This window comes from Gordonia spumicola (assembly GCF_009932475.1).
In the GTDB taxonomy this organism is placed as follows: Bacteria; Actinomycetota; Actinomycetes; order Mycobacteriales; family Mycobacteriaceae; genus Gordonia; species Gordonia spumicola.
Genome location: NZ_BJOV01000005.1, coordinates 1720839 through 1778509 on the forward strand (window position 1 = coordinate 1720839; position 57671 = coordinate 1778509).

General features: G+C 68.5%; 49 protein-coding genes, 3 tRNA genes, 1 other RNA gene and 1 pseudogene (2 of these 54 cut by a window edge). 26 read left to right on the forward strand and 28 right to left on the reverse strand.

The features are described from left to right. Both GYB83_RS19250 and GYB83_RS19255 read right to left on the reverse strand, forming a co-directional pair. A protein-coding gene (locus GYB83_RS19250; RefSeq protein WP_161896929.1) for a bifunctional [glutamine synthetase] adenylyltransferase/[glutamine synthetase]-adenylyl-L-tyrosine phosphorylase crosses the window boundary here: on the reverse strand, window positions 1–2078 show its 5' portion. 928 nt of this gene lie to the left of the window's left edge; the window shows 2078 of its 3006 coding nt (coding positions 1–2078); the start codon lies at window positions 2076–2078; the stop codon falls past the left edge of the window. Between the two features lie 12 nt (window positions 2079–2090). After that, window positions 2091–3428, reverse strand: coding sequence for a glutamine synthetase family protein (locus GYB83_RS19255; protein ID WP_161896930.1), 1338 nt, complete (start codon window positions 3426–3428; stop codon window positions 2091–2093). A 175-nt stretch (window positions 3429–3603) separates the two neighbouring features. Here GYB83_RS19255 and panB point away from each other — a divergent pair, with 175 nt between their 5' ends. The 4 genes and pseudogenes from panB to GYB83_RS19275 form a co-directional block, all read left to right on the forward strand. Next, window positions 3604–4443, forward strand: coding sequence for a 3-methyl-2-oxobutanoate hydroxymethyltransferase (gene panB / locus GYB83_RS19260; protein WP_161896931.1), 840 nt, complete (start codon window positions 3604–3606; stop codon window positions 4441–4443). 30 nt (window positions 4444–4473) lie between these two features. After that, entirely contained in the window at window positions 4474–5430 is a 957-nt protein-coding gene (gene pip, locus GYB83_RS19265; RefSeq protein WP_161896932.1) for a prolyl aminopeptidase, read from the forward strand. Between the two features lie 8 nt (window positions 5431–5438). Then, window positions 5439–6929: a CYTH and CHAD domain-containing protein gene (locus GYB83_RS19270; protein ID WP_161896933.1), complete on the forward strand. Its 1491-nt coding sequence runs from the start codon at window positions 5439–5441 to the stop codon at window positions 6927–6929. Window positions 6930–7010: 81 nt separating this feature from the next. Beyond that, window positions 7011–8420 (forward strand): annotated as a pseudogene (locus GYB83_RS19275) (RNB domain-containing ribonuclease); the annotation flags it as partial. 2 nt (window positions 8421–8422) lie between these two features. Here GYB83_RS19275 and rnpB read toward each other — a convergent pair. The 5 genes from rnpB to cobC form a co-directional block, all read right to left on the reverse strand. Beyond that, window positions 8423–8832: RNase P RNA component class A (rnpB, locus tag GYB83_RS19280), an RNA gene on the reverse strand. A gap of 30 nt (window positions 8833–8862) precedes the next feature. Further along, the gene (locus GYB83_RS19285) at window positions 8863–9516 is read right to left on the reverse strand and encodes a histidine phosphatase family protein (RefSeq protein WP_228461627.1); all 654 of its coding nucleotides are present in this window, start codon (window positions 9514–9516) and stop codon (window positions 8863–8865) included. Continuing rightward, a complete protein-coding gene (locus tag GYB83_RS19290; RefSeq protein WP_161896934.1) occupies window positions 9509–10270 on the reverse strand; it encodes a zinc ribbon domain-containing protein in 762 nt (253 codons plus the stop codon). Before GYB83_RS19290 ends, GYB83_RS19285 begins: the two co-directional genes overlap by 8 nt. Next, window positions 10267–11400 (reverse strand): Nif3-like dinuclear metal center hexameric protein, encoded by a 1134-nt coding sequence (locus GYB83_RS19295; protein ID WP_161896935.1) that lies wholly within the window; start codon window positions 11398–11400, stop codon window positions 10267–10269. The genes GYB83_RS19290 and GYB83_RS19295 overlap by 4 nt, the downstream gene beginning before the upstream one ends. Then, the gene (gene cobC / locus GYB83_RS19300; RefSeq protein WP_161896936.1) at window positions 11397–12488 is read right to left on the reverse strand and encodes an Rv2231c family histidinol phosphate aminotransferase CobC; all 1092 of its coding nucleotides are present in this window, start codon (window positions 12486–12488) and stop codon (window positions 11397–11399) included. Before cobC ends, GYB83_RS19295 begins: the two co-directional genes overlap by 4 nt. A 30-nt stretch (window positions 12489–12518) precedes the next feature. On the opposite strand from cobC, the gene GYB83_RS19305 reads away from it, so the two are divergent. The 3 genes from GYB83_RS19305 to GYB83_RS19315 are packed head-to-tail and all read left to right on the forward strand — an operon-like array spanning window position 12519 to window position 14662. Further along, window positions 12519–13214, forward strand: coding sequence for an HAD hydrolase-like protein (locus GYB83_RS19305; RefSeq protein ID WP_161896937.1), 696 nt, complete (start codon window positions 12519–12521; stop codon window positions 13212–13214). Further along, window positions 13207–13704, forward strand: a complete 498-nt coding sequence (locus tag GYB83_RS19310) for a low molecular weight protein-tyrosine-phosphatase (RefSeq protein WP_228461629.1) — start codon at window positions 13207–13209, stop codon at window positions 13702–13704. Before GYB83_RS19305 ends, GYB83_RS19310 begins: the two co-directional genes overlap by 8 nt. Window positions 13705–13714: 10 nt before the next feature. Next, window positions 13715–14662, forward strand: a complete 948-nt coding sequence (locus GYB83_RS19315; RefSeq protein ID WP_161896938.1) for an SURF1 family cytochrome oxidase biogenesis protein — start codon at window positions 13715–13717, stop codon at window positions 14660–14662. Here the strand turns inward: GYB83_RS19315 and GYB83_RS19320 are convergent. After that, window positions 14615–15538, reverse strand: a complete 924-nt coding sequence (locus tag GYB83_RS19320) for a cobalamin biosynthesis protein (protein ID WP_161896939.1) — start codon at window positions 15536–15538, stop codon at window positions 14615–14617. The genes GYB83_RS19315 and GYB83_RS19320 overlap by 48 nt on opposite strands. A 36-nt stretch (window positions 15539–15574) precedes the next feature. Here GYB83_RS19320 and GYB83_RS19325 point away from each other — a divergent pair, with 36 nt between their 5' ends. Beyond that, a complete protein-coding gene (locus tag GYB83_RS19325; RefSeq protein WP_161896940.1) occupies window positions 15575–16387 on the forward strand; it encodes a spermidine synthase in 813 nt (270 codons plus the stop codon). A gap of 11 nt (window positions 16388–16398) precedes the next feature. On the opposite strand, the gene GYB83_RS19330 is transcribed toward GYB83_RS19325, so the two are convergent. Continuing rightward, window positions 16399–17205 (reverse strand): maleylpyruvate isomerase family mycothiol-dependent enzyme, encoded by an 807-nt coding sequence (locus tag GYB83_RS19330; RefSeq protein WP_161896941.1) that lies wholly within the window; start codon window positions 17203–17205, stop codon window positions 16399–16401. A 134-nt stretch (window positions 17206–17339) separates the two neighbouring features. On the opposite strand from GYB83_RS19330, the gene GYB83_RS19335 reads away from it, so the two are divergent. Both GYB83_RS19335 and GYB83_RS19340 read left to right on the forward strand, forming a co-directional pair. Further along, window positions 17340–17411, forward strand: a tRNA-Val gene (locus GYB83_RS19335). Window positions 17412–17509: 98 nt separating this feature from the next. Continuing rightward, complete coding sequence (locus GYB83_RS19340) at window positions 17510–17908, forward strand: hypothetical protein (RefSeq protein WP_161896942.1); 399 nt, start codon at window positions 17510–17512, stop codon at window positions 17906–17908. Window positions 17909–17920: 12 nt separating this feature from the next. On the opposite strand, the gene GYB83_RS19345 is transcribed toward GYB83_RS19340, so the two are convergent. The 7 genes from GYB83_RS19345 to GYB83_RS19375 all read right to left on the reverse strand — a co-directional run bounded on the left by GYB83_RS19345 (window position 17921) and on the right by GYB83_RS19375 (window position 25211). Next, the gene (locus GYB83_RS19345; RefSeq protein WP_161896943.1) at window positions 17921–18730 is read right to left on the reverse strand and encodes a protein kinase domain-containing protein; all 810 of its coding nucleotides are present in this window, start codon (window positions 18728–18730) and stop codon (window positions 17921–17923) included. Window positions 18731–18735: 5 nt separating this feature from the next. Continuing rightward, window positions 18736–20775 carry a cation:proton antiporter domain-containing protein gene (locus tag GYB83_RS19350; protein ID WP_161896944.1) on the reverse strand — a complete coding sequence of 680 codons (2040 nt, stop codon included), beginning with the start codon at window positions 20773–20775 and terminating at the stop codon, window positions 18736–18738. Next, window positions 20775–22169, reverse strand: a complete 1395-nt coding sequence (locus tag GYB83_RS19355; protein ID WP_161896945.1) for an FHA domain-containing protein — start codon at window positions 22167–22169, stop codon at window positions 20775–20777. Before GYB83_RS19355 ends, GYB83_RS19350 begins: the two co-directional genes overlap by 1 nt. Beyond that, window positions 22166–22597, reverse strand: coding sequence for a hypothetical protein (locus tag GYB83_RS19360; RefSeq protein ID WP_161896946.1), 432 nt, complete (start codon window positions 22595–22597; stop codon window positions 22166–22168). The genes GYB83_RS19355 and GYB83_RS19360 overlap by 4 nt, the downstream gene beginning before the upstream one ends. Next, a complete protein-coding gene (locus GYB83_RS19365; protein ID WP_371865251.1) occupies window positions 22598–24259 on the reverse strand; it encodes an FAD/NAD(P)-binding protein in 1662 nt (553 codons plus the stop codon). 87 nt (window positions 24260–24346) lie between these two features. Then, window positions 24347–25054 (reverse strand): potassium channel family protein, encoded by a 708-nt coding sequence (locus GYB83_RS19370; RefSeq protein ID WP_161896947.1) that lies wholly within the window; start codon window positions 25052–25054, stop codon window positions 24347–24349. Between the two features lie 86 nt (window positions 25055–25140). Then, a tRNA-Cys gene (locus tag GYB83_RS19375) sits at window positions 25141–25211 on the reverse strand. A 159-nt stretch (window positions 25212–25370) separates the two neighbouring features. Between GYB83_RS19375 and GYB83_RS19380 the strand changes: the two genes are divergently transcribed. Both GYB83_RS19380 and GYB83_RS19385 read left to right on the forward strand, forming a co-directional pair. Beyond that, window positions 25371–26273: an SGNH/GDSL hydrolase family protein gene (locus GYB83_RS19380; RefSeq protein WP_228461631.1), complete on the forward strand. Its 903-nt coding sequence runs from the start codon at window positions 25371–25373 to the stop codon at window positions 26271–26273. A gap of 219 nt (window positions 26274–26492) precedes the next feature. Next, window positions 26493–29039: an acyltransferase family protein gene (locus GYB83_RS19385; RefSeq protein ID WP_161896948.1), complete on the forward strand. Its 2547-nt coding sequence runs from the start codon at window positions 26493–26495 to the stop codon at window positions 29037–29039. Between the two features lie 33 nt (window positions 29040–29072). Here the strand turns inward: GYB83_RS19385 and GYB83_RS19390 are convergent, their stop codons facing one another. The 3 genes from GYB83_RS19390 to GYB83_RS19400 form a co-directional block, all read right to left on the reverse strand. After that, the gene (locus tag GYB83_RS19390) at window positions 29073–29561 is read right to left on the reverse strand and encodes a peroxiredoxin (RefSeq protein ID WP_161896949.1); all 489 of its coding nucleotides are present in this window, start codon (window positions 29559–29561) and stop codon (window positions 29073–29075) included. Continuing rightward, window positions 29558–29977, reverse strand: a complete 420-nt coding sequence (locus GYB83_RS19395; RefSeq protein ID WP_161896950.1) for a DUF3052 domain-containing protein — start codon at window positions 29975–29977, stop codon at window positions 29558–29560. The genes GYB83_RS19390 and GYB83_RS19395 overlap by 4 nt, the downstream gene beginning before the upstream one ends. A gap of 145 nt (window positions 29978–30122) precedes the next feature. Then, on the reverse strand, window positions 30123–30650 hold the full coding sequence (locus tag GYB83_RS19400; RefSeq protein ID WP_161896951.1) for an Rv2240c family protein: 528 nt from the start codon (window positions 30648–30650) through the stop codon (window positions 30123–30125). Window positions 30651–30872: 222 nt separating this feature from the next. On the opposite strand from GYB83_RS19400, the gene aceE reads away from it, so the two are divergent. From aceE to GYB83_RS19435, 7 genes are all read left to right on the forward strand, one after another. Then, on the forward strand, window positions 30873–33653 hold the full coding sequence (aceE, locus tag GYB83_RS19405) for a pyruvate dehydrogenase (acetyl-transferring), homodimeric type (protein ID WP_228461633.1): 2781 nt from the start codon (window positions 30873–30875) through the stop codon (window positions 33651–33653). Window positions 33654–33823: 170 nt separating this feature from the next. Continuing rightward, a complete protein-coding gene (locus tag GYB83_RS19410) occupies window positions 33824–35080 on the forward strand; it encodes a PucR family transcriptional regulator (protein WP_161897613.1) in 1257 nt (418 codons plus the stop codon). Between the two features lie 195 nt (window positions 35081–35275). Further along, the gene (locus tag GYB83_RS19415) at window positions 35276–36187 is read left to right on the forward strand and encodes an ACP S-malonyltransferase (protein ID WP_161896952.1); all 912 of its coding nucleotides are present in this window, start codon (window positions 35276–35278) and stop codon (window positions 36185–36187) included. A 110-nt stretch (window positions 36188–36297) separates the two neighbouring features. Next, window positions 36298–36600 carry a meromycolate extension acyl carrier protein AcpM gene (acpM, locus tag GYB83_RS19420; protein WP_161896953.1) on the forward strand — a complete coding sequence of 101 codons (303 nt, stop codon included), beginning with the start codon at window positions 36298–36300 and terminating at the stop codon, window positions 36598–36600. 2 nt (window positions 36601–36602) lie between these two features. Continuing rightward, window positions 36603–37868: a KasA/KasB family beta-ketoacyl-ACP synthase gene (locus GYB83_RS19425; RefSeq protein WP_161896954.1), complete on the forward strand. Its 1266-nt coding sequence runs from the start codon at window positions 36603–36605 to the stop codon at window positions 37866–37868. 28 nt (window positions 37869–37896) lie between these two features. Beyond that, the gene (locus GYB83_RS19430; RefSeq protein ID WP_161896955.1) at window positions 37897–39348 is read left to right on the forward strand and encodes an acyl-CoA carboxylase subunit beta; all 1452 of its coding nucleotides are present in this window, start codon (window positions 37897–37899) and stop codon (window positions 39346–39348) included. Between the two features lie 227 nt (window positions 39349–39575). Continuing rightward, the gene (locus tag GYB83_RS19435; RefSeq protein WP_161896956.1) at window positions 39576–40094 is read left to right on the forward strand and encodes a DUF3145 domain-containing protein; all 519 of its coding nucleotides are present in this window, start codon (window positions 39576–39578) and stop codon (window positions 40092–40094) included. 103 nt (window positions 40095–40197) lie between these two features. On the opposite strand, the gene GYB83_RS19440 is transcribed toward GYB83_RS19435, so the two are convergent. The 5 genes from GYB83_RS19440 to GYB83_RS19460 all read right to left on the reverse strand — a co-directional run bounded on the left by GYB83_RS19440 (window position 40198) and on the right by GYB83_RS19460 (window position 45871). Beyond that, window positions 40198–41007: a serine hydrolase domain-containing protein gene (locus GYB83_RS19440; RefSeq protein ID WP_161896957.1), complete on the reverse strand. Its 810-nt coding sequence runs from the start codon at window positions 41005–41007 to the stop codon at window positions 40198–40200. After that, on the reverse strand, window positions 41007–41927 hold the full coding sequence (locus GYB83_RS19445) for a cytochrome b family protein (protein ID WP_161896958.1): 921 nt from the start codon (window positions 41925–41927) through the stop codon (window positions 41007–41009). The genes GYB83_RS19440 and GYB83_RS19445 overlap by 1 nt, the downstream gene beginning before the upstream one ends. Window positions 41928–42145: 218 nt before the next feature. Continuing rightward, complete coding sequence (locus tag GYB83_RS19450; protein ID WP_161896959.1) at window positions 42146–43276, reverse strand: NDMA-dependent alcohol dehydrogenase; 1131 nt, start codon at window positions 43274–43276, stop codon at window positions 42146–42148. 168 nt (window positions 43277–43444) lie between these two features. Further along, window positions 43445–45043 (reverse strand): fatty-acid--CoA ligase FadD5, encoded by a 1599-nt coding sequence (gene fadD5 / locus GYB83_RS19455; RefSeq protein ID WP_161896960.1) that lies wholly within the window; start codon window positions 45041–45043, stop codon window positions 43445–43447. A gap of 33 nt (window positions 45044–45076) precedes the next feature. Further along, complete coding sequence (locus tag GYB83_RS19460) at window positions 45077–45871, reverse strand: enoyl-CoA hydratase-related protein (protein WP_161896961.1); 795 nt, start codon at window positions 45869–45871, stop codon at window positions 45077–45079. A gap of 179 nt (window positions 45872–46050) precedes the next feature. Between GYB83_RS19460 and GYB83_RS19465 the strand changes: the two genes are divergently transcribed. Continuing rightward, window positions 46051–47193 (forward strand): TetR/AcrR family transcriptional regulator, encoded by a 1143-nt coding sequence (locus GYB83_RS19465; protein WP_161896962.1) that lies wholly within the window; start codon window positions 46051–46053, stop codon window positions 47191–47193. Between the two features lie 86 nt (window positions 47194–47279). Here GYB83_RS19465 and GYB83_RS19470 read toward each other — a convergent pair whose 3' ends face one another. Then, complete coding sequence (locus GYB83_RS19470; RefSeq protein WP_161896963.1) at window positions 47280–48782, reverse strand: HNH endonuclease signature motif containing protein; 1503 nt, start codon at window positions 48780–48782, stop codon at window positions 47280–47282. A gap of 217 nt (window positions 48783–48999) precedes the next feature. Further along, window positions 49000–49632: an Rv1363c family protein gene (locus tag GYB83_RS19475; protein WP_161896964.1), complete on the reverse strand. Its 633-nt coding sequence runs from the start codon at window positions 49630–49632 to the stop codon at window positions 49000–49002. 130 nt (window positions 49633–49762) lie between these two features. On the opposite strand from GYB83_RS19475, the gene GYB83_RS19480 reads away from it, so the two are divergent. The 4 genes from GYB83_RS19480 to GYB83_RS19495 all read left to right on the forward strand — a co-directional run bounded on the left by GYB83_RS19480 (window position 49763) and on the right by GYB83_RS19495 (window position 52853). Continuing rightward, the gene (locus GYB83_RS19480) at window positions 49763–50902 is read left to right on the forward strand and encodes an acyl-CoA dehydrogenase family protein (RefSeq protein WP_161896965.1); all 1140 of its coding nucleotides are present in this window, start codon (window positions 49763–49765) and stop codon (window positions 50900–50902) included. Further along, entirely contained in the window at window positions 50892–51575 is a 684-nt protein-coding gene (locus GYB83_RS19485; RefSeq protein WP_161896966.1) for a GntR family transcriptional regulator, read from the forward strand. The genes GYB83_RS19480 and GYB83_RS19485 overlap by 11 nt, the downstream gene beginning before the upstream one ends. A 63-nt stretch (window positions 51576–51638) precedes the next feature. Further along, window positions 51639–51711 (forward strand) — tRNA-Asn (locus tag GYB83_RS19490). Window positions 51712–51848: 137 nt separating this feature from the next. After that, on the forward strand, window positions 51849–52853 hold the full coding sequence (locus GYB83_RS19495; RefSeq protein ID WP_161896967.1) for a hypothetical protein: 1005 nt from the start codon (window positions 51849–51851) through the stop codon (window positions 52851–52853). Between the two features lie 491 nt (window positions 52854–53344). On the opposite strand, the gene GYB83_RS19500 is transcribed toward GYB83_RS19495, so the two are convergent. Next, complete coding sequence (locus GYB83_RS19500; RefSeq protein ID WP_161896968.1) at window positions 53345–54460, reverse strand: alpha/beta hydrolase; 1116 nt, start codon at window positions 54458–54460, stop codon at window positions 53345–53347. 118 nt (window positions 54461–54578) lie between these two features. Here GYB83_RS19500 and GYB83_RS19505 point away from each other — a divergent pair, with 118 nt between their 5' ends. After that, window positions 54579–55223: a TetR/AcrR family transcriptional regulator gene (locus GYB83_RS19505; protein ID WP_161896969.1), complete on the forward strand. Its 645-nt coding sequence runs from the start codon at window positions 54579–54581 to the stop codon at window positions 55221–55223. A gap of 151 nt (window positions 55224–55374) precedes the next feature. Beyond that, window positions 55375–55869: an FBP domain-containing protein gene (locus tag GYB83_RS19510; protein ID WP_161896970.1), complete on the forward strand. Its 495-nt coding sequence runs from the start codon at window positions 55375–55377 to the stop codon at window positions 55867–55869. Between the two features lie 6 nt (window positions 55870–55875). Here GYB83_RS19510 and GYB83_RS19515 read toward each other — a convergent pair whose 3' ends face one another. Beyond that, window positions 55876–57671 carry the 3' portion of an MMPL family transporter gene (locus GYB83_RS19515; protein ID WP_161896971.1) on the reverse strand. The gene runs 364 nt beyond the window's last position, so the window shows 1796 of its 2160 coding nt (coding positions 365–2160); its start codon lies beyond the right edge, outside the window — the gene reads right to left on this strand; it ends in the stop codon at window positions 55876–55878.

Consider the following 57671-nt stretch of genomic DNA (forward strand, 5'->3'; position numbering starts at 1 on the left):
ACCGTCGACAGCGCCCGACACACCTCTTGGACGGTCATCAGGCCGAGGATGTCGGCCGACGCGATCCGCGCCAGCTCGGCCCGTCGGTGCGACCGCGCGACGGCGATCGCCCTGGTCAGGTCGGACGCCCGGCGCATCGACGCCCGCAGCCCCTTCACCACGTCGGCCGAGTCGACCTCGACGAGCTTCGGCCCGGTCGCGCCGGTCGAGTACAGCTGGATGACGTCCGGCGACCGCATCAGCAGGTCGGCGATGTACTCGCTGGTGCCGAGCACCCGCATCAGCCGTTCGGCGACGACGCCGTCGTCGCGCAGCGTCCGCAGATACCACCCGGTGGTGCCCATCTGCTCGCTTAGCTTGCGGTAATTGAGCAGACCGGCGTCGGGGTCGGGGGTGTCGGAGATGTGCTCGAGGAGTCCGGGCAGGATCATCGACTGGATCGCGCCCGCCCGGCCCGGGGTGGACGCCAACGCCCGGATGTGCGCCAGGGCCCGGTCGGGCATCGCATACCCGAGCGCGGCGAGCTGGCGTTTCGCCGAGTCGTCCGTCAACCGCAGCAGGCCCTTGTCCTGTCGGGCCACCGCGTCGAGCAGCGGGCGGTAGAACAGCTTCTCGTGCAACTGCCGCACGCGGGTGCTCTGTTTGCGCAGATCACGGCGCAGGACGGCCTGCGCGTCCAGGCTGCCCTCCGGCCGGATGTGGGCGGCGCGCGCCAGCCAGCGCATCGCCGCGTCGTCATCGGGCTCCGGCAGCAGGTGCGTGCGACTGAGCCGCTGCAATTGCAGGCGGTGCTCGAGCAGCCGCAGGAACTGGTACGACGCCGAGAAGTTCGCGCCGTCGTCCCTGCCGATGTAGCCCGCCGTGGTCAACGCCTCCAGCGCGTCGACTGTCGACTGCACGCGAAGCGACGCGTCCACTCGCCCGTGGACCATCTGCAACAGTTGGACGGCGAACTCGACGTCGCGGAGGCCGCCGCGCCCCAACTTGAGGTTCCTGGCCTTGAGCTCGTCGGGGATCAACGACTCGACCCGTCGCCTCATGGCCTGCACCTCGGGGACGAAATCGTCGCGTTCGGACGCGTCCCACACCATCGGGCTGGTCGCCGCGACGTAGTCGCGGCCGAGGGCCATGTCGCCCGTCATCGGCCTGGCCTTTAGCAGCGCCTGGAACTCCCAGGTCTTGGCCCAGCGCCGGTAGTACGCGACGTGCGACTCCAGCGTGCGCGTCAACGCACCCGACTTGCCCTCCGGACGAAGTCCGGCGTCGACGTCGAAGAACGCCAGGGCTCCGATCCTCATCATCTCGCCCGCGATCCGCGCGGACGTGCCGTCGGCCGGTTCCGCGACGAAGACGACGTCCACGTCGGACACGTAGTTCAGTTCCCGCGCACCGCACTTGCCCATCGCCAGCACCGCGATGCGGCCGTCGAGCGGTTTGTCGCCGACGACGTCGGCGATCGCCACCGCCAACGCGGCCGTGAGCGCGGCGTCCGCCAGGTCGGCCAGCCTGCCGCCGACCTCGGGCAGGTACAAGACCGGCTCGTTCTCGACCGTCGCCGCCAGGTCGTGCGCCGCGAGGATCAGGATCTGATCGCGGTACGCGGTCCGCAGCGCGATGACCGCGTCCGGTCCGGTCACCGATGCGCGGAACAGCAGATCGTCCTCGGACGTGCCGTCCACCCGCACGGCCCCGACCGACGCGAGCATCGCCGCGCGCGAGGACTGCGCGGTCGGCATCTCGTCGGAGATCAACAGCCGCCACACGCCGGGTTCGGCGACGACGTGGTCGGCCAACGCGTCCGATCCGCCGAGGACCGAGAACAGCCTGCCCCGGAACGACTTCGACGACCGCAGCAGGCCGTCGATCTCGGCCCACTCCCCCGACCGCTCGCGGTCGTGCAGCCGGACCAGCGCGCGCAGCGCCAGGTCGGCGTCGGGCGCGCGCGACAACGCCCACAGCAGATCGACCGTCGCGGGCGTCGACCACCCGAGCGTCGCCAGGTCGGCGCGCGCGGTGTCGTCGAGAAGGCCCAGACGGCCGGGACTCGGAACGGCCGAACGGCCTCCGGAACTCGTCACGTCGGGACCCTTCTAGAGCGGCAGATAGCTTTCGAGCTCGAACGGCGTCACGCGCCCGCGGTACGCCGTCCACTCCGCCCACTTGTTTCGGAGGAAGTAGTCGAAGACGTGCTCGCCCAACGTCTCGGCGACGAGCTCCGACTTCTCCATCTCGGTGAGCGCATCGGCCAAGGACCCCGGCAGCTCCTTGTAGCCCATCGCCCGACGCTCGGCGGGCGTCAACGCCCACACGTTGTCCTCGGCCTCCTCCGGCAGCTCGTAACCCTCCTCGATGCCCTTGAGTCCCGCGGCGAGCAGCACCGCGAACGTCAGGTACGGATTGCACGCCGAGTCGGGGCTGCGCACCTCGACGCGCCGGGACGACGCCTTGTTCGGCGTGTACAGCGGCACCCGCACCATCGCAGACCGGTTCGCACGTCCCCACGTGGCGGCCGTCGGGGCCTCATCGCCGTAGATGAGCCGCTTGTAGCTGTTGACCCACTGATTGGTGACGGCGCTGAGTTCGTTGGCGTGCTCGAGGATGCCCGCGATGAACTGCTTGCCGATGGTCGACAGCTGCATCGGGTCGTCCGGATTGTGGAACGCGTTGGTGTCCCCCTCGAACAGCGACAGATGCGTGTGCATCGCCGAGCCGGGATGCTCGCTGAACGGCTTCGGCATGAACGTCGCGCGCACACCGTCATTGAACGCCACCTGCTTGATCAGGTAGCGGAACGTCATCACGTTGTCGGCCATCGACAGGGCGTCCGCGTACCGCAGGTCGATCTCCTGCTGGCCCGGAGCCCCCTCGTGGTGCGAGAACTCGACGGAGATGCCCATCGACTCCAGCGCCTCGATGGCGTGGCGACGGAAGTTGGGCGCCGTGTCGTGGAACGTCTGGTCGAAGTATCCGCCACCGTCGGCCGGGGTCGGCGGCGTGCCGTCGACCGGCAGGTCCTTGAGCAGGAAGAACTCGATCTCCGGGTGGACGTAGCAGGTGAATCCCTGATCGGCGGCCTTGTTGAGCTGCCGACGCAGGACGTTCCGCGGATCGGCCCACGACGGCGTACCGTCCGGCATCGCCACGTCGCAGAAGATCCGCGCCGAATGCTGACGGCCGTCGGTGATCCACGGCAGCACCTGGAACGTCGACGGGTCGGGCTTGGCGACCGTGTCGGCCTCCGACACCCGGGAGAAGCCCTCGATCGCCGAACCGTCGAAGCCGATGCCCTCGGAGAACGCACCCTCGAGCTCGGCCGGTGCGATCGCCACCGATTTCAGATAACCGAGGATGTCGGTGAACCACAGCCGGACGAAGCGGATGTCGCGCTCCTCGAGGGTGCGCAGCACGAATTCCTGTTGGCGATCCATACCCGAACCCTAGTGCTCCGCGATTACGCGCGTGTTACACCGGCCAGATGAGCCGCCTGTGACCAATCCCACCCGATCGACTCTGCACGTCCTCGTGCGCCGGTGGGAAGATTGACGGGTCCACACCAACCCGGGTACCCGCGCTCGCGGGACTCGAGGCAGAAATGAGGCAGTCATGTCGGAAGCATCCGTCTACGGTTCGACAAGCGCACCGACCCCGCGTCGCGCAACGCGCATTCAGCATCTCGCCCAATGGAAGTCCGAAGGGCAGAAGTGGGCCATGCTCACCGCCTACGACTACTCCACCGCCCGCATCTTCGACGACGCCGAGATCCCCGTCCTGCTGGTCGGCGACTCCGCGGCCAACGTCGTCTACGGCTACGACACCACCATCCCCGTCTCGCTAGACGAACTGATCCCGCTCGCGCGCGCCGTCGTCCGCGGCGCTCCGCACGCGCTCGTCGTGGCCGACCTCCCGTTCGGCACCTACGAGATCGGCCCGCAGCAGGCGCTCGAATCGTCGATCCGCATGTTCAAGGAGTCCGGCGCGCACGCCATCAAGATCGAGGGCGGCGAGCGGATCGCACCCCAGATCTCGGCCCTCACCCAGGCAGGCATCCCCGTCATGGGCCATGTCGGTTTCACCCCGCAGAGCGTGAACGGCCTCGGCGGCTACCGGGTGCAGGGCCGGGGCGACGCCGCAGACCAGTTGATCGCCGACGCCATCGCCGTCCAGGAGGCCGGCGCGTTCGCCGTCGTCATGGAGATGGTGCCGGCCGACGTCGCGGGACAGATCACCCGCAAGCTGACGATCCCGACCGTCGGCATCGGTGCGGGCAACGAGACCGACGCCCAAGTCCTCGTCTGGCAGGACGCGGCGGGCTACACCCACGGCAAGACCGCCAAGTTCGTCAAGCGGTACGCGTCGATCGGCGACGACCTGCGCGACGCGGCCCGCCAGTACGCCGCCGAGGTCGCGACGGCGTCGTTCCCCGGCCCCGAGCACTCGTACTGACACACCTCGACCGACCGATAGGCTGGACGCATGCGCGAGTTGTACCCCTCGATCGACGCGTACGCGTCCGGCCATCTGTCCGTCGGCGACGGGCAGGAGATCTACTGGGAGTGCTCCGGCGATCCCGACGGCAAGCCGGTGATCTTCGTCCACGGCGGTCCGGGCGGCGGGACCTCGCCGCAGCAGCGACGGTTCTTCGACCCCGCCCGGTACCGCATCGTCCTGTTCGACCAGCGCGGTTGCGGGCAGTCCCGCCCACACATCGCCGACGGCGCCGACCTGTCGGTCAACACGACGCAGCACCTGATCGCCGACATGGAGGCGATCCGCGAGCATCTCGGCATCGACACATGGCAGGTGTTCGGCGGCTCGTGGGGCTCCACGCTCGGTCTCGCGTACGCGCAGACCCATCCCGACCGCGTCACCGAACTGGTGCTGCGCGGCATCTTCCTGCTGCGCCGCAGTGAGATCGACTGGTACTACAACGGCGGCGCGTCGCACATCTACCCGGACGTGTGGGAGCGCTACCTCGAGCCGATTCCGGAGTCGGAGCGGTCGGGCGACCTCGTCGCCGCCTACCACCGCCTGCTGACCGGGGACGACCGTGAGGCCGCCCAGCGCGCGGCCAACGCGTGGTCGGCGTGGGAGAACATGACGAGCTACCTGCAGCCCCGCCCCAACTCGGGCGACGAGGGCCCGGACGACCTCGCCTTCGCGACCATCGAGAACCACTACTTCACCAACCACGGGTTCATCGACGACGGCCAGCTGCTCCGCGACATCGGGCGCATCGAACACATCCCGGCGGTCATCGTCCAGGGCCGGTACGACGTCGTCTGCCCGATGCGCAGCGCGTGGGACCTGCACCGCGCCTGGCCCGACGCCGATCTGCACGTGGTCGACGACGCCGGTCACGCGTCCTTCGAACCCGGCATCGTCCACCACCTGGTGGAGGCCACCGACCGTTTCGCCCGCACAGGAGCCTGAACACCGCCATGAGTCCCGCCGCGCACGAATCCCTCGAGATCGAGTTGAAGTTCGACGTCGACGCGGGCCTGGTCGCCCCCGACCTGTCCGGGATCGTTCCCGACGGTCGGGTCGGCGAACCGCAGACGTACCTGCTGGAAGCCACCTACTTCGACACCGCCGACACCCTGCTCGCCGTCAACCGGACCACGCTGCGCCGCCGGTCCGGCGGCACCGACGGCGGCTGGCACCTCAAGCGCCCGTCGACGGTCAAGGCCGCGCGCCGCGAACTGGCCGTCGACTTCGACGAGGCGCCGTATGACGGCGGCGTGCCCGGTGCGCTGCGGGATCAGGTCGCGGCGATCGTCCGTCTGGGCGAGCTGATCCCGGTCGCGACGATCACCACCGACCGGACCGTGACCGCCGTGTACGACGCGGACGATCGCGAGGTCGCCGTGTTCTGTGAGGACCTGGTGTCCGCGGAGTCGCTGCTGCCCGGCGGCGGCGTCAATCGGTGGGCCGAGTGGGAGTTCGAGCTCGTGGAGGGCGACCATGCGCTGCTCAAGCGCGCGAAGGCCCTCCTGAAGGAAGCCGGAGCCCAGAAGGCGTCGAGCACGTCGAAACTGGCGCGCGCGATCGGGTCGCAGCCCGCGGACGTCGACAGGCCCGCGCTCGGCAAGAAGCCGACGGCGCTCGATCTCGTCGTCGCCGACCTCGCCGCACACCGCGACGCACTGATCGCCTACGACCCGCTCGCCCGCGACGACGCACCCGACGCCGTCCACCAGATGCGCGTGGCCGCCCGCAAGCTCCGCTCCATCCTGACCTCGTATCCGCGGGTCCTCACTCCCGAGGTCGCGGGACCGGTGTCGGACGAACTGCGCCTGCTCGGCGAGGTGCTCGGCGACGCACGCGACGTCGAGGTCCAACTCGAGACCAACGAACTGCTCCTCGCCCGTGAGACGCCGCCGGCCGACCTCGTCGCCGCACTCGTCGACGGCGAGCGCGTCCGCCACGAGAGGGCCCTGCGGTCGATGCGGTTCGCCCTCAACACCCGCCGCTACCTGACGCTGCTGGACGACCTCGACGGCCTCATCGACGCCCCGACCCCCGGTCCCGACGCCGACCGTCCCGCCCGTGACGTGGCCGCGGAGGCCGTCTCCGCGTCGTACAAGCGTCTCCGCAAGGCACAGAAGGCGCTCGGCGAGCACGATGTGTGGTCGCACGACTGGGTGGAACAACTCCACACCATCCGCAAGCGCGCCAAGGCGACGCGGTACACGGCGGAGTCGACGGCGGCACTGCGGCGAGCCCCGTTCACCGAGGCGGGCCGCTATGCGAAAGAGATCCAGACACATCTCGGCGTCTTCAACGACACCGTCGTCAACCGCTCTCGACTCGCCGCCGTAGCCGAGAACTCCCAGCTCAGCGACCGAGCGCACTTCGTCCTCGGCCGTCTCGACGCCCGCGAGGAGTCCCGCGGCCGCAAGGCGGTGAAGGCGTACCGTCGCATGGCCTGACCGTCCGCGAACGTCGGTGACATTTCCCGGTGTCCGAGCCGGAAACGTCACCAACGTTGCGAGCCGACTAGATTCGAATCCATGCAGCGCAGAGTGTTCGCCTCGTCGGGACCGGAGTTCGACCAGATCCGCCGCGAACTCGACGTCACCGACCAGTTCCCCGCGGACGTCGCCGCCCAAGCGCGGGCCGTGACCGACCGTCTGCCCGAGGGCCGGGCAGACCGCACGGACGTCGAGTTGGTGACGATCGACCCGCCGACGTCCAAGGACCTCGACCAGGCACTGCACATCGAGGCCACCGACGACGGCTTCACCGTCCACTACGCGATCGCCGACGTCGCGGCGCTCGTCGAGCCGGGCGGCGCGATCGACGTCGAGAGCCGCAGGCGCGGGCAGACGATCTACTTCCCCGACGGCAGCGTGCCGCTCCACCCGCGACCGCTGTCGGAGGGCGCGGGCTCCCTGCTCCCCGATCAGGTGCGGCCCGCCGTGCTGTGGACCGTATCGGTCGATCACGACGGCGACCCGACCTCCGTCCACGTCGAACGGGCGACCGTCCGTTCGCGCGCCCGTTTCGACTACGCGGGGGTGATGGCCGATCACGACGCCGAGCGGCTCCATCCGTCGATCGCCGCACTCCCCTCCTTCGGGCAGACGCGCATCGACTGGGCCCTGCGACGTGGTGCCGTGCAGCTCGACCTCCCCGACCAGGAGATCGTCCCCCACGAAGGCGGCCGCGCGTGGACCCTGCGCATCGCTCCGCACACGCAGGCCGATCAGTGGAACGCGCAGGTGTCGCTGCTGATCGGAATGGCCGCGGGGCACATGCAGCGCGACGCCGGAGTCGGGCTGCTGCGCACCCTGCCGCCCGCGTCCCGCGAGGCCGTCGGCGACCTGCGGACCGCCGCGGCGCACCTGCGCGTCGACTGGCCGGACGGCGCGTCGCCCGGCGAATTCCTCGCCTCGCTGGCGCCCGACGCGCCGACGACGCTCGCGCTGATGACCGTCGGCGCGCGACTCATGCGCGGCGCGGGCTACCTGTGCCTCGACGCCGCGTCGACCGGCCTCGACGACGCCGCGGTCGCACACGCGGGAGTCGGTGGCGTGTACTCGCATGTCACGGCTCCACTGCGTCGTCTCGCCGACCGCTTCGCGACCGAGACGTGCCTCGCGATCGCCGCCGGGCAGGAACCGCCTGCGTGGGTCCTGGACGCGCTCCCGACGCTGCCGAAGATCATGGCGTCCTCCGATGCGACGGCGTCGGCGGCCGAACGCCGAAGCGTGGAGGCCACCGAAGCCGTCGTCCTGGCCGATCAGATCGGGGCCCGGTTCGACGCCGTCGTCATGCGCGACGGCCACGGCGACAAGCCGGCCGAGGTGTTCATCGCCTCGCCCGCCATCATCGGGGCCTGCGACGACGCACCGGCGGCCGGGTCGCAGTGCACCGTCGAAGTGATCGAGGCCGACCCCGCCGTGCGTTTCCGGGCGGTTGGCGAACGAGTCGGCGTGTAAGCCGGATCCTGTACCGACCCGAGGGCCGGTGGCGACCATCCATCTGGACACACCGTCGCCGGGTGCCTCAAGCGGCCAACCCACGAGCTCGGACGAGCAGTCCTCGAGCACTCGTGCGTACGCACCGCGGGCGGTGCGCACTTCGGCCTTGCTCCGGGTGGGGTTTACCTAGCCGTCGCGGTCACCCGTGACGCTGGTGCGCTCTTACCGCACCGTTTCACCCTTACCTCCCGCCGAAGCGGGCGGCGGTCTGTTCTCTGTGGCACTGTCCCGCGGGTCGCCCCGGGTTGCCGTTAACAACCACCCTGCTGTGTGGAGTCCGGACTTTCCTCGACTGCGGGCCTGCACGATGCTTGCGCGGTTCCCTCGTCGCGGCCGCCCGGCCGACTCGTTCGCAGTGACAGCGTACCGCGCCGTCGTCCTACTGCAGGTGCGCGGTGTCGTTGACGAGTCGGACCACCGACCCGCCGTCGGGGTAGAACTCGACGACCGAGAACGACGCGAGGTCCAGGTGAAGCCGGAACAGCAGTTCCGGACCCACCCCGAGGGCCCCGCGCAGGAACGTCTTGATGGGCGTGACATGACTGACCGCGAGGACCGTCTGCGCCGGGTACTGGGCGACGAGGTCGTCGCGGACCAGCCCGACGCGCTCGCCGACGGCGGCGAAGCTCTCCCCGCCCGGCGGCTCCACGGTGACGTCGCTCAACCACTTCCGGTGCAGGCGGCCGTCCCGCTCGGCCGCCTCGCGGAACGACAGTCCCTCCCATTCCCCGAAGTCCGTCTCGATGAGTCCGTCGTGGACGGCGACGTCGAGGTGCAGTACGCGGGACGCGAACTCGGCCGTGTCGCGTGTGCGCGCCAGCGGCGACGACACGATCGCGTCGATCTGGCCGAACGGCGACGACGCGAGCCGCGTGGCCGCCGCGGTCGCCTGCCGCAGACCGAGGTCGGTGAGCTGCGGGTTGCCCCGACCGGAGTATCGACGTTCGACGGACAGCGGCGTCTGCCCGTGCCGCAGCAGGATCACGCGCGTCGGCTGCATGCTCTGGCCCTGCCAGGTGGTCGAGTCACTCACGCGGGCGTCCCTGGCCGGGGAGTCCGGAGTGGCTGGTGCGGACCATGATCGCGCCGCACTCCTCGCAGCGGAGCACGTCGTCCTCGTCGGCTGCGGCGATCCGCGACAGCGTCCGCGGGTCGAGTTCCATCCGGCAGGCTCCACAGCGTCGGGCCTGGACCAGACCCGCGCCGACCTGGCCTCGCTTGCGGAGTCCGTCGTAGACGGCGACGAGCGCGTCGTCGATGGTCGCGGCGAGGGAGCCGCGCCGTTCGGTCATGTCGGCGACCTTCTGCTCCGCCGCCGCGGCGGATCGGTCGCGCGCCGCGACGAGGTCGAGCTCCTTCTCGGTCAGGGTGAGCAGCGTCGCCTCGGCGCGGTCGGCCTCGGTGTCGGTGGCCTCCTGCTGTTCCATCAGTTCCAGCATCTCGCCCTCGAGGTCGTCGCGACGGCGGACCAGCGACTCCATCTCGTGCTGCAGTTCGGCGAGCGCCTTGTGGCCGACCGACCCGGAGTCGATGGCCGCCTGGTCGCGCGCGGCGTGCTCGGCCATGCCCGTCAACTCGCGGTCGAGTTTCTCGTACACCTCACGCAGGTCGTCGACGGCCACCCGCGAGCGTGCGACGTCGTCGCGCGCCGTCTCCAGCGAGGCCGCCAGGTCGGCGAGTCGCGCGTCCTCCGGGAGATTCTTGCGCGCATGCTGCGCTTTGGCGATGTCGGCGTCGAGGTCGGCGAGGTCGAGCAGCAGTCGTTGCTGGGCTGCGGATGCCTTCACGGGCGCGCTCCTGTCGGTTGGGCGACCACGGTGAACGGGTCGGTCGGCGGGGTGTGGACGGCTGCGTCGCATCCGAGCTCGGTCAGCAGATCGGCTGCCGACGCGCACCACGGGAACTCGGTGGCCCAGTGCCCGGCGTCGACGAGTGCGGGGGCGCCCGCTCGCGTGGCCTCGTCGACGACGTGGTGGCGGAGATCGCCGGTCACGTAGGCGTCGACACGCGCGGCGGTCGCGGCGCCGATGAGCGAGTCGCCCGCCCCGCCGCAGACGGCGACGGTCTCCACGACGGTGTCGGGGTCGCCCGCCGCCCGCACCGGCCACGCGGCGGACGGGAGACTGTCACCGACGTGCGAGACGAACTCGGCGAGTGTCATCGCCGCAGGCAGACGCCCGATCCGACCGAGGCCGAGGTCGCCGTCGACGGCGGCCTGCTCGAAGACGTCGAACGCGGGCTCTTCGTACGGGTGCGCGGCGCGCAGGGCGGCGAGAACCGCCGAACGGGCCCGTCGCGGGGCGACGGTCTCGAGACGCTCCTCGTCGACGTGGGTGAGCTCGCCGACGCCGCCGATCGCGGGCGACGCTCCGTCGACCGGCCGGAACTGGCCGGTTCCGACCACACCCCATCGGCAGTCGCGGTAGTCGCCGACAGCACCCGCGCCCGCGGCGAACATCGCCTCGCTCACCTGGTCGACGTTGCCTTCGGGAACCATGACGACCCATTTGTCGAGTGTCGGCGCGGGTTCGGGGTCGAGCGGTCGCGTGTCGAGGAGGCCGAGGGCCGCGGCGAGCGCGTCGTTCACGCCGGGCCGCGCCTTGTCGGCGTTGGTGTGGGCGGTGAACAACGCGCATCCGGCGCGGATCAACCGGTGGACGATCCGGCCTTTCGGCGTCGCGGCCGACACCGTGTCCACGCCGCGCATGAGCAGCGGGTGATGTGCGAGGACCAGATCGGCGCCGATCTCGACGGCGTGGTCGACGACGTCGTCGGTCACGTCGACGCACACGACCACGCGGTGCACGGGCTCGCTCGGGTCGCCGCAGACCAGTCCGACGGAGTCCCACGACTCGGCGAGAGCCGGCGGGTACGCGGCGTCGAGCCCGGCGATCACGTCGGCGAGGGTGCGGGTCATCGGCGGTCGTCCTCCTCGTGTCGGTCCTTCACATCTTGCACGGCTGCGATCAGCGCATCGGTCGGTTCGGCGGGACGGACCGCCAAACGCAGGTGATCGGGACCGAGGCCGACGAAGTTCGCGCAGCTCCGGACGGCGAACCCGCGTTCGCGCAGCGCCGCCTTCAGATCCAGCGCTCCGGGCGTCGACACCAGCACGTACGGCGCGTGCGGTCCGGCCAGCGGCGACAGTCCGACACCGGCGAGCCCGTCGACGAGGTGCGCACGGTCGGCGGCGACGGTCAGCGCCTGCTCGCGCGCGTACGCCTGTCCCTCGACGCCGAGGCAGGCGGCGAGGGCTTCGAGCGTCAACGTCCCGACCGGCCAGTGTCGTCGCCGGGCGGTCATCGCGCCGATCACGGCGGGCGGGGCGAGCAGGTAGCCGGCCCGCAGTCCGGCGAGCCCGAACGTCTTGGTGACCGACCGGACCACGATCACGTCGTCGAGGCGCAGGTGCGCCACCGACTCCGGTTCGAGGCGGGAGCCGTCGAGCGTGAGGTCGGCGAACGCCTCGTCGACGAGGATCGTCCGGCCGGGTCGGCGGAGCGCGAGGATGTCGACGGCCGGATGCAGCACCGACGTCGGGTTCGTCGGATTGCCGACGACGACGAGGTCGGCGTCGTCGGGGATCTGGGCGTCGCGCAGTCGCCACGGCGGCGGCGGGACGACGTGTGTCACGCGGGTTCCGGCCGCGACCAGGACACGTTCGGGCTCGGTGAACGACGGCTGGACGAGAGCGGCGTGCGCGAAGCCCAGGCGTGCGACGAGCTCGAAGCCCTCGGCGGCTCCACCCAACAGCAGGACGTCGTCCACCTCACGTCCGTGCACGCGCGCCGCGAGCGTCGCCACGCGTTGGGCCTCGGCATCCGCCGGGTAGGCGGCGAGGTCGGCGATTCGCGAGGTCAGCGCGTCGACGATGAAAGCGGGCGGGCCCGGTCGGACGTTGACGGCGAAGTCGATCAGCCCGGGTTCGGCGTCGGCGTCGCCGTGGCGGCCCCGATCGGTCAGCGGACGACGTGACGGAGTGAGTCCGGGCACGTCGACTGTCATGAGTGTCAACCCTACGTGCAGGATGAGGTCATGCTGCACGTCGACCCGGCCGACCCCGACACCGTCGTCCTGTTCGACCTCGACGGCACCGTGACCGACAGTTTCGTCGGTATCACCACGTCGTTCCGACACGCGTTGACTCGGCTCGGCGAGCCGGTGCCGGACGAGGACTTCTGGCCGTCGATCGTCGGTCCGCCACTCGTCGAGTCCTTCGCCCTGCTCGGCATCGCGGGCGACCGTGCTGCCGACGGCGTCCGCGCGTATCGCGAGCGATACGACGTGACGGGCTGGCGGGAGAACGCCGTCTTCGACGGGATGGCCGAACTTCTCGCCGATCTCGCCGCGGCCGGGCGCATCACGGCGATCGCGACGTCGAAGAACGAGGTGATCGCGCGCAGGATCCTCGAGCACTTCGAGCTGGCCCGCGGATTCGCGACGATCTGCGGGGCCGACGACGCCGTGGGCCGCTCGGCGAAGGGCGACGTGATCGCCGAAGCCCTCCGTCGACTCGGCGTCAGTCCGACAGAACGGTCGATCGTCATGGTCGGTGACCGATCTCACGACGTCGACGGGGCCGCATCGTGCCAGGTCCCGACGATCGGCGTCGAGTGGGGCTACGCTCACGCAGGAGAGTTGGAGGCCGCCCACGACTGGTCGGGCGTCCCCGACGACAATAGGTGGATCGTCACCTCGGTCCCCCACCTGCGAAAGGTTCTCGGTGTCTGACATCGCGGCGGCCTCGGCCCTGCACATCTGTTTCGTCTGCTCGGGCAACATCTGTCGCTCGCCGATGGCGGAACTGATCTTCGCCCACGCGATCGCCGACGCCGGACTGACCGACCGTGTACGGGTGACCAGCGCCGGAACCGGCGGATGGCATGTCGGCGAGCCCGCGGACAACCGGGCCCGCACCGAACTCCTCGCGCACGGCTACTCCGACCGGCATGTGGCCGCGCAGCTCTCGCCCGATCATCTGTCGGCGGATCTGCTGGTCGTCGCCGACCGCGGTCACGTCGCCGAGCTCGAGCGCAAGCGTCTTGGCAACCGTGTCCGGCTGCTCCGCAGCTTCGACCCGGCGGCCGACGGCGCAGACCTCCCCGACCCGTACTACGGGACGCCGGACGACTTCGCGGAAGTCCGCGAACAGATCGAGGCGGCGATCCCCGGGCTGCTGGCGTGGACCCACGCGACGTTGGCCGAGCGCGCCGGTCAGTAACCTGGAGGGCGTGCGCGTCCTTCGTTCGTTCTTCAAACCCGGGTGGCTCCTGCTCGCGGTTTTTGTCGTGGCCTTCGCGGCCGCCTGTTTCGCGATCCTCGCGCCCTGGCAACTCGGGAAGAACAGCGACACCGAGCACCGCAACGATCTGATCCGCGCCGCCACCGGCACCGCGCCCGTACCGATCGACGAGTTGGCTCCGCCCGGCTCGTCGTTCGACGCCGACCACGAGTGGCGCGAGGTGACCCTTCGCGGCCGATACCTCGTCCAGGGCCAAGTTCTCCTGCGCTTCCGGTACTCGGACGAGCGTCCGGCCGTCGAAGCGTTGACGCCGTTCCAGATCAGCGGATCGGACCGGATCATCGTGGTGAACCGCGGGATCGTGCCGTCGTCGACGGACGGGACGTTCACGATTCCGACGCCGCCCGACGGGGATGTGACCATCTCGGCCCGCCTGATGAAGTCCGAGGGCACCAGCCCGGGCAAGGAACCTCGTGTCGAGAACGGCGCGGCGACCGCGTACACGATCGACACGGCACAGCTGGCGAAGACCACCGGCATGCGCCTGGAGTCGTTCTACGTGCAGTTGTCGCCCCAGCAGCCGGGTTCGCTCGGTGAGATCGAGCTGCCGCAGCTCGAGAGCGGGCCGTATCTCTCGTACGGATTGCAGTGGCTGGCGTTCGGCGTGATGGTGCCGCTGGGCGCCGGGTACTTCATCTACAACGAGGTGAAGGCGCGGCGCGCCAAGAAGGCGTCACCCGAGGTCGAGGCCGTCGACGAACCGGTGCCGACAGCGAAGTCGGAGCGCGAGCGCTTCCGGCGGGCGCTGCGCGAGACGGGCCAGAGGTCGGGGAACGACGTCTCCGCGAAGACCGTCGCGGGCGTCGGCGAGGGCGCCGCGGACTCGGCGTCAGACGACGCCGTCCGAGCGAAACTGGCCGCGCGCTACGGCAAGTGAGGCCGCGACCGCACTCGCCCGTTGGACCCGGCGCGACAGTCGCGTCGCGGCCCGCAGATCTGCGGCGAGCGGCGGTCGGCCGTCGCCCAGCGTCGGCCGGAGTTCGGTGCCGTGTGCGTAGACGGTCCGGCCGCCGAGCGTGATGCCGAGCGCTCCGGCGAACGCGGCTTCGACGACGCCCGCGTTGGGGCTCGGATGCGCCGCGGCGTCGCGTCGCACCGCGCGCCACACCGGCCCGGGTGCGCCGGAGAGGACGCCGACCAGGACCGCGGTGAGCCGCGCCGGAACGATGTTCGCCACGTCGTCGATCCGGGCCGACGCCCACCCGAACCGCTGGTAGCGCGGAGACCGGTAGCCGACCATCGCGTCGAGCGTGTTCGCGGCGCGGTATCCGAGCAGGCCGGGCGCTCCGGCGACCGCGCCCCAGAACAGCGGTGCGACGGTCGCGTCGGACGTGTTCTCGGCGATCGACTCGACGGCCGCCCGGCAGATCCCGGCCTCGTCGAGCAGGGTGGTGTCCCGTCCGACGAGCCCCGCGACGAGAGCCCTGGCTCCGGCGATGTCGCCCGCGTCGAGCGCGTCGGCGATGTCGTCGCCGATGGCGGCGAGCGACGTCCCGCCCAGTGCGGTGAACGTCGCGGCGGCCGTCCCGGCGGCGCCGGCCTTGCGGGCGACGATCCCGGCGCAGACGCCGATCCCGATCCCGGCGGCGGCGAACAGCGCACCCCGCAACCGCGAATCGGCGTATGTCGTCTTCTCGATCGCGGCGACGGTCGTGCCGAACAGCGCGACGGGGTGACCGCGCCGCGGGTCGGAGAACACTGCGTCGGCGACGGCCCCGGCGCTGATCCCGAGCGCGTCGGCGGTGAGCTGCATCCGGTGATCGTATCGGCCCGACTACGATGGTCCGACATGGCCGCCTCCCGTCCCGCCCCCTCCGCGGGAGTATTCGACATCTCCACCGGCACAGCGGAACTCGTGCCCAGCATCGACGGCGGTTGGCTGTTGTCGATCAACGGCGCGCAGTCGAGCCACATCGACCCCGAGAATCCCGACCAACTCGACTTCGAGTACATGCGGCAGGCGGCCGCCGCGATCGCCGACCGGTACCGCGACCGTGCGACTCCGCTGCGGGTGCTGCATCTCGGCGCCGCGGCCTGCGCGCTCCCCCGCCACCTGGCGCACGTCTACCCGCAGTCGCGACACGTCGCCGTCGAGATCGACGCCGAACTCGCGCGCCTGGCCCGTGAATGGTTCGACCTGCCCCGCGCGCCTCGACTGCGGATACGTGTCGGCGACGCCCGTGAGGTGACCGAGAGCCTGCTTCCGGGGACGCGCGACATCGTCATGCGCGACGCGTTCAGCGGCAGCGTGACGCCCGAGCACCTGACGACCGTCGAGTTCACGGAGGCCGTACGCCGGGTCCTCACGCCGGGCGGCCTCTACATCGCGAACTGCGGCGACCGTCGCGACCTGACATCGGTGCGGTCGGAGGTGTCGACGATCGGCGAGGTGTTCACCAACGTCGAACTGATCGCCGACCCGTCCATGTTCAAGGGGCGTCGGAGCGGCAACATCGTCGTCGTCGCGGGCGACGGTCCGCTCCCCGACTCGGCGGACCTCGAACGCACCCTCCGCAGCGACCCCGAACCGGCCCGCCTCATGACCGGCGCGTCGGCCCGGGCCTTCGGTTCCGGCCGCATCCGCCGCGACACCCCGGCCTAGACGCCGCGTCGTCAGACGAGGTAGTGCAGGTTCCCGACGATCGATTCGCCGAGTTCCCGATCGCCGTCGATCTCGACACGCGGGTCACCCGGTCTGCCGCCCGCGAGCCGCGTGTAGTCGGCGAGGCTGACCCGCAGCGTCACGTCGGCACGACTGTCGAGCGCGGGAACGATCGCCGCCCGTTCGGTCACCGCGATGTGGACCTGTTCGGGGACGAGGCCGGTGAAGTCGACGGTCACCGTCCGCCCGGACGGGACCCGCGCCTTCTTCCCGATCACATACGGCAGGTTGTGAACGAACTCGTCGAGGGTGAACCGCGCGGGCGCCGGATCGGACGGTTCACCCAGGTCGAGCGCGTCGCGGATGTCGAGTTCGTGGACCCAGCAGTCGAAGTTCCGGACGCGGATGAACCGTCCGTAGCTCTCCGGACCCACCGGGGTGACCGAGTCGGCGTTCCACGCGTCGTCGTCCATCGCGCGGAGGTCGGCGAGCCGCTTGGCCGTGACGGAGCGGTAGTCGGCCATCACCTCGTCGCGGGTGAGGGCTCGGTAGTGGTCGAGCCAGTTCTCATTGAGGACACCGATCGGATTCACCACGTGATCCAGCTCGGACACGTCGCGGATCGGGGTCACCTCGCGGCCGTCGAGCATGTTCTCAGTGCCGATGACATGGGCGACGATGTCGCCGACGGTCCATCCGGCGAGTCCGCTGTCGGCGTTCCACTGATCGTCGGACAGGGGCGAGACGAGCTGATCGATGGTCGTCCATTGTGCTTGGAGCGCATCGATGAGCGGGGTCTTGTCGACGATTGTCTTCACGGGTGCGAGCCTTCCGAATCCGGTGTGGTGACGTGACGTGAGAGTAGCCGCGAACACTGTGCCGTGACGGGAGAATCCGGTTTGGGACACGCCGCGGACACCGGCTACTGTGCCAGAGGACGTCTCGACGTCGCGCGCGTATAGCTCAGCGGTAGAGCTCTGGTCTTACACACCAGCGGTCAGGGGTTCGAATCCCTTTGCGCGCACCGTATGTCATCTGAGCAGGTCTCCAGCGCGCGACCTGCGCCATCGGCGCGCCTCCCAGTATCGTTGCCCGAGACTCGAGCAGCGGAGGGAGGATCCGATGACCAAGGCGAGACGCTTGTGCATCGTGACGACGTTGTTCGCGGCGGCGGCCGCGATTCTGTGGGCGGTCGGCCGAGCCGACGCCTCCATGTACGGTGTGATCGCGCTGTCGGTCGGGCTGATGATCATCGCGTTGCCGTTCCTCGGCTACCTCAGTGTGTTGTGCGTGATGCTCGGCGACGGATTCCCGACATCGCCGATCACGCATGCGGCTATCGGCGCCGCGGTCGTCTCCCCGATCCCGGTGTTCGTCATCGGGCAGGCTGCGGGTCTGCTCGTCGCGGGGACCACCGGCTGGCATCCATACGTCGTGCCACCGCTCGCCGCCCTGGCCTCGCTTCTCGTGACGGCCGTGATCCTCGGGTTCGCGGTGTTCACGACGGAGACGTTCCGCTGACGGGGCGCGCGGTCAGCGGAGCGCGTCGATGCGGGATGCGACGTCGGCGGCGGTGGCCGGGACACGACCGTTGAGGTTGAGGCAACTGGCGACGAGGTCGACTTCGGCGGGAGTCAACCGGGCCGACAGCGACGGCGGGTTCGACAGTGCGGCACGGATCGCGAGCACCGGCTGCGACGTCGGGATGGGACCGAACACGCCCGTTCCCGCGAGGACGTAGTGCAGGCAGGCGCCCAACGACCAGATGTCGGTCGCCCGCGTCGGCAGGCCGCCTGCCAGCAGTGACGGGTCGATGTATTCGACGGATGCCGGCTGCACGAAGCTGGTCAGCGGCTCGTCGGCGGCCAACACGCGAGACAGCCCGAGGTCGCAGATCCGTCCGCCGCCGTCGGTGAGCATCACCGACGACGGGGTCACGTTTCCGTGCGCGATCCCGGCCTCGTGCAGATCGTGGACGCCGCGCGCAGCATCGGCCAGGGCCGCCAACCCCGCGTCGCGGTCGAGGCGGCCCGACGCCGGTTCGGCGAGGGAGCCGTTCGGGAAGTACTCCATCGCGTACATGAACTGCTCCTGGAGCAGTGCGTCGTACAGTTTCGCGAGGTAGGGCGACTGGACGGCGGCGAAGGCCCGAAGTTCTCGCACGCCGCGCCGGTACGCGTCGTCGCTGCAGACGCCGCTGAACACCTTGACCACCACACGATCGTCGGGCAGGCCGAGCCGCGCGGGCGGTCGAGCCAGGAAGAACGTCCCGTTGCCCGCATCGCCCATGCGGCGGACGACGGTGAAGTCGGCGAGCATCGTCGCCCGGTCGGGTGTGTCCATGTCAGTTACCCCTCCACGCTGCGGCCGGCCGACGCCGGCACATCGTTGCCGAACTTCTGCGATATCCGATCGCCGAGGCCCTCTTCGCTGACCTCGGTGCCGTCGAACACTCCGAACGCGGCGTCGCTGTCGACGACGCCGAGCACGTCGTCCGACTCCGTGCCGACACCGCGTTCGGCGACGTCGACGCGCACTCCCAACGCCGCGACGGGTTTGAGGTCGGCGAGCATCCGTCGCCGCGACGACGAGGTCTCCACGAGCAGGTCCCGCCGTGTGCGCACGGCGATCTCCGACGCGATCACGACCGCGGTCCGACCGCTGCGGTCGTCCTGCGCCCGGCACACCAGACGGCCGCCGAGCCCCCGGACGCGGGCTTCGTCGACGAGCATCACCGGTGCGACCGTCAGCGCGAGACCGGTCTCCCGCGCGGACCCGTCCAGGACGATCAGGTCGGGCGAACTGGTGTCGGCCATCGCCTCGAGGTCGGCGACCGGGTCGATCGTGAAGCGGCACAGCACCGACGTCGACGCGGCGTCGGTCAGCCGGGTCGCCAGCGTGTTGAGCTTCTCGATCGCGGCCGCCATCGCGGCGAAATCGGGCACAGCGAACGACGACGCGTCGGCGCTCGACTCCTTCGGAAGCACACCGGCGACGATCACGTCGGCGCCCGCACCCGTCGCCAGCAGACCGGCGTGGCGCTTCGCCAGCTCGTCGACGTCGGGCGAGAGGTCCCCGATCACCATCATCACCCGCGTCGCCGACCCGGCGGTCAACGCGCGGCGTTCGAGCGCCTCGATGTCCTTCTCGATCACCTTCGGCGGGTAGATCACCGACAGCAGCGGCCCCGCCATCGCGGTCGTGACAAGCGCCATCACCACCATCATCGCGAACAGTTCGTCGCTGAGGACCCCGAGTTCTCGTCCGGCGGTGAGGATCACGAGTTCGGTGAGACCGCGCGTGTTCATCAGCACCGCGATGGCGGCCGACTGCCGCGGCGGCATGTTCGAGGTCCGGGCGCCGAAATAGGCGCCGAGGAACTTGCCGACACACGCCACGGCGATCACGGCGAGCAGTTGCAGCCAGCCGGTTCCGTGAATGCCGCCGAGGTCGACACCGAGCCCGGTGATGACGAAGAACATCGGCAGCAACAGGAGCACCACCGCCTGTTCGATGCGTTCGAGGATCTCGCGGATCAACTGCTCGCCGCCTGCCTTGGGCATCACGACACCGAACACGAATGCGCCGATGATCGAGTGGACGCCGATCCAGTCGGTGACCGCCGACGACAGGAAGATGCCGATCAGCACCACCGCGAGCAGGTCCGCGGGGAAGCCGGACGAGCGGTTGCGCCACGTCAGCAGTTTCGCCAGAAGCGGCCGGACCACGCCGAACATGATCGCCGTGTACACGATGGTGAGGCCGACCGTCGTAGCCACCTTGGTCGGGCTGCCGCCCTGGATGATCGCGATGATCAACGCCAGGGTGCTCCACGCGATGATGTCGTCGACGGCGGCCGCGGCGAGACTGAACGCGCCGACCGCGGTGCGCTGCATGCCGCGGTCGGTCAGGATGCGCGCGAGCACGGGGAACGCCGTGATCGACATGGCGATGCCGAGGAAGAGACACATGCCGAGCTTGTCGATCGGCATGCCGTCGACCGTGCCGTGGGACGAGTACAGCAGCAGGCCGAGACCGACGCCGAGCGCGAACGGCAGGACCACCGAGCACACCGAGATCGTCGCCGCCGCCCGGCCTCGACCGCGGACGAGGCGCATGTCGAGTTCGAGGCCGACGATGAACATGAACAGGACGAGGCCCACTTGGGCGATCGCGTTCAGGAGGGGACGGACGTCCGTCGGGAACAGCCACGTCGACGGGTCGCCCGGTAACAATCCGAGCAGGCTGGGGCCGAGGGCGATGCCCGCGACGATCTCACCGACGACGGGCGGCTGCTTCATCGCCTGCGCGATGCGACCGCCGATCCGGGCCGCGGCGATGACGACGGCGACATCGGCCAACAGGAACATGGTGCTGTGCGCGGACATCAGATCCTCGCGTGCGGCGACTCGAAGGTCAGGACCCGGTTGCCGAGTCGGATCCGCGCGCCCGGCGCCAGACGGCGCGGCTGTTTCGGCGGCACCTGCATCTCCACCGCGCCGATCCCGGGATCGACGACGTAGGTCCCGTTGATCGACCCCAGGTCGACGACGAACACGTCCCAGTCGACGAGCCTGATCTCCAGGTGACGGCGCGAGATCGTGTCGGTGTCGTCGACGAGCGCGATCGTCTTCGGTTCACCCGGCTGCAGTCCTTCGGGTCTGCTCGACGCGACGCGCCCGATCACGATGTCGGCGTCGAGCGAGAACACCTCGCCGGTGTCGAGCAACAGCCAGCCCAGAGCCGGCCGCTCCCCCATCACCGGGATGTTCGTCTGCTGCTCCATGCGGATGCCGCAGGCGCCGCAGATCCAGCCCGCGGGGTGATTGAGGTGCCCGTTGACGCATCGCACACCCAACACCTGCGGCTTGGGCTTCGGCGTCGGCACGGCGGACACCGGTCTCGGTATCAAGGTGTCCGGCTTCGCGAGCGGTGGGCGCGACGGCGCAGGCGGACGGGGTTGAGCCGGGTTCGACACCGGAGGACGCGGGCGTGGCGCGGGACGCCCCGCGGGCCGGTCGACCGGAGGCAGCGGGGCGCGTGCGGGCGGACGCGCCTTGTCCAGGGCCGGCCGCGCCGCCGGCGTCTCCGGATCGGACCGCAGCGACGAACTGACGAACGGCCGGATCGCCTGCTGTGGCGTCGACTCCGGCATCCGCCCGGGCGTCGGCTTCTCGACGATCTCGGTGACGGGCATCTCTGGCATGGCCGCGGTGGACGGCGCGTCGTCGTCGGCCGGAGCCGACTGTCCCTTCGATTTCCGGTACTCGGCGAGTTCCCGCTTCACCCGTTCGATCGCCGCGTTGTAGAAGGCCGTCGCACCGGACACCTCCGGCGAATGCAGACGTGCGCCCGCCGCGGGCACCATGCCGTCGACGAGCGCGAACCGCTCCTCGCCGATCGGATCGGCGACGGCGTCGCCGACGAACAGGCCCAGACCCATGAACGGCCACTGGACGGACTGCTCGAACGGGCGGCCGCCCTCCGGAGCCACGCGGCGCCCGTCGAGTTCGCCGAAGACGTCGCCGCGCAGATACACCATGATTCCCGCATCACCGGGCGCGGCGAACGCGATGTCGACGTCGTCCAGTCCGCTGTCGTCGACGAGTGTGGCGACGGCACGGGTCAACGCGTGTCCGGGCGTCCCGCTCAACGCGATCACGTCGTCGGCCAGCGCCGCAGACCCCGCGCCGAGCACGCACAAGATCCCCGGCTTGCGGATGACGAGTCCGGTTCCGGGGATCAGCGACACCCGTGCCTGGTCACGATCGTCATCGGTCATACGAAGCTGCCCCCTCGGAATCGCTGCCGCGGGAAGACTATCCGCAACGGGCCGTTGAGCACGAAGAACACGATCAGCCAGGTGGTGACGAATTGGATGACGAACGCCGGCGTCGGCGGCAGATACCCGTCGGGCATCACGAACTTGAGGACCAGCCACAGCACGACGCCCTCGTTGATCCCGGTGAGCAGCGTGAACAGGGTCGGCCAGTCCTTCTCCCACCGGAACTGTTGGATGGCGTGGTAGATCAGCTCCCAGACGACGCCGATCGCGATCATCACGGTGAGCACCACGTAGGCGACGCGATAGTTGTCGGAGACGGACGCGCCGGTCGGCAGCACCGGCGCGACGATCGCCGTCCACAGTCCGCCGACGACGAGTCCGACGAGGACTCGCAGTTGAAGGCGTCCGTTCAGGGTCGGCAGCATTCAGTCCACTCCCTTGCTGCGCGCCCAACGCCACCACTGCTTCACCGAGCGCGCCGACGTGAGGCGCTCGCAGAAGCCGTCGGCGGCGACCGCGTCGCCGATCTCCTGCGCCGCGATCTGGAGCCCGAGGAACGTGTCGACGCCGGGGAAGTAGCCGCCGAGGGTGGCCGTCCCCGAGCAGAAGACCTTCCCGTCGCCGTTGCGAGTTCCGCGAAGTTCGAAGTCGCGTTCCACGTCCATCCGCCCGAGCGGATTGAGTCCGGCTCCGGTGTGGTCGAGAAGGTCGGCGAGCAGTCGATGCTCGCGGACATCGGCCTGCAGGCCAGTGCAGTCGATGACGAAGTCGGCGTGGATCTCGCGTATCCCACCCGGCCCGGACTGCTGCTGGATCGGGGCGTGCGGGTCGATTCGGACGCCCGCGATCACCCCCTGGCGACCGGTCGCGGGCCGCAGCGTCTCGGCCGTGCCGACGACCACCTGGTAGAAGCCCTCGGCGCGACCCCGCTTGAGCTGCCGCTGCCAGTCCTTGCGGATCGGCGTGTTGGTGCCCGAGATCTCTTTGTACAACGCGAGTCGGTCGTAGCCCTCGAGCTTGGACATCCGCGCCTTGAGCTGACCTCCCCACACCGACTTCGGGTAGTTGAAACCCTGGTAGGCCCAGCCGTGACTGCCCGGGCGGCGCATCGTCAACCGTGGTCCGTGAGCCTTGTCGACGTAGGTGCGGAACAGGTGGACGATCTGCGTCTGCAGTCCGTACGTGTCACGGTCGTCGATCAGCCGCTGCAGGACGCGCGAGGCGACGATGCCCGCACCGCGGATGATGACCGTGCCGGGTCGCGCGCGCAGCGAATCGTAGATCACCTCGTGCGGCTCGTACGCGTTGACGACCCGGGCGGTGTCGCCGTACGTCTCACGGTACTTCTGCAGGTCGGGGAGCAGTTTGATGCCCGGGTAGCCGATCGCGACGTGCACATAGCGGCTGCGGAACGCGACGCGTTTGGTCCGCGACGTCCCCGCTTTCGGGGTGAACAGCGTGAAGTAGCCGCCGCCGGACCGGCGTCGCACCATGCGGACCTGGCCGTTGTGCAGCGACCGGTAGTAGTCGATGCGCTTGGCCTCGGCCTCCATCGACTCGAACGCGTGACCCGCCCTCGGCGTGTAGTAATTCGCGATGATCGGTTCGGTGAGGACGTTCCACAGTGGGCCGATCGTCTTGTCGGCCCACGCCTCACGCACCGCGTACGACGGGAAACCCCACAGATTGTCCGGCATGGACTGCGAGTCCGAACGCAATCGTTCGTGCCGTGGAATCTGCGAACAGCGGGTCAAATACTCGTACGAACGCCAGGGCACGTCCTGCGGTCCGAGCACCGCGATCTGATCGGCCGGAACGCCGCACACCCTCAGATAGTCGACGGTGACGAACGATCCGATGCCCGATCCGACCGTGACGAACGGTACGTCGACGATCGGGATCCCGGCGGCCTCGACCATCCGATCGGTCCAGAAGTCGGTGTTGATGAGTTGATCGTTCAGGTCTCCGCGCGCGGGCAGCACCGGCGGCGGGACCTGGCCCCGCCGGGGAATGTGCGCGCCGCGTCCTGGTGGACCGCCCGGCCTCGGCGGAGGGGCCTGACGGCCGACCGTGATGTCCCCTTGCATAGTGAATCGATTATCCAGCCCGCATGACGGACTTCAGGAATCCGTCCACGGAAATCACCCCTTCGTACGACTCCCCCGAGCGCCTGTCTACGGCGTCGCGCGGACACGGTCGGCCAGTGCAGCTCGCAATGCCCTGACCTCAGCCGTCAACACAGCTATCGCCTCCTGCGTCTCGTCCTTGGCCGCGTCGACCTCGTCGTCGATGGCCCCGACAAGCCAGGACGCGAAAATCCCGGTCACGACGCCGAGGAGCGCAATGCCCGCGATCATCAGGACAACCGCGACACATCTGCCCGTCGTCGTGACGGGGAACGTGTCGCCGTAGCCGACTGTCGTCATGGTCGTGATCGCCCACCACATGCCGTCGCCGATTCCGTCGATCGACGACCCCGCCAGCCCGCGTTCGGCGTCGGTGATCGCCAACGCCGCGATCACGAGCAACGACACCGCCCCGCCGATCGCGTAGACGACGGCTTTACCCCGCAGCGAGCGCGAACTCGCACGATTGAGCACCGACAGGAGGGCCAGCAGGCGCAAGAGACGCAATGGGCGCAGTAGCGGGAGGGTGAGCGTCGTGAGGTCGAACAGGTTCGACCTCACGAACACCCAGCGGCGCGGACTCAGCCAGAGCCGGACACCGTAGTCGACGACGAACAGCGCCCACACCAGTCCGACGATCACCGAGCACGCGACATCGACCTCGGGGTGAAGGTCTGGTTCGACGATCGGCGCCGCGTACGCGATCAAGAACACCACGGCCGAGACGACTAGCGGCCACTCGACCGCGGCGCCCACCGATCGAACCGCGACTGTTCATCCATGACGACGAGTCTGAACCGTCGACGATCCGGGCCCTAGTCGTGCGGTCGGCCCTTCCCTCGAGCGGATGACAGGATTCGAACCTGCGTTCACGGTTTTGCAGACCGCTGCTTGACCACTCAGCCACACCCGCGAGCGCCCCCACTGTCGCAGAACCACGACCGCCGGTCGAGGGTTTCGCCCACCGGCGATCAAAATCGGCCGATTCGTCCGACGAGGTCTCGATCGAGACCGTTCCGCAACCCGCGGCAGGTTGAAACAGATGAGACTCCTGTTATCTACTGAGATTATTGTGACTACTCAGAAGAAGCTTCCGGTCCGTGCCACCACCATGCGACGCCGCGTGCGGCTGACCGCGGGCGTGGTCGGCGCTCTCGCCGCGCTGTCCGCGGCATTCGTCGCACCCGCATCGGCCGCGCCGGTGACGCCCACGGTGCCGGAACCGTCGATCGGCGACCTCATCGACAGCGCGGGCCGGATCCTCCAGGAGCTGCCCATCGATCAGAACGGCAGCGGCGGATACGACCTGCAGTCCATCTTCAATCTCCTCGTCCCGCAGTCGCCCGACCAGAAGACGCCGCAACAGCAGGCGGTGCCGACCGGGGACCGCCGCACCTCGTGCACCCAGGTGACGCAGATCGGCGACTCCACCTCCGTCGGCATCGACAGCGCGTCGAAGGTGACCGATCCCGCGGATCGTCTGACCGCGCAGTTCACGCGCGTCGGCGCGACCGACGTGGTGCTCGACGCGTCCGGCGGACGGTCGATCGTCGAGAAGGTCGACGGCGAGCCCAATGCCGTCGACGCCGTCACCGCACAGCTCGCTTCCGGCCGACGAGGCTGCTGGGTCATCGCCATGGGCGTCAACGATGCCGCGAACATCGCCGTCGGCAGCACCGTCGACGCCGACGCACGCATCGACCGCATCATGTCCAAGCTGACCGGACTCGACGTCCTGTGGCCCACCGTCATGACGTCGAACCCGAGCAACAAGGCGTACGCACCGGACAACATGCGGAAGTTCAACGCCGCGCTGCAGCGGGCCACCACTCGCTACCCCAACCTGAAGGTGTACGACTTCGCATCCGAGACCCAGGACTCCTGGTACGTCGACGGCATTCACTACAACGCGACCGGAATCGTGCAGCGCAACCGGCTCTTCGCGACAGCGCTCGCCACCGCCTTCCCGTCCTGACCAGGCCCGCCGCGGGCAGTCCGTGACAAATCACACGTCACGGGCTGCCCGTTTCGCGCGTCATCCGGTCACGTGAATGACAGGTCCACCCCCGACGACGACCTATGATGAAACGTCGACGCCGCCGCCCATCGACGACGGGCGGGACGGCCACGACCACTTCGAGCGGCCACGACAGGCCGCGGATCGTCCTACCGCTTCAGGGGGTGCCGCGCGGACATGCCACGTCCAACGCACAACGAATCGTCCTACCTGCCGGGGCTCGACGGCATTCGCGCCGTCGCGGTCACCGTGGTCCTGCTGTACCACTTGCAGGTCCCCGGATTCGGGGGCGGACTTCTCGGCGTCGGCGTGTTCTTCACCCTGAGCGGCTACCTCATCACGTCACTGCTGATCGCGACGCGCGAACGCACGGGAGGACTCAACCTCAAGACGTTCTGGCTGCGCCGCGCTCGTCGCCTGCTGCCGGCCGTCGTCCTGGTCCTCGTCGCGACCCTCGTCACGACCGCTGTCGTGATCCCGGACAAGCTCGGCACGTACGCCGGGCAGGCCCTCAGTGCGCTGTTCTACGTCAACAACTGGCACACGATCCTGTCGAACACCTCGTACTTCGACCGGTTCGGCGGCCCCAGCCCGCTGAGCCACATGTGGTCGCTCTCGATCGAGGAGCAGTTCTACATCGTCTGGCCGCTCATGCTCGCGCTGTTCTACCTGGTCCTGCGGATGCGCTGGCTCATCAGCCTGGTCACGGTCGGACTCGCGCTCGGGTCGTTCTACCTGCTGACGACCCTCGCGGAGACCGGCTTCGACAACACCCGCGCCTACGAGGGCACCGACACCCGCGCGGGGGCGCTCCTCCTCGGCGCGGCCCTGGCCTTCTGGTGGCCCGCCCGCGCGCGGACCGTGACCCACAACCAGCGGTGCGTGCTCGACGTCGCAGGCATCGCGGGTCTCGCGGGCATCGTCTACCTGTGCATGTCGACGACCGACAACTCCCTGGAACTCTACGACTGGGGCATCGCCGTTCTGACCGTCGCGACGATGGGTGTGCTCGTCGCGGCAGTCACCCCGTCGACGCTCGTCGCGACCGTCCTGAGCATGCAGCCGTTCCGCTGGATCGGCGAACGGTCGTACGGCATCTACCTGTGGCACATGCCCCTCGTCGCATTCCTGCCCGGCCTGATCCGCGGCGGATCGCCACTGATCAGCTCGATCGTCGTGGTCACAGCGACCCTCGTGATCGCATCGCTGTCATGGCGGTACGTCGAGGACCCGATCCGGCGATACGGCTTCCGAGCCGCCCTCACCACTCCCCGACGACACGAGGACACTCTCCGAGCCGCGCTGCTCGGCACCGCGGTGACCGTCGGAACCACTCTCGCGCGACCCTTCCGGAAGTCGCAGCCACGCCCCGAGCCGACGACTCCCGACGTCGACGAACCCGCAGACCTCCCCACCGAGGAGCTTCCGATGGCAGACGAAACAACTCCCTCCGTGACGGCCTGGGACCCGGCGTCGTCGTCGGTCGTCGAACCCGCGCCGCTGCGCGAAGAGCCGGTGGACGTGGTGCTGCGCACGCCGATCGTCGAGGAGGCCGTCGACCTGGCCGTCGCCGAGGACGCACCCGAGCCGCCGAACGAGACACCTGCGTCCGGAGGCTCGCACGAGCCGTCGTCCGCCGACACCGTGCGTTTCCGCGTGCCGACCGGGGTGACGGTGCTGTCGAAGGCTCCGAGCGTGCTCAACCTGGCACCGAAGGAACCCGAGGCTCCCGCGGCCGACGAGACGCCGACCGTCCGGGTCGCGCCCGTCACCCAGACCGAGCATACCGACACGGCCGTGCCGCCGCCGTCCGCTCCGCCCGCACCGGCTGCCGAGCCACAGGACCAGTCGGAGCCCCGCCGCTCGCCGATGCGCGCGGTGGTCGCGACGCTCGTCGTCCTCGGCCTTGCCGTCGGCTCGATGGTCGCCGTGTCGAAGCTGAATCCCGACCTTCCGATCGTGTCGGCGCTGTACAAGTCCGAGTCCACCGACAGCGGCATCGACGACGAGATCGCCGACCTCGCGGGCCCCACGCCCGAACGCCACGGCCCCACCCTGCCCGCCGACCAGCGGCGGACCAAGTGCACCACCGTCATCCACGTCGGCGACTCGACGTCGATCGGCATGAACGACCCCGGCATGCAGCCGAACGTGGCACTGCGCCTCGAGGGGCGGTACAAGTCGGTCGGCGCGAAGACGTACATCGGCGACGTCGTCGGCGGACGGTCGAGCATGGAACGCGTCAACGATCAGCCGAACGCCACCGAGTCGATCGAGTCGGCGTTGGCGCGGGGCGTCCGCGGCTGCTGGGTGATCGCGATGGGCATCAACGACACCGCCAACGTCGAAGTGGGCGGCGTCGGTCCCGTCGACATGCGCATCGACAACCTCTTGAAGCCGCTCGCCGGACAACCCGTCCTGTGGCCCACCGTCGTGACGAACTCCCTCAACGAGAACCCGGCCTACAACAACGGCGCGATGCGCAACTTCAACCGGGCACTCGTCCGGGCGTGCAAGCGCTACCCGAACCTGCGCGTGTACGACTGGGCGGGCGAGGTCCATCAGGACTGGTTCCTCGACGGGGTGCACTACACGCAGGCGGGTTACGTCGAGCGGGCCCGCCGCTTCGCGGTCGCCCTCGCCACGATGTACCCGGCCACCGACCTGCCCCCGGCAGGCTGCGTCCTCAAGTCGACGACCGACGTGGCCGCGCCCCAAGCCTGAGGCCGCCGATCTCTCTCGACACGACCGTGCAGGTCAGGCGCGAGAAGCGAGGGCGGCGTCCCAGGTCTCGGTGGTGCGGGCCTCGCCCGGCCCGACCATCGCCGAATACTCGATGAGGCCGTCGCGGGAGACGAGGAACGTTCCGCGGTTGGCGAAGCCCCGTTCGTCGTCGAGCACGCCGTAGGCGCGGGCGACGTCGCCGTGCGGCCAGAAGTCCGACAGGATCGGGAACAGATAGCCCTGCGCCGCCGACCACACCTTGTGGGTGGGAGGCGGTCCCACCGACACCGCGACCGTCGTGAGGGAGTCGTCGTCGAACTGCGGCAGATGGTCGCGGATGTGGCCCAGCTCCCCTTCACACGTTCCGGTGAAGGCGAGCGGGAAGAACACGATGAGGACGTCGCCCTTCTCGCGCAGGGACGACAACGACACGCGTCGGTTGTTCTGGTCGCGGAGTTCGAACTCCGGCGCGACGGTTCCGACGGGCAGCGGCCGGGCGGCGACACTCGGAGGCGTCGTCATGCGCGTTTGCCCGACCGAGCCTTCGGAGTGACGAGGCGCGCACCGGTCCAGTCACCGAGGCTGGTCACCGACGTCTGAGTGAGGCCCGCCGTCGGGGCCGACTCGGCGATCACCGCGGGGTCGACATGACCGTCGCGGCCCGTCTTCGGCGACAGCACCCAGATGTATCCGCCCTCGGCGAGCGGCCCGATCGCGTCCATCAGCGCGTCCACGAGGTCGCCGTCGTCGTCACGCCACCACAGGATCACTGCATCGACGACGTCGATCGCGTCCTCGTCGAGCATCTCCGCGTCGATCGCGTCTTCGATGTCGGCCCGCAGGTCGTCATCGGTGTCTTCATCCCAACCGCGCTCCTGGATCACCATTCCGTTGGTGAATCCGAGCTTGCTCGCCCTGTCGTCCGTGGCGGCTACCACCGCGTGTGTCCTCCCGTTCGTGCTGACATCATGTCGTTCACCCGGTGTTCCGAGCGAAACTCAGATCAAGACTAGAGGGTCGACGGGCATCCCGACAGTGCACGGCCGGTGTTTCGTCGCCGAATTCGGTTCCGCGGCCACCGATTCACTTCGTCGGCAGGAATTCGGTGCACTTGTCGAGCGCGGCGGTGCGGTGCGTTCCCCATGTCGTGGCGGCGGCGTTCAGACCGCCCATCTGCTTGGCCTGGATGCGTTCGGCGAGGTCGGCCGAACTGTCGACGAACTTGTTGACGACCGCGACGAGGTCGGCGGGCGTCGACGGGGATATCGCCTTGCGGACCACGTCCGCGCCGGTCGTGAGAGTGTCCGCGGCCCACCGGTCTTCGGACGTCATCTTGGCGTACGACTGCACACTGTTGAGCTTGGTGATGAAGACGTTGTAGTCGCGGACCATCGCACCCGCCGAGGTGATCACGTTCCGGCACACCTGCACGGCCGCGATCTTCTCCAACTCGGAGCGTTCGGCGGTCTGCACGGTGGTCGTGGCGGTGCCGGTGGACGCCGACTGGGCCGACGATGTCGGTTCCACCGTGATGGTCTTGTCCGAGCACCCGGTCACCAGGGTGGACGCGAGAATCACGACGGCAGCACCGACGACGACGCGCACGAGCATGTGGGCCACTCCCCCGGACAAGAGACGAATGGCTCGATGTTACCGCACAGTAGAACGTGTGTCTCATTACATCCACTGCCACGGGGCGTGATTTGCGGCACGATGGAAGCAGGTGTCCGCGAAATCCTCGCGGACCCGAATCGATCCAGCCGTCACACCCCCGACGGCCACGCAGCGAGCCAGCCGACCTGTCTCCGGCTCGCCTACGAGAATGGTGGATTTGTGACCGACCAGACCACGAGCGGCCCCATCGACACGTCGACGCGCACCAGCCGCGTCGAAGTGATCCGAGACGGCGTCGCCTCGTACCTCGCCGACATCGATCCGACAGAGACCGACGAATGGCTCGAGTCGTTCGACGCGATGCTGTCGGCAGCCGGGCCCGAACGCGCTCGCTACCTGATGCTGAGGATGCTCGAACGCGCCGACGACAAGCGCGTCGCCCTCCCCCCGCTGACGTCGACGGACTACGTGAACACGATCCCGACCGACCTCGAGCCGGAGTTCCCCGGCGATGAGGACGTCGAACGTCGATTCCGCGCCTTCATCCGGTGGAACGCGGCGATCATGGTGCACCGAGCACAGCGGCCCGGCATCGGAGTCGGCGGCCACATCTCGACGTACGCGTCGTCGGCGTCGTTGTACGAGGTCGGTTTCAACCACTTCTTCCGCGGACCGGACCATCCCGGCGGCGGCGATCAGATCTTCGTCCAGGGCCACGCGTCGCCGGGCGTCTATGCGCGAGCCTTCCTCGAGGGCCGCATCGACGAGCACCGAATGGACGGCTTCCGTCAGGAGCACAGCCACGCCGGGCTCGGAGGCGGCCTTCCGTCGTATCCGCACCCGAGGCTGATGCCCGACTTCTGGCAGTTCCCGACGGTGTCGATGGGCCTCGGCCCGATGAACGCCATCTACCAGGCCCGTTTCAACCACTACCTCCACGACCGGGGGATCAAGGACACGTCCGACCAGCACGTGTGGGCGTTCCTCGGCGACGGTGAGATGGACGAGGCCGAGTCGCGTGGTCTGGCGCACGTCGCCGCCACCGAAGGCCTCGACAACCTGACGTTCGTCATCAACTGCAATCTGCAGCGCCTCGACGGCCCGGTCCGCGGCAACGGGAAGATCATCCAGGAGTTGGAGTCGTTCTTCCGTGGCGCGGGCTGGAACGTCATCAAGGTGGTGTGGGGCCGCGAGTGGGACGCGCTGTTCCACGCCGACCAGGACGGCGCCCTCGTCAACCTGATGAACAAGACGCGCGACGGCGACTTCCAGACGTACCGCGCAAACGACGGCCAGTTCATCCGCGAGAACTTCTTCAACCGCGATCCGCGGACCAAGGCACTCGCCGACAAGCTCAGCGACCAGGACATCTGGCAGCTCAAGCGCGGCGGCCACGACTACCGCAAGGTGTACGCGGCATACAACGCCGCGATGAACCACAAGGGTCAGCCGACCGTCATCCTGGCGAAGACGATCAAGGGGTACACCCTCGGCAAGCACTTCGAGGGACGCAACGCGACGCACCAGATGAAGAAGCTGACGCTCGACGACCTGAAGGCCTTCCGCGACACGTCGCGCGTGCCGATCACGGACGCGCAGCTCGAAGCCGATCCGTACCTGCCGCCGTACTACCACCCCGGAGCGGATTCGCCCGAGATCCAGTACCTGCTGGATCGTCGCCGTGCCCTCGGCGGGTCGCTCCCGTCGCGTCGCACCACGACCATCCCGCTGCATCCGGACACGTCGAAGGCCGTCGCCGCGACCGCCAAGGGATCGGGCAACCAGCAGGTCGCCACGACGATGGCGCTGGTCCGCATCTTCAAGGAGCTCCTCCGCGACAAGGAGATCGGCAAGCGCATCGTGCCGATCATCCCCGACGAGGCGCGCACGTTCGGCATGGACTCGTGGTTCCCGACGCTGAAGATCTACAACCGCAACGGTCAGCAGTACCGATCGGTCGACGCCGAGCTGATGCTCGCCTACAAGGAGTCGGCGCAGGGACAGATCCTGCACGAGGGCATCAACGAGGCCGGCTCGACGGCCAGCTTCACCGCGGTCGGGACGTCGTACGCGACGCACAACGAGCCGATGATCCCGCTGTACATCTTCTACTCGATGTTCGGCTTCCAGCGGACGGGCGACGGATTCTGGGCGGCCGCCGACCAGATGGCGCGCGGCTTCGTGATCGGCGCGACCGCGGGCCGCACCACCCTCACCGGTGAGGGTCTGCAGCACGCGGACGGCCATTCGCCGTTGATCGCGGCCACGAATCCGGGTGTCGTCTCGTACGATCCGGCCTTCGGCTACGAACTGTCGGCGATCATCGACAACGGTCTCACCCGCATGTACGGCGACGATCCCGACGACGTGTACTTCTACATCACCGTCTACAACGAGCCGATCACGCAGCCCGCTCGGCCCGACGATCTCGACGTCGACGCGCTCATCAAGGGCGGGTACCTGTTCCGCAAGGGCGTCGAGGGCAAGTCGCACCGCGCGAGCATCCTCGTCTCCGGTGTGACGATGGGCGACGCCCTTCGCGCACAGGATCTGCTGGCCGACGAGTGGGACGTCTCCGCCGACGTCTACTCGATCACGTCGTGGTCGGAGCTCGCCCGCGACGGAATCGACGCCGATCGCGGCGAACTGCGGGATCCGACGCAGTCGCGCACCCCGCATCTGACGAGCCTGCTGGCCGGTTCGTCGGGTCCGACGGTGGCCGTGTCCGACTACATGCGCGGCGTTCAGGAGCAGGTCCGGGCCTACGTCCCCGGCACCTATCTGACACTCGGTGCGGACGGCTTCGGATTCTCCGACACCCGTCCCGCGGCGCGCCGGTTCTTCAACATCGACGCCGAGTCGATCGCGGTCGGCGTTCTCGTCGGACTCGCCCGTGACGGTGAGATCGACCGTTCGGTCGCCGCCCGGGCCGCCGACACCTACCAGATCACCGATGTCACGGCCGCCCCCGAGCAGACCAGCGACCCCGGCGTCGCCTGATCCGTTCCAGCCTCGACGGCGTCGTCCCTCGCGGGACGGCGCCGTCGTCGTTTCACTCGCTCTCCGAAACACGGTCGGGGCACGAGCGCGGGCGTGGGGACGGCCGCGTAGGCGCAGGAAGCGCCTAGATTGGAGGCGTGCCTGATCAAGAGCTCCCGACCAGTGAGGCGCTGGCCGCCAGCGACGCGTCCGACGTGCTCGACCGCAGTCGGGGTGCGCACGTGCCCGCGCCTGCGACGGTCCACGACGCGCTGCCGGACGCGCTGCTGCGCAGGATGAAGCTGTACAGCGGACGTCTCGCGACCGAGGCTGTGCACGCGATGTCCGAGCAGCTCCCCTACTTCACCGAGTTGGACGCCGGGCAGAAGGCCAGCGTGCAGCTCGTCGTTCAGACCGCGGTCGTGAACTTCGTCGAATGGATCCAGGACCCCGAAGGCAACGTCAAGTTCACCGTGCAGGCGTTCCAGGTGGTGCCCCAGGACCTGGCGCGTCGCGTCACCCTGCTGCAGACCGTCGAAATGGTCCGCGTGGCGATGGAGTTCTTCGAGAAGTGGCTCCCGTTGCTCGCCCGCAACGACGTCCAACTGCGCGCGCTCACCGAGTCCGTGCTGCGGTACGGCCGCGAGATCGGGTTCGCCGCGGCCGCGATCTACGCGTCGGCCGCCGAGTCGCGCGGCGCGTGGGACTCCCGCATGGAGGCCCTCGTCGTCGACGCCGTGGTCCGCGGCGACGAAGGCGCGCAGCTCCTCTCGCGCGCGGCCGCGCTCAACTGGCCCAGCGACACGCAGGCCACCGTCATCATCGGCACTCCGCCGCCCGAGCAGAACGTGTCGGTCCCCCTCGCGATCCACAACACCGGCAAGCAGCACGACCGCGCGACCCTGTCGGTCGTGCAGGGCAGCACTCTCGTCGCGATCGTCGGCGGGGCGCTCGGCGCCACCGACCGATTCCTCACCGATCTCCTCGATCACTTCGCCGACGGCGCCGTCGTCGTCGGGCCGACGATGCCGAACCTGACGGCCGCGCACGTCTCCGCCGTCGAAGCCCTCGCCGGAGCCGACGCCGTCGCGGGCTGGCCGAGCGCACCTCGCCCCGTCCACAGCTCCGATCTGCTCCCCGAGCGCGCCCTCAACGGCGACCAGGCCGCTGCCCGGATGCTGACCGACACGCTCATCGCCCCCCTCGGCGGCGAAGGCCAGACCCTGCAGACCACTCTCGAGGCGTACCTCGACGCGGGCGGATCCATCGAATCGTGCGCGCGGGAACTGTACATACATCCCAACACTGTGCGATATCGACTAAAAAAGGTGACCGACGTCACTGGACGTGACCCAGGTAACCCGAGGGATGCTTACGTACTCCGAGTGGCACTGACAGTCGCCCGACTGTCACGAATTCAGCAACAATCAACACGAACTGTCACGTGAGTCACAGCGGTTAACAACATTTCCGAACAAAGCCCCTGCTCCGAGAAAATTTTCCGACCAGCAGTAACAGATCACGGCGAGGTGACGATGAGGATGCCACTCAACAGTCATTTGTAGAACCCCTACAAATATCGCCGTTCAGGTTCATACAACTCAACACCCACGAGAGGCGTGCCGAGGGTGTTGTCTTGTCACGTGCTTTCGTTGCTTGCGCCCGGACAGGGCTCTCAGACACCCGGCATGCTCACCGAATGGTTGGAGCTGCCCGGTGCGCGTGACCGCGTCTCCGCATGGTCGGAGACCGTCGGTCTCGATCTCGAGCGACTCGGCACCGTCGGCACCGCCGAGGAGATCACCGACACCGCCGTCACGCAGCCGCTGGTGGTCGCCTCCGCGCTCCTCGCGTACGAGGAGCTGAGGAACCGCCACGGGGAACTCCCCACCGACGCCATCGTCGCCGGCCACTCCATCGGCGAACTCGCGGCCGCCGCGATCGCCGGAGTCATCACCGACGACGAGGCCGTGCTCCTCGCCGGAGTGCGCGGCAGCGCGATGGCGAAGGCCTGCGCCGTCGAAGAGACGACGATGGCCGCCGTCCTCGGCGGCGACGAGACCGCCGTCCTCGCCCGCCTGGCCGAACTCGACCTCATCCCCGCCAACCGCAACGCCGTCGGACAGATCGTCGCCGCGGGCGCGGTCGCCGCGATCGACGAGCTCGTCGCGAACCCGCCGGAGAAGGCCCGCATCCGCAAGCTGGCCGTCGCGGGCGCCTTCCACACGCGGTACATGTCGCCCGCCCGCGACGCCGTCGCCGAAGCCGCGGCCGGCATCACTCCCCACGACCCGCGCCGCACGCTGCTGTCGAACTCCGACGGCGCGGCGGTCACCGACGGCGCGATCGCCCTCGCCAAGCTCGTCGACCAGGTCACCAGCCCGGTGCGCTGGGACCTGTGCTCGGCGACGATGCGCGACCAGGGCGTCGACGCGATCGTCGAACTCGCGCCCGGCGGAGCCCTCACCGGCATCGCCAAGCGCGAACAGAGAGGCGTGCCCTCGCGCGCCGTCAAGGTCCCCGCCGATCTGGAGGACCTCCCAGGACTTGGATGACGGCCGGACACACCCGGCCACCGGAGGCCGCCCCAGGCGGCACGTCCAACAGCGAACCCGCTGACCTCCGGAAAACCACACAGCAACACCGACAAGAAGGGAGCCACATCGTGGCCGCCACTCAGGAACAGCTCGTCGCAGGTATCGCAGAGATCGTCGAAGAGGTCACCGGCATCGAGCCGTCGGAAGTGACGCTCGAGAAGTCGTTCGTCGACGACCTGGACATCGACTCGCTGTCGATGGTCGAGATCGCCGTGCAGGTCGAGGACAAGTACGGCGTCAAGGTTCCCGATGAGGACCTCGCCAGCCTGCGCACCGTCGGCGACACCGTCGCCTACGTCCAGAAGCTCGAGGCCGAGAACCCCGAGACCGCTGCTGCCATCGCCGCCCAGATCGAGGCGAGCCAGGGCTGACTATGACTGAACTGCGTGACTTTTCCACCAAGGGTGGCGAATTCCCCAGCGTGGTGGTGACCTCGATGGTCGCCAGCACCAGCCTGGGCGCGGATCTCGACACCACCTGGGAGAATCTCGTCGCAGGGAAGTCCGGCATCCGCACTCTCACCGACGACTACATCGAGCAGTACAAGCTGCCGGTGAGCATCGGCGGCAAGTTCCTCGAGGACCCGTCGCTCGAAGTGACGCGCATCGAGGCACGCCGCATGGCGTACGTCGAGCGGATCTCGCATGTCCTCAGCAAGCGCCTGTGGGCGCAGGCCGGTGAACCGGACGTCGACCCCGACCGCCTCGCGGTCGTGCTCGGCACCGGCATCGGCGGCGCCGAGGCCATGATGGACGCGGACCGCATGCTCCGCGAGACCGGCAACTACCGCAAGGTGTCGCCGCTCGCCGTGTCGATGACGATGCCGAACGGTCCCGCCGCGGTCGCCGGCCTGAACATCGGCGCACGCGCCGGTGTCATCACCCCGGTCTCGGCGTGCTCGTCGGGTGCGGAAGCCATCGCCCACGCCTGGCGGCACATCGTCTTCGGTGACGCCGACATGGTCGTCACCGGTGGCGTCGAAGGCCACATCGACGCGGTGCCGATCGCCGCATTCTCCATGATGCGCGCGATGAGCACCCGCAACGACGACCCGGAAGGCGCGTCTCGTCCGTTCGACAAGGCGCGTGACGGCTTCGTGTTCGGTGAGGCCGCCGCGATGCTCATCCTCGAGCGCGAGGACCACGCCAAGGCGCGCGGTGCTCACATCCACGCTCGACTGCTGGGCTCGGGCATCACGTCCGACGGGTTCCACCTGGTGGCTCCCGACCCGTCGGGACAGGGCAACGCCCGCGCCATGACGCGGGCACTGCAGACCGCGGGCCTGCAGAAGTCCGACATCACGCATGTGAACGCGCATGCGACGTCGACGCCGATCGGCGACACCGCCGAATCGGAGGGCATCCAGGCGGCCGTGGGCAACCACGCGGCCATCTACGCCCCGAAGTCGGCTCTGGGCCACTCGATCGGCGCCGTCGGCGCCCTCGAAGCGGTCCTGACGATCAAGTCGGTGGAGGAATCAGTGATTCCGCCGACGCTGAATCTCGAAGAACTCGACCCTGCCGTCGGCGACATCGACGTCGTGCACGGCGAGGCTCGACGCGGCCAGATCGACTACGCGCTGAGCAACTCCTTCGGATTCGGCGGCCACAACGTCGCATTGGCGTTCGGCCGTTACTGATACACACTCCCCCGCATAGGAGAAACCGATGACCACACTGGCTCCCATCCCCGGCCGTGAGGAAGCGACGGATCCACGCGACCCGCTGCTTCGGTTGACCACCTTCTTCGACGAAGGAACCGTCGAGCTGCTGCACCCCCGCGACAAATCGGGAGTGTTGGCGGCCGTCGGTGAGGTCGACGGTGTCCGCACCGTCTCCTACTGCACCGATGGCACCGTGATGGGCGGTGCCATGGGAGTGATCGGTTGCGCTCACATCGTGAACGCGATCGACACCGCCATCGCCGATCAGGCCCCGGTCGTCGGCATCTGGCATTCCGGTGGCGCGCGCCTCGCCGAGGGTGTCGAAGCCCTGCACGCCGTCGGCGGCGTGTTCGAGGCGATGGTGCGCGCATCGGGCTACATCCCGCAGATCTCCGTTGTCGTCGGGTTCGCCGCGGGCGGAGCCGCCTACGGTCCCGCCCTGACCGACGTCGTGATCATGGCGCCCGACGGCCGCGTCTTCGTGACCGGCCCGGACGTCGTCAAGAGCGTCACCGGCGAATCGGTCAGCATGGAGGACCTCGGCGGACCCCACACGCACGGCAAGCGCTCCGGCGTCAGCCACATCACCGCAGACTCCGAGTACGACGCCTATTGGCGCGCCCGCAGGCTGGTGTCGACGTTCTCCCGGCAGGGGTCGATCGACATGACACACGCACTCGCCGAAGACTCCGACCTGCGGGCGCTTCTGCCCGAGTCGAACCGACGCGCATACGACGTCCACCCGATCATCGAGAACCTCCTGGACCGGCAGTTCGCCGCCGACGGAGTCACCGAGATCTCGACGTTCGAAGAACTTCAAGCCAAGTGGGCTCCGAACATCTCGATCGGTTTCGGCCGACTCGCGGGCCGTTCGGTCGGCGTCATCGCCAACAATCCGCTGCGCATGGGCGGCTGCCTGAACTCCGAGGCGGCCGAGAAGGCGTCCCGCTTCGTCCGCCTCTGCGACGCCTTCGGCGTGCCGCTCGTCGTTCTGACCGACGTCCCGGGCTATCTCCCCGGCGTCGGCCAGGAGTGGAACGGCGTCGTCCGACGCGGCGCGAAACTCCTCCACTCGTTCGCCGAATGCAGCGTCCCGCGCGTGACGCTGGTGACCCGCAAGATCTACGGCGGCGCGTACATCGCCATGAACTCGCGAGCGCTCGGAGCCACCGCGGTCTTCGCCTGGCCCGGCTCGGAGGTTGCCGTCATGGGCGCCAAGGCCGCCGTGGGCATCCTGCACAAGAAGACTCTCGCCGCAGCACCCGACCACGAACGCGAAGCCCTCCACGAGCGTCTCGCCGTCGAGCACGAGCAGATCGCGGGCGGTGTGGGACGTGCGCAGTCGATCGGCGTCGTCGACGACATCATCGACCCGGCGACCACCCGCAGTCGTCTCGCCGAGGCGATCGACACGGCGCCGGCCCGCCGTGGACGCCACAAGAACATCCCGCTCTGACGCCCGAGTTTCACATTTGGTGCTCTAAAGGTTCCTGGGAACCTTTAGAGCACCAAATCTTTCGTGGGCGAGATGACCGGTGCGTTCGACGCCCGAGCCAGAAACTCACGACAGACCACTAGCGCAACACGCACCACACAAGGCATACTCTGTATCAATAGTGTGATATCCGATCTCGACGCGGTGCCTTGGGGAAGACGTTCCTCGTCGAATCGGAGGTGAAAACAGTGCGCATTCTCAATCAGTTTGCGGACTCGACGACAGGCGTGGTGTACATCCACGCCGCTCCCGTCGCGCTGTGCCCGCATGTGGAGTGGGCACTGTCGTCGACGCTGAACGCGCGCGCGGACCTGCGGTGGACCGAGCAGGACGCCGAGCCTGGCCGCATGCGCGCGACCGTCGACTGGACCGGTCCCGTCGGCACGGCCGCTCGTCTGGCGACCGCGCTGCGCGAATGGTCGGGTCTCGCGTTCGAGGTGACCGAGAACCCGAGCGACGGCGTCGACGGCGAACGGTTCAGTCATGTCCCCGGCCTCGGCCTGTGGCGCGGATCGATCGGAGCCAACGGCGACGTCATCGTCGGCGAGATGCAGTTGCGCGCCATGATGGACGCACAGCCCGACAGCGCAGGCCTGGCCGCCGAACTCGACACGGCCCTCGGCACGGCCTGGGACGACGCACTCGAGACGTACCGCATGGGCGGCGCGGGCTGCGAAGTGACCTGGCTGCGTCAGCGAGTCGGCTGACCTACGACCATCTCCCCCACGGAACGCGCGTTCGGCACCGGCCGGGCGCGCGTTTCTCCGTCCGGAGCGGATCGTCGCCCGAGTGGGTACCGGGTCCGCTGCGTCAGGACAGGTCGGCGACTACCGAGTCGTTGAACTCCGACCACAGCGGTTTGGCCCACGCGCCGAACGGGCGGTCGGTGAGGACCACACACGCGGCACTCAGCTCGGGATCGACCCACAGGAACGTGCCCGCCTGCCCGAAGTGGCCGAACGTGCGCGGCGAGTTCTCTCCGCCGGTCCAGTGCGGCGTCTTGTCGCCGCGGATCTCGAACCCGAGACCCCAGTCGCACGGACGGTGCTTGCCGTAGCCCGGGACGAACCCGTCCAGTCCGGGAAACTGCACCGCCGACGCGGCAGCCGCGGTGTCCGGGGTCAGCAGCGTCGGGCTCAGCAGGTCGGACGCGAAACGGGCGAGATCGTCGACCGACGACCGAGCACCGTGCCCCGCCGGGCCCGCGAGGACCGTCGACGACATCGAGAGAGGCTCGCAGACCGCCTCGCGGAAGTAGTCCGCGAACGGTATCCCGCTCGCGGACTCGACGAGGTCGGCGAGCACCTCGAACCCGGCGCTCGAATAGATGCGCTGCTCCCCCGGAGCGGCCTGCGCCGCACGCGAGTCGAACGCCATGCCCGAGGCGTGCGCCAGCAGATGCGCGACGGTCGCCCCGGGCAGCCCCGCGGGCGTCGACAGTTCGATCGCCCCCTCGTCGACGGCGACGAGGACCGCCTGCGCGACCAGCGGCTTCGTCACCGACGCCAGGTCGTACACGCGGGCGGTGTCGCCGAACGACGCGACGACGCCGTCACCGGTGACGATCGCCGCGGCCGCATTGTCGACGGGCCACCGCGACAGCTGATCCAGGACGCCCACTACGCCGCGTGCTTCTTCGACGTCGACGTGGCCGGCACGGTCGACGTCGGAGCACCCTCGTGCACCTCCGCCTCGGGGGACTCCGACGGAGCCTTGACGACCGGTGTTCCGTTGTCGGTGGCGATCTCGGAGTCGTCGAGCGTCGACGTCACGTCGTCGACACTGCCGAGGACCTCGTCGACCTTCTCGACGGGGATGCCACAGTTCTTCGTCGCCTCCGACACCCACTTCTTCGTCAGTCGCGGGATACCGTCCGCGTGAGCGTCGGCGACCGGTCTGGTCCGGATGTTCTCGTCCTTCGACTTCGCCAGATCCGACGCCTCGCGGCACACGTGGAACGCCTTCCCGCCCTTGACCCACACGACCTCGTCCTTGCCCGTGAGCTGCTGCACGACGTTCTTCTCGACGCTGTACTGCTCCACCGACGGGGGATTCCAGTCGGCGCTGGCGAGCCCGACGGCCGCAGCGATCACGATGGCGATACCGCCCGCGATGCCCTTCTGCTTGCCGTCCATGTCCTTGTTCAGGAAGATCATGACGATCAGCGGCAGGAAGGCGATGATCGTGATGATCACGCCCAGCTGGTTCTGAACGAAGAACCGCACCTTGTCCTTGCGGGACGCCGGGTCGAACCGGTTGGCCTTCTTCCACAGCAGCGAACCGCCGAGTGCGAACGCCCCGATCGCGACGATCAACACGATCAGCAGCCACATCGTGATCGGGTCCTGCTTGAGCACCCAGAAGATCGTGAAGAGTTCACCGCCGATCGCGATCGCCCACAGGACGGCGGCGATGATCCGGAAGGTCAGCGCCTTGGACTTGGCCTCCGGCGACGCGACGAACGAGCCTCCGCTCGTCGTCTGTTGTTCGGCGATCTCTGCGCCCTTCTTCGCGCGTGAACTCCGAGACTTCTCGGCCATGTGTTTCCTCCCAGTAGCTTCTCGACTGCGCTCGAAGAACCGAAAACGGTCCGCTCGAAGAACGGTTCAGTCCGCTCGAAGAACGGGTCGGTTCCGCTCGACGAGCGGGTCATCTCCGCCCTTCGAGCGCAGTCGAGAAGAACATTAATGCAGGTCTGCCGGAAATACGCGGGAGGCCCGCCGACGGACGTCGACGGGCCTCGTGAGGTTCGCGCAGATCAGCGGTCGGCGTCGGTGTAACGGATGACACCGCGGATGTTGCGACCTTCGAGCATGTCGGTGTAGCCCTCGTTGATCTGGTCGAGGGTGTACTCGCGAGTGATCATGTCGGCGATGTTGAGCTTGCCGATCTTGTACATCGACAGCAGGTTCGGGATGTCGAGCTTCGGGTTCGCGCCGCCGAAGATCGAGCCCTGCAGGTTCTTCTGCAGCAGGGTCAGCATCGACAGGTTGAGCGTCACCTGATTGTCCATCATGTTGCCCATGCCGGTGAGGACGCAGGTGCCGTTCTTGGCGGTGATCGACAGCCACGTGTCGACGTCCTTGCCGAACACCTCGCCGACGGTGACGATGACCTTCTGGCACATGCCCCACTCGGTGGCGTTGCCGATCTCGTTCATGGCCTCTTCGACCGACGCGAACGCGTGGGTGGCTCCGAACTTGAGCGCCTGCTCGCGCTTCCACTCGACCGGGTCGATCGCGAAGACGTTGCGGGCGCCCGCGATGACGGCGCCCTGCAGCGCCGCGGTGCCGACGCCGCCGACACCGATGATGGCGACGTCCTCACCCGGGCGGACGTCGCCGCTGCGGGTCGACGAGCCGTAGCCCGTGGGAATGCCGCAGCCGCAGAGTGCCGCGACCTCGAACGGGATCTCCTTGTCGATCTTCACCGCGGACGCCTCGTGCACCACCATGTACGGCGAGAACGTGCCGAGCAGGGTCATCGGGTAGACGGGCTTGCCGTCGGTGGTGTGGATCCGGAAAGTGTGATCGGAGACCGCTTCGCCCTGCAGCAGCATCGCACCCATGTCGCACAGGTTGGCGACGCCTGCCTTGCAGGACTTGCACTTGCCACACGACGGGATGAAGGAGAGGACGACGTGATCGCCGACCTCGAAGTCCGTGACGCCTTCGCCCAGCGCTTCGACGACGCCCGCGCCCTCGTGTCCGCCGAGGATCGGGAAGCCGCCCATCGGGATGCCGCCGGTCATCAAGTGATGGTCCGAGTGGCACATGCCAGCGGCTTCCATCCGAATCCGGATCTCGTGCGCCTTGGGGTCGCCGATCTCAATCTCCTCGATCTGCCACGGCTGGTTGAGCTCCCGCAGGAGCGCGCCCTTAGTCTTCACGTTCACAACCTCACTTCAACGACTGTCTAGGCCACGCGAACCGACGTCGGACGCCGTCGCGCTTCTCTTGTGAGCGTAGTCACCTGAGACGAAAATTGGAACACGTTTCAGTTGGATTTCTGAAACGTGTTCCAATTTTGCAGTTCAGGCGCTCATACGCGACGCGCGTCAGTCGCTCAGACCGGCGTCCTTGCTGCCGTACGCCTCACGAAGGGTCGGCTTGACGACCTTGCCGCCGGCGTTGCGCGGCAAGACGTCCACCACGACGACGTCCTTCGGATGCTTGAAACGGGCCAGGTTGTCGTTCAGGTACGGCTCGAGTTCGGCGATCGTCAGATCCTCCACGCCCTCGGCGAGCACCACCACCGCGACCGGGACCTCGCCCCATTTGTCGTGCGCCCGGCCGATGACCGCGGCCTCGACGATGCTCGGGTGCGAGAACAGGACGTTCTCGACCTCGGCGCAGTAGATGTTCTCGCCGCCGGAGATGATCATGTCCTTGGCCCGGTCGACGACGTAGAGGAAGCCCTCCTCGTCCGCACGCACGAGGTCGCCGGAATGGAACCAGCCGCCGTGGAAGGCGTCCGCCGTGCCCTGCGGGTTCTGCCAGTAGCCGACCATCATGTTCGCGCCGCGATACACGATCTCGCCAACCTCGCCCTGCGGGACGTCGTTCATCGCGGGGTCGACGATGCGCGCGGTGACCGCGGGGACCACCTTGCCGATCGAGCCGATCTTCCGAAGCGCGTCCTTGCCTTCGAGCACACACGTGATGGGCGACATCTCGGTCTGACCGAACACCGCGACGTTCAGGGCGTCGGGGAAGGTCTCGTTCATGGCATTGAGCACCGAGTCGGACGCCGGAGCCGCACCCCACGAGATGACCCGGAGCTTGAGGTCCCGCGGACGGGCCTGCTGGGCTGCGCACACGGCCTGCCACTGCACGGGCACCAGGAAGATCGACGTGGTCCCCTCGCGTTCGAGGGTGTCGAGCATGTCGTTCGCGTCGAAGGCGCCGAGCGGGTGGATCACCGAGAGGGCGCCCATGTAGAACAGCGCGGTCATCGCCCCCAACCCCGCGATGTGGAACATGGGCGCGACGCACGAGCCGACGTCGTCCGAACTGGAGCTGAGCGCCTGGATCGTCGTCATCGCCTGCGCCTGCAGGTTCTGGTGCGTCAGCATCGATCCCTTCGGCTTGCCGGTGGTGCCGGACGTGTACATGATCAGGGCGACGGTGTCTTCCGGGATGTCGATCTCGGGCAGCGGCTCCGACTCCTCGGCGACGAGAGCTTCGTAGTCGAGATGATCGTCGTTCTGGGCCCCGCCGACGACGATCGTCATGTCGATGGCTCCCGTCGCAGCGGCGACAGCGTCGGCGAGCGGTGCGAGCAGCGACTCGGTGACGATCACCTTGGCTCCGGAGTCGGCGACGAGGAACGCGATCTCCGGCGGAGCCATGCGGATGTTCACCGGCACCGGGATCGCACCGATCAGATTGGCCGCGAACACGGTCTCGACGTACTCCGTGCGGTTCAGCATCAGGAGGAGGATCCGGTCGCCGAAGGCGACACCCCGCGCGAGCAGCGTCGCGGCCAGCGCGTGCGTGCGATCGTCGAGTTCGCGCCAGGTGGTGGTCTTCCCCATGAATCGGAGAGCGGGCTTGTCCGGGGTCATCGCGGCGTGACGTCGTGCCTGATTGTTCCAGTGGTTGCGGCGCGAACGCTGCGGCTCGGCGTTCAGGGCGAACCCCAGGGCGTCGGTCATGTGTCTCTCCTCGATCTCAGATCGTGCGGTGGGTCAGTGATCGCCGAAGGCGGCGAGCGCCCGCTGAAAGGCGGGCGATTGGAGAAGCCGGGTCTGTCCGGCGATCTCACGGTCGATCGCGGCGTCGTAGCCGGCCAACGAATGTGCGTCCAGGGCGGCCTTCGTGACGGCCAGCGCGTCCGGCGACGACTTGAGCAGGCGTCCGACCACACGGTCGACGGCCGCCGAGAGGGCCGCAGCGTCGTCGACGACACCGTTGAGCAGGCCTGCGTCGAGCGCCTCCGGCGCCCACAGCTTCTCGCCGAGCAACGCCAGTTCGTTCGCCCTGGCACGACCGAGCGCCGCGGTGAACAGGGCTGTCGCTCCCCCGTCCGGCATCAGACCGATGTTGACGAAGGCGAGCAGGAAGTAGGCACGACTCGTCGCGTAGACGAGGTCGGCGGCGACCGCGAGCGACGCCCCGATCCCTACCGCGGGCCCGTCGACCGCGGCGATCACCGGCATAGGCAGCGCGCGGACGGCCCCGATCAGCCGCGAACCGTTCTCGATGATGCCGCGCGAGGCCGCCTCGTCGAATCCGCCGCTCGCCTCGGCGTCGGATGCCATCCCGGCCACGTCGGCGCCCGCGCAGAACGATCCACCCCGGCCCGAGACGACGACGACACGGACGTCCGACCGCCCCGCGTACTCGCCGCAGAGCTCGATGATGCGCGCCGACGCCTGACCGTCGAGCGCATTCATGCGTTGGGGACGGTGGATCTCAATGCGTGCGACGCCGCGGTCGACGCTCCCTCGAACGCCGCCCGAGAACTCCACGTCATCGGTCATCTCGCCTCGCCATCTCCGTCGGACTTGTCGCTCTCACGCCACACGGTAGCAGGAGAAGTGACGGAAGTCATGCGAATCCTCATTAACTTGTAAGTTAACTTATGTGGTGCTGGCCTGGACTTTAGCGCATCTGACTGAAGTCGATTGTGTTGCTGTCGGGTTCGATAGCATCCAATCCCATGAGTACGAGGCCCGCCGATCGACGCGACGTGATCCTGTCGACGGCCGCCGCCGCATTCAGCGCACACGGCTACGCCGCCACTCGCCTGGCCGACGTCGCCGATCAGGTCGGCATCTCCACACCCGCCCTCTATCGGCACTTCGACACGAAGTACGGCCTGTTCGCCGCCACCGTCGAGTCGCTGTCTCGCCGAGTCGACGAGGTGACGACGTCGGTGCCCGTCGACGACGACCCCCGCGTCGAACTCCGCGCGATCCTCTCGGCGTTCGCCGACATGACACTCACGAACCGTGCGGGCGGAAACCTGTACCGGTGGGAGGACCGGGTGCTGCTCGACGCCGACCGCGCCCACACCCGCGAGGTGCGAATCCGGCTGCATCGCCGTCTCCGCACCCTGACGACGGCCGCCCGGCCCGACATCGACCTCGACACGGCCCGCAGCATCACGATCGCGGCGCTGTCCGTCGTCGCGAGTTCGGCGACGCACCGCGCCGCACTGGGCCGCAGGCAGGCCTGCCGCCTGCTGACCGACGCCGCGATGCGCGTCGTCGACGTCGACGCTCCCGCCGACATCGAGCCTCAGGTCAGTGCCGAGGGACTCGCACCGGTCGGCCGCCGGGAGTCGGTCCTCGCCGCCGCGATCGCACTCTTCGCCGACCGCGGGTTCCACGAGGTGACGGTCGAGGACATCGGAGCGGCCGTCGGACTGCCCGCGTCCGGGGTCTATCGGCACTTCCCCTCGAAGAACGCGATCCTCGCCGCCGCCCTGTGGCGGACCGCAGACCGGACCACCGACGCCGTCGCCGCGGCGCTGGCGCGGGCGCGCACTCCCGACGAAGCGTTGGTGGCGCTCGCCGACCGGTACAGCGCTCTGTGCGTCGAGGAGCCGGATGTGATGTCGGTGTACATGAACGGTCTCGGGTCGGTCGACGAGTCGGATCTGCGCGAACTCCGCCGTCGCCAACGGCTCACCGTGGACGAATGGGCCACCTGGGTGGTGCGGGCGCATCCGGACACGACGACCGCGCAGGCCCGATTCCTCGTCCATGCGAGCCTCAACGTGGCGACCGACCTGGTGAACGGCCACCCCGGCGTGGGCCATCCGCTCGTCTCGGCGGCGTGCGCCCGCGTGCTGGGCTGACCCCCGACGGCTCTAGACGATTCGCTGTCCGCCGGACAGTGCGACGGACGGAGTGAGCGCACGGCGATGTCCCCGCCTGACCCTTGTCAGGCGGGGTACCGCACCACATCCGTCCCCGGCGGACCCGGCGGCGGAGCCGGAATCCGGCAGGACAACCACTTCTCCACCGCCGACCCGGACGCGGTGACCCGCTCCCCGAACGTCGGGAGGATCTTCTCCGGCTGCAACGCGTGATTGACCTTCCACGGCTCACTCGAGCCGGTGGGCCGCCACCCGACCCGGCCCCTGAACGGCCCGGACTGCAGGACGGCGGTCTCCCACCCTCCAGGCTTGGTATCCACGCTGCGATTGTGCCCACCGCACGCCCCACCGAGGTGATCCACATCGGTCGGGCCGCCATCTTGCCAATCGGGCATGTGATGCGCCTGGGTCCGCGACCACGGCACCGTGCAACCGGGCGCAGTGCAGCCGCGATCACGACCGAACAACGCCAGCCGCTGCGCCCGGGAAGCCAGACGCTTACCGCGGCCGAGGTACAGGACCTGTGCGGACGCGTTCGCGAACACCTCCAACCACGGGGTCGCATCGGCCGCGATCTCCACCAGATCCTTGACCGGCACACGAGTCCCAGTAGCGGTGGTCGCCACCCCGGACCGCGATTCCAGATCATCCAGCGATGCGGTCACCACCAGTTGTGACGACAGTGAGGTGCCTTCGCCGAGGCCGCCGTTGGCGATGAGGAACGTCCACATCGCTTCCAACGCATCGTGATTGCGCTGCGACTGGGAACGAGTGTCGCGTTCGGCCGCCACGGCGAGCGCCTCGGGGTCGACATTGGCCGATGATCCGGACGGGGACTGCTCGTCGTCGGGATTGTTCATTCCGCGAGCGGCCCACAGGACGAGCAGCGCTTCGAGTTTCGCCCGTGCCGCCGGAGTCAGCTTCGCGCTGATCGCCGACATGAGCCGCCGATCCTGCGGCGCGAGAGTCACGCCGCGACTCCGGGCTCGGTCGGTGTCGTCGGTCAATTCTCCGTCGGGGTCGAGGTGGGCCAGAATCCGCTTGCCCGCGGTCCGGGTCTGTTCGGGGGTCAACGTCCGCGCTACCTCGGCCAACTCTGCTTCGGCGCGGGCCTTCACGTCGGCGGGGATTGCCGCCGGGATCGCGTCGATGACGTCGACGATCTCGGCGACATGGTCGAGGGAGAGGTCACCGTCGGCCACGGCGTCCGCGGTGGCCGGGAGCGTCGGGTCGAGTGGTTCACCGGAGAAGGCGACCAGCGAGCTCAGGCTCAACGCGGCATCGGTGCGCTGTTTGCGGGCCCGCGCCGACAGCCGGAGTTGACCTTCGAGGTACTTGCCGGGCATCTGTGACCCGGCAAGACGGTACGCACCGCGCTGGGAGACCTCGGCGAACAGCCGGGCATCCACACCGACACCGCGACGGTTGGACCGCTCATTGACCTCGGAGGCCACGAGCAGTTCCCGGTCGGACAGCCCGGCCAGGGACACCGCGGCGAGCTTCTGCGTGACCTGGTCCCGCAGTCGAGCAAGTTCGAGTGGATTATCGGGGAGTTCGATGGTCGTCATGGTGTCCACCTCCTTCGCCGGGTGCCTGCTTCTCTGTTGCATCCAGTCTATCAATATATGTGTCAGATCACAATAGATTAGTCAGTGAGTTCGATAGATGGCGGGATCCGATGGACAACCGGCGAGGCGAAGAATGGAGGTATGTCGGCAGATGCCACAACCGACGGCAACGCAGCGGGGCGCCGCCGACCACTGGGAACCTTTCGGAACGCGACGTCTAGACCACGTCGAGATCCGACACGACCCAGCGGTCCGAATCGCGGGTCAGGGTCATCTCGACGCGCGACTGCGACGGCCCGTTGCCCTGCCCCAGGGCGGTGGCCTCCGGGCTGGTCACCGTCATGTCGAGCGCGACGAGGACGACGGCCTCGGTGTCGGATATCGACACGATCCCCGCGCTCGTCGCGGCGCCCTTCGACGACGCCTTGGCCTCGTCGTTCGCCTTCCGCGCGAGCTGCGACGACGTGATGTACTCGTCGGCGAACGCGGGAGTCGAGATCGCCCGGATGCGGCGGTCGAGGTCGTCGTAGCGGCCGGTCTGATACGTGAACATCTCGGCCGCATACGACTTCGCGTCACGGAGCGCGCCGTCGCGGTCGAGGGCGTCCGCGTCGTCGGCCGTCGCGAGCAGATAGCCGAGCACCCCGACCGCGACGACGAGCACGACGATCACCGCGGCCGAAGCCGGGAGGAGCCACCCGCGCAGCTCGGCAGGGCCGGTCGGGCCGTCGTCCGCCGTCGACGAGTCGACGGACTTCGCGGCGGCCTCGGCGCGGATCCGCTCGCGATTGGCCCTGTTCGCGGCCAAGAAATCGTCGCCGTCGAGGGGCGTCTTTGCGTCGTCGGACATGGAGGACATGGGCACCAATGTAGCCGTTTCGACCTGTGCCCCTTGCCACAGCGCGTCTGATCACATATATCTGATAACAGAGTGTCGCACATGGCGACCCGAACCCCTTTCACATTCAGGAGACATCCGCATGGTCACTTTCACCCCGGAGCAGAAGGCATTCGCGCAGGCGGTCACCGACTTCTGCCAGCGCGAAGCCGGCACCCGCGAGCAGCGCGACAAGTGGACGAACAACGGCGAGGAGAACCACTCGCAGGCGCTCTACAAGAAGATGGCCGACCTCGGCTGGGCCGGCATCGTCGTCGGTGAGGAGTACGGCGGCGCAGGCGCGGGCAACGTCGAGCTGTGCATCTTCCTGGAGGAGGCCATCCGCAACCAGGCGCCGATCGGCGGCATCGGTCCCACCTTGATCACCGCCGCCGCGTACGAGAAGTTCGCCGACGAGGACCTCAAGCGCGAGGTGCTGGCCGGCGTCGTCGCCGGTGACGCGCTGTCGATCTCGATGTCCGAGCCCGAGGCCGGATCGGACGTCGGCGCGCTGACCTGTCGCGCCGACAAGGTCGACGGCGGCTGGGTCATCAACGGCCAGAAGACGTGGTGCTCCAATGCCCATTTCGCGAAGTCGATCCTGCTGATCGCCCGCACCGACCGCAGCGGCGGCAAGCACGAGGGCCTCACCCAGTTCCACATCCCCGCCGACACTCCCGGACTGCAGATCTCGCAGATCGACACCCTCGGCGGCCGCGAGGTGAACGACCTGTACTTCACCGACTGCAAGGTGCCCGACTCCGCGGTCGTCGGCACTGTCGGCAACGGCTGGAAGCAGCTGATGGCGGGCCTGAACACCGAGCGGCTGATCCTCGCGGCCATGCAGTTGGGCCTGGCGCAGCGTTCATTCGACGACACCCTCGCCTTCATCAAGGAACGCAAGCAGTTCGGGCGGCCGATCGGCACCTTCCAGGCCCTCCGCCACCGGATGGCCGACCACGCGACGGAGATCGCCTGCACCCGCGAACTCGTGTACAGCGTCGCCAAGGCAGCCGACGCGAACCCCGACAAGCTGATGCCGCGCGAGGCGTCGATGGTGAAGTTGAAGGCCACCGAGACGAGCAAGGCGATGACCATCGACGGCATGCAGATGATGGGCGGATACGGCTACGCGAAGGAGTTCGACGCCGAACGCCTCATGCGCGGCGCGATCATCTCGACGGTGTTCGGCGGCACCAACGAGATCCAGCGCGACCTCATCGGAAAGACGTATGGCCTCTGAGTCTCACGCCGCGTCGGCGCTGCGTCGTCGTCCCCAGCTGTCCGACGAGGTGGCGGCGACCGTCAGGCACAAGATCATGACGGCCGAACTGCTCCCCGGCGAACGCGTCCGGCTCGACGCGACGGCCGCGGCGCTCGGGGTGAGCGTGACCCCGGTTCGGGAGGCCCTGCTCACGCTGCGGGGCGAGGGCATGGTCGCCTTCGCCCCGCACCGCGGGTACACCGTCGCCGACCTGACGCGCACCGACGTCGCCGATCTGTTCTGGTTGCAGGGCGAGGCGGCCGCCCGCATCGCGCGACGGACGTGCGCCGTCATCACGACCGACGAGATCGGACAGTTGGAGTCGGCACAGGCCCGACTCGGCGCCGCGGCGGCCTCCGGCGACGTCGCGGCGATCGTCGACGCCGAGTTCGACTTCCATCGGACGCACAATCACATCGCGGGCAGCGGGAAGCTCGCGTGGATACTGCAGAACGCGACCCGCTACACGCCGCACCAGCTGTACGCGGCGGACGCGGCCTGGATCGACAACGCGCTCACCGCCCACGCATCGCTCGTGTCCGCGTATCGATCCGGCGACGCCGACGCGGCCGCAGCGGCCGTCCGCGCGCAGTTCGACGACGGAGCCCGACGCCTCATCCGCCACCTCGAATCCACCCCGATCTGGGACTGACCAGCCGTTTTGCACCCGACAGAATCCATGCGCTAGAGTTTGACCTCGGTTCGGGAAGAACATTCCCCCATAGCTCAATTGGCAGAGCAGCCGACTGTTAATCGGCAGGTTACTGGTTCGAGTCCAGTTGGGGGAGCAAACGAAGGCCCGCTGCGATCGCAGCGGGCCTTCTTGTTTTGGTCCTCGCTTGGTCCTGACGGAATCGAATATGTCGGTGGCCGGTCCTATCCTGTGGCATCAATCACTCAGGCGGGGTGTCCGAAGGAGAAACTTGTGTCTAGGCGCGACCCAGTCTGCCGGTTCTACTTTCAGGACGCGGCCGCTCGCTCAAGGTCTGGCGTCTGGCGAGTCTGGACGGGTCACAAGGGGGAGGATGTCTACGTCGCGCCGTCGCGCATTGCTGGCGAGTTCAAGCTCAGCATCCACCGCGACGGCATGAATCAGATCGGCTATTACTCGCAGGAGGTCAAACGGCAGATTCGAGCCGCTGACAAGCACTACCTGCACCGGCGTGCGCGAAACGACGTCCCCTACTACGTCGCAGGATGGCGGGTTCTGTGCATTCTGGTCTTCAACTCGAACGAGTTCGAGTCCGTGCCGCTAGACGTGGGGACTAAACCAACGCAGGTACTCAATGCTCCGACCCCGGACCTTGACGCGTGGGTCTTTGTGATCGCCACAGACGACAGAGCCAACGCGGGCGAGATCGAGTCACCTATTGCGGGAGAGCTTCCACGCCCCAATGGCGGGAGTTTGGTAATTACGGGTGGTCCAGTCGCGCACGATCCAAGCCTGACCGCGGCCGTCGATACCGACCGCGATGGCTTTGGTTGGCAGGCTCCCTCCCGCCGTGGTTCCGAAGAGCCGTTTGGTTTTGTCTGTGGACTCGGCGATGTTCCAAGGTTCGCGGAGTACTCCACCAACCGGCACGATCCGCCGCCCCTGGTTCCTAACCTCCCGGGGCTCGACGGCGTCGTCCACCCGTGGGCTGATGCGCCAACCGAGTTTGCAGGTCCAGACGCGTTTTGCGCAGTTGTCGCGTGCTCGGATACGGGTGCCAGCGTATACGTCGACCCTCGCGCGCACTGCACGCAATCGCACTTGGTTGCCGACGTGAATGACCTGATCAGTGCGTTCAAACTGGGGTTGGTAGACGATCAGTGGCGTGAACTCGCTGACGGCCGTACTGCAACCGGAGTAACGATGCGCGCGACCGCCGACGCGGCGGGTCTCAGCGGCTACCGTCCCAATCCGATGAAGGCGCTGAAACCCGAATAGCCGTCGATGTGGTGCGGCCCACCCGCCAACGCCAGCGACCCCGCTACCAGTTCAAGGGTTGGGCAGCGGGGCCGTTGTTGTGCGGTCAGATCAGGCGGCGGCGGTGTCCACCTTGGTGATCGCGGCCGGTTGGTACACGCTCACCCCGATACGCGTCTCGACACTGGCCTGTACTTAGTTGCGGGAAGAACAGTTCCCCGCTCTCGGTGGACCATTCCACGTCGATGCCGCCGACAGTGAATGCTGCCGAATTGCTCCACGCCGACGCCCCCAACTTGGTCCTCTAGGCGTACACAAGCGTCCGCAACTGGCCGAAACCGTCCGGGTCGGTCAATCTGGCGAGCCGGTGCAGGTGAAAGGCGCAGATACCGAGGTGGCGGCCGTACTCCGGTGCGAGAGGTAAACCAATTCGAGTCCAGTTGGGGAAGCCAACGAAGGCCCGCTGCGATCGCAGCGGGCCTTTGTCGTGCTCGGGTATCGGGTCGACGCTCCTATGCGGATCGACTCGCGTCGGCGTGCGCGAGACCGAAGCGGATCGCCGCGACGATCTCGCGCACCGCGTCACGACATGCGCCCACGGTCAGGGCCGCCGGGAACGGATGGACCAGCGTCGCATGGTTTCGCAACACGGTCGGGACACCCGCCTCTCGGAGGCGTCGGGCGTAGGCGATCCCCTCGTCCCGGAGGACGTCGAAACCGGCGACGGCGACGTAGGCCGACGCCACTCCGGAGACGTCCTCGGCGAGCAATGGTGAGACTCGCGGGTCGAGGGCCTGGTCGGGATCGGTCAGGTACCGCTCGCGGTACCAGTCCATATGGTGCTCGTCGAGGAAGAAGCCCGTGCCGAACAGCTTGTACGACGGCCGCTTGACGGACATGTCGACGACCGGAGCGAGGAGCACCTGAAGCGCAGGCGACTGCTCCCCGGTCGCGGCGGTCACCTGGGCGACCACCGCCGAGAGATTGCCGCCCGCGCTGTCGCCTGCGACAGCGATCGCGGAGGGGTCGATGCCGAGCGCGTCGGCGTGCTCGACGGCGAACCGGAACGCCGCCACCGCATCGTCGACCCCGGCCGGGAACGGGTGCTCGGGCGCCAGGCGATAGTCCACCGACATCACGCACACGTCGGCGTTGCTGGCGAGGAACGAGCAGGTCGCGTCGTGGCTCTCCAGGCCGCCCAACACCCAGCCCCCGCCGTGGAAGTAGATCACGAGCCCCGCGGGCCTGGATCCGCACGGCCGGTACATCCGTGCCGGAATCGGCCCGTCCGCGCTGGGGACGGTCAACGACTCGACGTCGACGGGAAGCGGCGCGCCGCCGAAGATCAACGCTTCCCGGTCGAGGGCCTTGCGGCCTTCGTCCTCGGGCGTCTCGGTGAAGTCGGATCCCGGCATGGCCGAGATCATTCGAAGCACGATCTGCACGGTCGGGTCCAGCGGTTCGCCGTCGACGACGATGGGCGTCCCGCCCACGGCGCGCTTGACCGACCTCGGCAGATGGTCGAGCAGCTGCGCGACGGCGCGCGCACCGCGCACCCACGGCGGAGCCGAACGCCGGACATGGGGACGAGTCGTCAGACGTGACGAGGCTGGAGTGGTTCTGGTCATGGTGAACTCCTGGGCGATCACTGCCGCGAGAGGTGACCCACGACATAGTTCGGATATTTGTCCAGACTCTGACACAGAGTTCGGACGTTTGTCCAGAGACCTTTGCTAACATCGCCCCATGCCGATCCGACCCGCCACGCATCGAGCCAGCGGCCAGGCCAAACGCGCCGCGCTGCTGCAGGCGGCGATCGACGTGGTCGCCGAGAAGGGGATCGCCGGAGCCACGCACCGGGCCGTCGCCACCCGTGCGGGGGTGCCGCTGTCCACCACGAGCTACTTCTTCACGTCGATCGACGACTTGATGGCCGCCGCCTTCCAGGTGGTGGCCGATCGCGCCGAGGCGCGCGTGGAGGAGCGCATCGAGTCGCTCACCGGGGCCGGGCTGAACCTCGACGACACCATCGACAGACTCGTCGACCTGCTCGTGGCGACACCCCAGCGGGATGTCGCAGCGCAGTTCGAGATGTACCTGGAATCGGCGCGCCGACCCGAGCTGCGGGCGACCGCGCACCAGCTGATGGACGCTACCGAACGCAGCGCGGAGTTCGCGCTCGGAAAGCTCGGGATCGCGAACACCGCGGCACGCGCGCGTCTCGTCGTCGCCACGCTCGACGGTCTCGCCCTCCACCGACAGGCCCGGCCATCCCCGGAGAGCGATCGTGAACTGGTGCACGACGCCCTGCACGCCCTGGTGGAGTCATTTCTCGCCGCGGACGCGAAACGCGGTTCGGGAGACGGCGAATCGCGGTTGCCGCGACCGTGAGCCCGCGCCTACCCTGAACGTCGTGACCTTTCGAGTGCAGGAGGACTCCGGCGCGTTCAGCGCCGCGTCGAGATGACCGCGCCCCGAAGCCGATCCACTCCGGTCGGCCGGTGACCGCTACCCTCATCAACTCCGCACGAAAGGCGCAGCCATGCGCGCACTCACCCAGAAGCAGATCCTGTCCGCGTTCCGCGGGACCACCAAGAGCGAACTCACCCGAGTGACCTTCCCCCTCGACTTCGACGACGTCGACTTCTCCCGCCTCGAGTTCTACGGCTGGCGGGACCGCAAGATCCCGCGCCGTGCGTACATCGTCATCGAGATCGACGACGAGCCGATCGCGCTGATCCTGACCCGCGCCGAGGCCAAGCCGTCCCGCCGCGCCATGTGCGCCTGGTGCCGGGACGTCGACCTCAGTCAGGACGCGGTCCTGTACACCGCCCGCCGAACGGGTTCGCGCGGCCGACGCGGCGACACCATCGGGGCCCTGGTGTGCGAGGGGTTCGGCTGTTCGAAGCACGCCCGCAAACTTCCTCCCGCCTATCACAAGGGCACCGACCTCGACGCGATCCGCGCCACCCAGGTCGCGGAGATGGCGCGGCGCGTCGAGTCGTTCGTCACCGAGGTGCTGTCGACCGAGGACTGACCTCGGTCAATCGTGTGCGAACGTGATCGTCGGGAGCACCCGACGCAGGCCGCGCGGCGACCACCACGCCGCGCGGCCCGTCAGGCGAAGGATCACGGGAAGCAGAACCAGGCGCACCACGAACGCGTCGAGCAGCACCGCCGAGCCCAGGACGACGCCCATCTCCTTCGGCGGGAGCGGCCCGGACAGCGAGAAGGTGAAGAACACCGCGACCATCACCGCGCCCGCGGCGAAGATCACACGGCCCGATCTGGCGAGCGACTCGATCATCGCATCACGGACCGACCCGGTCGCCTCCCACTGTTCCTTCGCCGACGCCAACAGGAACACCGTGTAGTCCATCGCGATCGCGAAGATCATCGCGAAGAAGAACACCGGAGCCCACGCATCGAGGAAGCCTTGCGACTCGAATCCGAACAGCGCCGCACCGATGCCGTCCTGGAAGACGAGCGTCGCGACGCCGAATGCGGCAGCCGTCGACAGCAGGCTCACGAGAGTGCCGAGCAACGCGATCACCGGAGCCTGCAACGCCACCAGCAGGACGAGGAAACCGAGGACGAGGATGACGCCGATGACGAGCGGCAGGCTGGAGTCGAGCTGATCGGCGAGATCTAGGTTCTCCACGGCGGCGCCACCGACCAGCGCGGACTCCGGAAGCTCGTCGCGCAACCGGTCGACGATCGCCGCGAGCTCGGACGACGACGGGTCGACCGCGGGCATCGCCTGCACCAGCGTCAGACCGCTGTGATCGGTCGACGGCATCGCGGGCATCACCGCATGGACTCCCGGATCCGCCGACAGCACCATCGACACCGCGCGAGCGTCGGAGTCCGGTGCGATCACCGCGAGCATGCCCGGAGCTCCCGGACCGAACGCCTCCTGCACGAGGTCGTAGCCCTGGCGAGCACTGGCGTCCTCGGGCAGGACCTTGATCGACGGCATCGCCGTTGTCAGCGACAGCATCGGCACCGCAAGCAGCGTCAGCAGAGCGAGGGCCGCACCACCCCACCGCAGCGGATGGCGCCACAACCGCTCCGCCCAGCGTTCGAAGGCGGGCGACCGATGCCGGTCCAGTCGGGCCCACGGCAGCGCCAACTTGTCGACCCGCCGCCCGAGTCCGACGAGGACGACGGGCAGCAGGGTCAGCGTCGCCGCGAGGACGAAGACGACCGAGATCATGACCCCTGCGGCCATCGATCGGAACGACGGCGACGGGACCAGCATGACCGCCGACAGGGACACCAGCACCGTGACTCCCGACAGCAGGACCGCCTTTCCCGCGGTGTCCATCGTCCGGGCGATGGCGTCCGCCGTGCTCCCCGATCCGGACGACATGGCCGCGCGGAAGCGGACCACGAGGAAGAGCGCGTAGTCGATGCCGAGCGCAAGAGCGAACATCATCGCGAAGTTCATCGCCCAGATCGACACCGGGACGACGAAGTTCACGAGCACCAGCACTCCCGCCGCCGACACGAGTCCGGCCAGCGTGAGGAGCAGCGGGAGCCCGGCCGCGACCACGGCGCCGAAGGCGATCACCAGGATCAGCAGGGTGACCGGCCACGAGATCATCTCCGACGTGAGCATCGCCTCGAGGTTCGCCGCATTGAAGTCGGACCACAGGACGGACGCGCCCGTCGGGGCGACCGTGATCCGGTCGGTCGACAGAGCTTGCAGATCGGGAGTCAGATCCGTCGCCGCACGCACCATGTCGTCGGTGCTCGCCCCGGCGCCGCCGATCACGATCGCGGTGCGGCCGTCCGCCGAGAGCGTGGCGCCCGGCTGCGGCGGGATCACCTCGCCGA

Coding starts and splice junctions, on each gene's coding strand:
- GYB83_RS19255 (WP_161896930.1), bottom strand. CDS start 3,428: ATGGATCGCCAACAGGAATTCGTGCTGCGCACCCTCGAGGAGCGCGAC.
- panB (WP_161896931.1), top strand. CDS start 3,604: ATGTCGGAAGCATCCGTCTACGGTTCGACAAGCGCACCGACCCCGCGT.
- pip (WP_161896932.1), top strand. CDS start 4,474: ATGCGCGAGTTGTACCCCTCGATCGACGCGTACGCGTCCGGCCATCTG.
- GYB83_RS19270 (WP_161896933.1), top strand. CDS start 5,439: ATGAGTCCCGCCGCGCACGAATCCCTCGAGATCGAGTTGAAGTTCGAC.
- GYB83_RS19295 (WP_161896935.1), bottom strand. CDS start 11,400: ATGACCCGCACCCTCGCCGACGTGATCGCCGGGCTCGACGCCGCGTAC.
- cobC (WP_161896936.1), bottom strand. CDS start 12,488: ATGACAGTCGACGTGCCCGGACTCACTCCGTCACGTCGTCCGCTGACC.
- GYB83_RS19305 (WP_161896937.1), top strand. CDS start 12,519: ATGCTGCACGTCGACCCGGCCGACCCCGACACCGTCGTCCTGTTCGAC.
- GYB83_RS19320 (WP_161896939.1), bottom strand. CDS start 15,538: ATGCAGCTCACCGCCGACGCGCTCGGGATCAGCGCCGGGGCCGTCGCC.
- GYB83_RS19325 (WP_161896940.1), top strand. CDS start 15,575: ATGGCCGCCTCCCGTCCCGCCCCCTCCGCGGGAGTATTCGACATCTCC.
- GYB83_RS19340 (WP_161896942.1), top strand. CDS start 17,510: ATGACCAAGGCGAGACGCTTGTGCATCGTGACGACGTTGTTCGCGGCG.
- GYB83_RS19345 (WP_161896943.1), bottom strand. CDS start 18,730: ATGGACACACCCGACCGGGCGACGATGCTCGCCGACTTCACCGTCGTC.
- GYB83_RS19350 (WP_161896944.1), bottom strand. CDS start 20,775: ATGTCCGCGCACAGCACCATGTTCCTGTTGGCCGATGTCGCCGTCGTC.
- GYB83_RS19355 (WP_161896945.1), bottom strand. CDS start 22,169: ATGACCGATGACGATCGTGACCAGGCACGGGTGTCGCTGATCCCCGGA.
- GYB83_RS19360 (WP_161896946.1), bottom strand. CDS start 22,597: ATGCTGCCGACCCTGAACGGACGCCTTCAACTGCGAGTCCTCGTCGGA.
- GYB83_RS19365 (WP_371865251.1), bottom strand. CDS start 24,259: ATGCAAGGGGACATCACGGTCGGCCGTCAGGCCCCTCCGCCGAGGCCG.
- GYB83_RS19385 (WP_161896948.1), top strand. CDS start 26,493: ATGCCACGTCCAACGCACAACGAATCGTCCTACCTGCCGGGGCTCGAC.
- GYB83_RS19390 (WP_161896949.1), bottom strand. CDS start 29,561: ATGACGACGCCTCCGAGTGTCGCCGCCCGGCCGCTGCCCGTCGGAACC.
- GYB83_RS19400 (WP_161896951.1), bottom strand. CDS start 30,650: ATGCTCGTGCGCGTCGTCGTCGGTGCTGCCGTCGTGATTCTCGCGTCC.
- GYB83_RS19425 (WP_161896954.1), top strand. CDS start 36,603: ATGACTGAACTGCGTGACTTTTCCACCAAGGGTGGCGAATTCCCCAGC.
- GYB83_RS19430 (WP_161896955.1), top strand. CDS start 37,897: ATGACCACACTGGCTCCCATCCCCGGCCGTGAGGAAGCGACGGATCCA.
- GYB83_RS19445 (WP_161896958.1), bottom strand. CDS start 41,927: ATGGCCGAGAAGTCTCGGAGTTCACGCGCGAAGAAGGGCGCAGAGATC.
- fadD5 (WP_161896960.1), bottom strand. CDS start 45,043: ATGACCGACGCCCTGGGGTTCGCCCTGAACGCCGAGCCGCAGCGTTCG.
- GYB83_RS19460 (WP_161896961.1), bottom strand. CDS start 45,871: ATGACCGATGACGTGGAGTTCTCGGGCGGCGTTCGAGGGAGCGTCGAC.
- GYB83_RS19465 (WP_161896962.1), top strand. CDS start 46,051: ATGAGTACGAGGCCCGCCGATCGACGCGACGTGATCCTGTCGACGGCC.
- GYB83_RS19470 (WP_161896963.1), bottom strand. CDS start 48,782: ATGACGACCATCGAACTCCCCGATAATCCACTCGAACTTGCTCGACTG.
- GYB83_RS19475 (WP_161896964.1), bottom strand. CDS start 49,632: ATGTCCGACGACGCAAAGACGCCCCTCGACGGCGACGATTTCTTGGCC.
- GYB83_RS19480 (WP_161896965.1), top strand. CDS start 49,763: ATGGTCACTTTCACCCCGGAGCAGAAGGCATTCGCGCAGGCGGTCACC.
- GYB83_RS19485 (WP_161896966.1), top strand. CDS start 50,892: ATGGCCTCTGAGTCTCACGCCGCGTCGGCGCTGCGTCGTCGTCCCCAG.
- GYB83_RS19500 (WP_161896968.1), bottom strand. CDS start 54,460: ATGACCAGAACCACTCCAGCCTCGTCACGTCTGACGACTCGTCCCCAT.
- GYB83_RS19505 (WP_161896969.1), top strand. CDS start 54,579: ATGCCGATCCGACCCGCCACGCATCGAGCCAGCGGCCAGGCCAAACGC.
- GYB83_RS19510 (WP_161896970.1), top strand. CDS start 55,375: ATGCGCGCACTCACCCAGAAGCAGATCCTGTCCGCGTTCCGCGGGACC.